This window comes from Methylobacterium sp. PvR107, assembly GCF_017833295.1.
Classification (GTDB): Bacteria; Pseudomonadota; Alphaproteobacteria; order Rhizobiales; family Beijerinckiaceae; genus Methylobacterium.
The window spans coordinates 3,037,313-3,093,196 of sequence record NZ_JAFIBW010000001.1 but is presented as its reverse complement, the minus strand read 5'-3'; the positions used below and the strand labels follow the sequence as shown (position 1 = coordinate 3,093,196).

Genomic DNA, 55,884 nt, shown 5'->3' with positions numbered 1-55,884 from the left:
CCAGTCGCGCCACGCGTAGTTGAGCACGTCCGGCTGCGGGCCGCCCGGCGCCAGTTCGGCGCCCAGACCCTCGCCGAACGCGAAGGTCTCGAGGTTCAGCCCGATATAGACGGCGAGGCGCTTGCCCTCCGGCCAATCGTAGACCGGCCGGTCGGGGAGGGCGCTGTAGCCATAGCGGCCGTGTCCGGCATTCGTATCCATCAGGGCCCCCCGTTACGCCGCACCGAGATAGGCCGCTTCCAGCCCCTTGTCCGCCGACAGTTCCGCGGCGGTTCCGCGCGCGACGACCCGGCCCTGCTCCAGCACGTAGCCGCGGTCGGCGACCGTGAGGGCCAGCGCCGCCATCTGGTCGACGATCAGGATGGTGACGCCCTCGTCGCGCAGTTCCGCCACAGTGGCGTAGAGGGCGTTGATCATCGCCGGGGCGAGGCCCAGCGACGGCTCGTCGAGGAGCAGGATGCGCGGATGCGCCATCAACCCGCGGGCGATGGCCAGCATCTGCTGCTCGCCGCCGGAGAGCAGGCCCGCCCGGCTCCCGGCCCGGTCGCGGAGCCGCGGGAACCGGTCGAGCAGGCGCTCGATCTCGGCCGGGTCGATCGGCGTCCCGCGCCCGAAGGCGCCGAGGCGGATATTCTCGACGACGCTCAGCTCCGGGAAGACCTGCCGGCCCTCCGGCACCAGGACGAGGCCGCCGCGGGCGATCCGGTGCGCGGGCAGCGCGTCGATGCGCCGGTCGTCGAACACGACCGATCCCGCGACCGGGCGCAGAAGCCCCGCCAACGCCCGCATCGTCGTGGACTTGCCGGCGCCGTTCGCGCCCAGCAGGGCGACGGTCTCGCCCGGCCGCACGTCGAGATGGACGCCGTCGAGGACGGGCGCGGCGCCGTAGCCGGCGGTCAGGTCGAGTACCGAGAGGACCGCATCCGCCGGCCCCTGCCACGGCGCGCTCCGCGGCCGGGCCGGGGTGTCGGCGCCGCCGAGATAGGCGCGCAGGACCGCGGGATCGCGCCGGATCTCGGCGGGCGTGCCCCGCGCGATCGGGCGCCCGGCATCCATGACGAGGATGTGGTCGGAGATGCCCATCACCAGCGGCATGTCGTGCTCGACCAGCACCACCGCGACGCCGCTGTCGGCGATCCGGCGGATCAGCCGGGCCAGCCGGTCGGTGTCGGCCCGCGACAGGCCGGCTGCGGGCTCGTCGAGGAGCAGCACCGTGGGGCTGCCGGCGAGCGCCCGGGCGATCTCCACGAGCCGCCGGTCGACATGGGCCAGCTCGGCGGCCGGGCGGTCGAGGGCGCCCCGGTAGCCGACGAAGGCGAGGAGTGCGGCAGCCGTCGCGCGGTCCCGCGCCCGCGCGCGGCGCCAGAGTTGGCCCGGTGCGAGCCCGAGGGCGACGTTGTCGGCCACCGGCAGCGAGCCGAACAGGCGCGTGGTCTGGTAGGTGCGCGCGATGCCGGCCCGGGCGACGACGTGCGCGGGCCGGCCGGCGAGGTCGCGTCCGCCCAGGCGGATCGTCCCGGCGCTCGGGCGGTAGAAGCCCGAGACCATGTTGAGAACGGTCGTCTTGCCGGCGCCGTTCGGGCCGATCACGCTGGTGACCGCGCCGGGCCGGGCGGTGAGATCGACGCCGTCCGCCGCCGTGATGCCGCCGAAACGGATGCCGATGCCGGCGAGGACGAGGGCCTCGCGCGCCGCCGTGCCGGGCAGCGGCGCGTCCCCGCCCTCCGCGGCCGCCGGCGCGCCGCGGCCGCGGGGCAGCAGGCGGGCGAGGCTGCCGACCAGCCCCGAGGGCACCAGCCAGAGCACCGCCAGGGTCGCGATCCCGAAGAACAGCAGGCGGTACTCGGCGAGGCCGGACAGCGCCTCCGGCAGCAGCACGGTGACGAGCGCCCCGAGGAGCGGGCCGAGCACCGTGCCGGCGCCGCCGACGATCACCGACAGGACGAACAGGATCGACTGCGAGAACGGGAACGAACTCGGCGCGATGAACAGCATCAGCGGCGGCAGGACAGCGCCCGCGAGGCCGGTCAGGGCGGCGGAGATCGCGAAGGCCAGGGTCTTCACCCGGACCGGATCGAAGCCCAAAGCCGCCGCGGCGACGTCGGCGTCGCGCACGGCGCGCATCGCCCGGCCGAGGCGGCTGCGGGCGAGGAGGTCGAACCCGGCGAGGCTCGCGCCGGCTGCGAGCACCGCCAGCACGGCGAGGCCGGCCGGCGAGAGCGGCTCGCCGAGGAGGCTCGGCGCGTCGGTGACGACGAGGCCGTTCTGGCCGCCGGTCAGCGCGCCGCCCTCGATCAGGCCGTGCTCGACGATGAAGCCGAAGGCGATCGTCAGCATGGCGAGGTAGGGGCCCTTCACGCGCATCGCCGGCACCGCCACGAGACCGCCGACGAGCGCCGCGATCACGGCCGCCGCCGGGAGCGCCAGCCAGAAGCTGACGCCGTGGAGGGTCAGGATCGCGCTCGCGTAGGCGCCGATCGCGTAGAAGCCGGCCTGGCCGAAGGAGATCAGACCGGTCAGGCCGAGGAGCACGTTGAGGCCGACGCCGGCCACCGTGGTCAGCGCCACCAGGGCGATCACGAAATGGCTGTAGCCGCCGGTCAGCGCGACGAGGCCGAGCGCGGCGGCGGTGAGGCCGGCGATGCATAGCCGCATCGCCGGGGCCGAGCGCAGGTACGGCATCGCGTCAGACCTTGTTGACGGCGGCGCGGCCGAGCAGGCCGTCGGGGCGCAGGGTGAGGGCCAGGACGATCACCGAGAACACCACGAGCTGCGTGTAGGTCGAGCCGAGGGTCGCGGTGACGCCGGCCTCGACGAGGCCGTAGAGCAGCCCCGCCAGGATCACCCCGGTGGCGGAGCCGATGCCGCCGAGGATCGCCACCGCGAAGGCCTTGATGCCGAACAGCGTGCCGAGCTCGGCCGAGACCGAGAAGAGCGGCGCGATCAGCAGGCCGGCGATGCCGGCCAGCACCGCCGAGAGCGCGAAGGCGCAGGCCACGGTGCGGCGCACGTCGATCCCCATCAGCCGGGCGGCGTCGGCGTTCTGCGCCACGGCGAGGAGGACGCGGCCGAGATCGGTCCGGCGGAACACCGTGCGGATCGCGAAGGCCAGGGCGATCCCGACCACCGGGATCACGAGCTGCAGCGGGTAGATGCCGGTCCCGAGGATCTCCACCGGCTTCGTCGCCAGCGGCGAGGGCAGGCTGCGCGGCTCCTTGCCGAAGGTGAACAGCACGGTGTTGTCGAGGACGATGCCGCCCGCCACCGTCGCCAGGAGCCACGCGTCCGAGCCGCGCGCCACGAACGGGCGGACCAGCGCCCGCTCGACCACGAGGCCGAACAGGGCGCAGCCGGCGAGCGCCAGGACGATCGCGGCCGGCATCGGCCAGCCGAGGGTGACGCCCAGCGCATAGGCCAGGACCGCGCCCAGGGTGACGACGCTGCCCTGCGCGAAGTTCACGGTCCCCGACACCGCGTAGGTCACGTGGAAGCCCAGGGCCACGAGCCCGTACATGCTGCCGAGGCCGAGGCCGCTGACGAGGATGGAGGTCAGCATCGCCGGGCTCAGTTGGTCACCGCGACGATCTCACCGTCCTTGAAGCGGGTGAACACGTAGTCGTTCGGGCCGAGCGCGTCGTGCTGGCCGGGGGCGAAGGGCGTGTCGTAGGTTTTGATCAGGCCCGGATAGGTGCCGATCTTGTAGAAGCCGTCGCGGACCTTCGGGCCCTCGGTCGAGCCGGCGGCCTGGATGGCCAGCGCCAGCAGGTGCGTGGCGTCGTAGGCGTTGGCGATGCCGACGGCGGGGGTGACGTCGGCCATCGACTTGATCGCCGGGTATTTGGCCTTGAGCGCGTCGAGCACCGCGCTCGCCTTCGGCGAGGTGTTGCCCGCGAAGGTGAAGGTCTGGATGAAGTGGACCTTGCCGGCGCTCGGGCCGGCGAGCTCGTCGAAGCGGCCGCCCGCCGGGCCCCAATGCGAGACGACCGGCACCGACCAGCCCATCCGGTCGAGGGACTTCACCACCTGGGCCGAGGGTCCGACATTGCCGACGAGGAACAGCGTGTCGGCTCCGGCCTCCTTCAGCCGGGACAGCTGGGGCACCATGTCGACGTCGTTGGCCTCGTATTTCTCGATGCCCGCCGCCGGGAGGTTGGCCGCCTGCAGGGCGTCCTTGAGGCCCTTCTGGTTCGACTCGCCCCAGGCGTTGTTGACGAGGATCATCCCGGGCTTCTTCGCCCCGTAGGTCTTCACCGCGTAGGCGACCAGCGCCTCGTCGACGAGGGCGTCGACCGCGGAGACCCGGAAGGCGTAATTGTCGGCGGCGCCGTTGCGGGTGATGCCGGTGCCGGCCGCCCAGGGGCCGATGAACGGCACCTTCATCTGGTTGGCGATGGGCACGATCGCCATCGAGACCGGCGTGTCGAGGCCGCCGACCACCGCGACGACGCCGACCCGCTGGATCAGCTCGCGGGTCGCCAGCACCCCCTTGGACGGGTTGGCCTCGTCGTCCCGGGCCACGAGCTCGAGGGGCCGTCCGAGCACCCCGCCCTTGGCGTTGATCTCGTCGATGGCGAGGCCGATCCCGCGGGAGATCGCCTCGCCGGACTTGGCGGACTGGCCGCTCAGAGCGGTCACGAGGCCGATCTTGACGGTGTCGGCCGCCTGCGCGGCCGAGACGGTCAGGCCGAGCAGGGCGCTCGTCGTCACCGCGAAGCGGCGCAGGGTCGGGGGCAGGAAGGAGGCCATGGTGTGTCTCCGAGGGCGGGGCGCAGCCTGCCGTGCGCAACCTCCATGCCACCGGGAATGGGCCGATTCGGCAGCTGCACGGACCGGCGACTGTATCCCCGGAGGCATTCTGTGCTCAATCCAGCGTCAAAGTGCATACACTTACTGCATGCAACGTCGCGGCTTTTGAGGCACCTTGGGCGGACAGGAGGCCTGCCATGACCGACGTGACCCACGATGCGGCGACCGCGCGCGATGCCGCCAACGTCACCGCCTATCTCGAGGCCTCGATGGTCCCGGATCCCGAGACGGCCGCGCGCTACATGGCGCCGGGCACGCGGATCGTGTTCACCGGCGCCCGGGTGTTCAACCATCCGTCCGAGGTCACGGCCTTCAACGCCGGCCGCTACGCCTGGGTGAAGAAGCGGATGGAGCGGCTGGACGTGGTGCCGGGCGACGGCGTCACCACGGTCTACAGCCTCGGCACCCTGTACGGCGCGTGGCCGGACGGCACGCCCTTCGAGGGCAACCGCTACGTCGACCGCTTCACCGTGCGCGACGGGGTGATCGTCGGCATGGAGGTGTGGAACGACAGCGCCGAGCGGCTCCTGACCAAGCACGGCCTCACGGCCTGACGCGGCGGGCTCAGGCCCCACCGCCCGCGACGTAGGGCGCCAGCAGGCGTGCGAGATCGCGCTCGCGCGGGGCCGGGGGCACGATGCGCGCCCGCTCGGCGACCGCGTCGAGGTGGTGGTCCATGAGCGCGGCGGCGCGTTCGGCATCGCCCGCGACCAGGGCGGCGACGATGTCGCGGTGCTCGCTCACGGCGCAGTCCGAGGAATGCGGCCGGCTGTAGAGGGACAGGATCAGGGCGCAGCGATAGCCGAGTTCGGCGACGTAGCGGACCAGCACGGCGCTGCCGGTCATCTCGGCGAGCATCAGGTGGAATTCGGTGGCGAGCCGGATCGACAGCGCCTCGGGCCCGCCCCGGGCGGCCTCCTCGCGGGCGATCTGATCCAGCAGGCCCTGGCGCTGCTCCGGGCTGAGCTGCCCGGCGAGGCGGCGGACCACCAGCCGCTCCAGGCCGAGGCGCACGTCGAAGGTGTCGCGTGCCTCCTCCCAGCTCGGCGTCGCCACGACGGCGATGCGGTTGCGGCGCAGGTCGACCAGGCCTTCCCCGGCCAGCCGCAGCAGCGCCTGTCGGGCGATGGTGCGGCTGACCCCGAAGCGCTCGCCGAGGGCGTCCTCCGGCAGGCGGTCGCCGGGGGAGAGCGCCCGTTCCACGATGGCCCGTCGCAGGGCCTGGCAGATCGCGCCCACGCGATCCCCGTCATCGCGAGCCTTCATCGACGTCCCGGACTTGGCGCCACCGCCCCTGCGGATTGGTCGGTCATGATCCTCTCGGGGTCGCGATCCGCTCCGGCGGCCCGGACGGATGTCCCATGCGCTGTCTGCCGAAGCGGACCTCCGGGTGCAACGGTCACGCCAGCCGTTTCGAACAGGCTCGGAGCCCGTCCGCCTTTCGGGCTGACCCAATCGGAGCGGACGGGCGGCCTGCCGCCGACGGCGCCTGTTCAGGGCCGGTCAGATGGCGAACCCGGGTCTCCGGAATGCCCGCCTGCGCCGGATGTTGCGGAGATCCGGAAAGCGCCCTATCGGCGGCGATGATGCCCCGTCGACCCGTGCGCACCGTCAGGTCCGATAGCCTCTTCGGCGAGGTCAGCGCGCGGCTCCCGCTGTTCGAGGCTCTGCCTCCCGACACGCTCCAGCATCTCGTGACGGCGGGTTTCGGCCGCGGTTTCCTGACGGCCTCCCTGCGGGCCCGTCTGCGCAAGGCCGGGTACCGGGATCTCGGTCACCTGGCCCAGTCGTCGCCGGAGGCGATCAGCGGGATCCGGAAGTTCGGTCCGGTCCGCGTCGCGGCCGTTCGGACGTTCATCCTCAACGAGATCGCCCGGTGGCTGCCGGGCGCACGCGATATGCACACGGCCGGGGCCACTGGAGCGCGGAGGCTCGGACGGCTGCGGGATATGCCGGTCGAACGTCTGCCCCTGGGCGCCGACGCCATCGCCGCGCTCGGCTGGGCAGGCGGGACCTGCGCGGATGTCGCCGACCGCTCACGCCGCGACCTCCTGGGCACAGGCGCCATGCTGTCCGACGATGTGGATCGCCTCGTCACGACGCTCGCCCGCTTCCTGGCCGTGGCCAGCGCGCCAGCGCCGCGCGCCGCGGACGCGGCGATGGGCGCGCCCGCGACGGAAGCGGAGGTCGTCGCGGCGCGCCGTGCCGCTCTGCTGGCGAAGCAGGATCGCGAGTGGGAGGAGGCAGCCCCGGTCGGAGAGCGGCGTCAGGGTGGCACGTCCCGCACGGCCTGAAAGCGCACCCGCGCCATCCCCGCAGGACCGGAGCGACGCCCGCCGAGGCGGGCTGCCCCAGAGCATGATACGGTGCGGCCGGGGAGGATGAGCGATGCGATGGCGGTACGCCGCGCCCGCTGCTGCACTGGTCGTCATCATCGCCGCTGCAGCCGGCGCGATCCTCGTGCATGTCCTGCTCGGGATGTTCGAGCTCAAGCTCGCCATCGCCGAGACGAGCACCGAGGATCGTCAAGCCGCCACCGCGCTGATCGGATTGTTCTCCGCCGAGCATCCACGCGTGCGGATCAGGACCGTCCTGGCGCCGGATCGGCTGGGCACCGCGGCGGCCCTGGACAGGGGCGAGGTCCAGCTGGCCCTCGTGCGCGCCGACGCCGCTCCGCAGGACGGCCAGACGCTCGTCATCACCCGTCGCGACGCTGCGGTGTTCATCGCCCCCGGTGGCGGCCACGTCGACAGCATCCCCAAGCTGCGTGGAGAAACAGTGGCGCTCCTCGACGGGCGTAAGCTCGACCCGCACCTGCTCGACCTCATCCTGACGCATTACGGCGTCCCGCCCGAGAGCGTGCGCCGCGCGGTGCTGCGCGAGGACCAGCTGACCGACGCGGCACGGCATCACCGCATCGGCGCGGTGTTCGTCGTGGCGCCCGTCGCCGGCAAGGTGTGGCTGCCGCTCTACACGGCCCTGCGCAAGGGCTCCGGGGTGCCGCGGACCTTCGAGGTCGACGAGGCGGCCGCGATCGCCCGTGAGCACCCGATCCTGAGCACGATCGACCTGCCCAAAGGCGCGTTCGTGGGCTCGATCCCGGCGCCCAGTGACGACATCACGACCCTGTCGGTCAGTCACCGGCTCGTCGCGCGCAGCCGAATGCCGGATTGGCTCGCCGGCGAGATCACGCGGGAGGTCCTGACCGGCAAGCCGAAGCTCGTCGCCATGGACGATGACCTCAGCGGGATCGAGGCGCCGGACACGGACGACAAGGTCCAGGCGCTGCCGATTCATCCGGGCGCGGCCGCCTATCTGTCGGGCAACCTGCCGAGCTTGTCCGACCAGGCCCAGAGCCTGGCCTATTGGCTCGGACTGGTGCTGAGCGCGATCGCCTCGTTGAGCGCGACGGGCCTGGCGTTGCATCACCGCTATCGCCCCCGGCGGCCGCCGACGCGGGTCATGCGCCTCTTGGAGATCTGGTTGGCCGTGCGCACGGCGGACTCGGCGGAGCTGCCCGGTCTGGAAGCGGAGACGGACACGATCGTGGAGGCCGTCGTCCGGGAGGAGGCGCACGGGCGCACGGAGAGCCTCGAGATGCGCCTCGTCGCGCTCCTCGCCACCCATGTGCACGCGGCGCTGCGCCGTCGTGCCGGGCGTCCCGTGCCGGGCGGCCCTCATCCCGTCCCGTGATGGAGGCCGCCGCTGCGGAAGGCGTCGCCCCGGACGCGCCCAGTCATGCACCACCCGCGCCGCGAGGGTCGGCTCGACGACGCGGGGTCCGGGCCAGTCTCGCCGGCCGGTCGTGGCGGCCCATCCCGCGCAGCCGCGCCCCACCCACCCGGGCGACACCCGGTTCCGGCGTTCTCAGCCCCGGCCGGCCCGAAGCCTTCTCAGCGGACCACGCCCCAGCGCCGAACCGTCACCCGCGAGGAGGGAATTTCCACCTCCGTTGATTCCAGCGCGACGGCAACCGGCAGCGGCCGACCGTGCGCCTGATGCCCCGGCCGGCACCTCGCGCTCCCGGGAAGGAACGCGGCTTGAGAGCCTGTCCGATAAGGGTCTGAGGCGGGGTTAAGGGGCCGGGATGGCGATGATTCCAGGCGGGTGCTGAAGCCTGACCTGGACCTGCCATGTGGACACCGACCACCCGGCGGCAGCATAGCCGCACGGGCCGTCGCTATGAAACTGACCTGACCGATGCCGAGTGGGCGGCGATCAAGCCGCTGATGCCGAGGCCCGAGCCGCGCGGGCGGCCTCCGGTCTGGACGACGCGAGAGATCTTAAAGGCAATTCGCGTATCATAATTCTACGGGTGCACGCGCTTTGCCACCCGACAGCCCCACTCCGGACGGCGCCCGCCAGCGGCGTGCCGGGCTCCGAGCGGCGCAGGCACGGCCGCGGATGCCGGGCGGGCGCCTTCACACACCCTGGCTCTGGCCGAAAGCCTTGAGCGAGACGCCCGCGACCTCCCGCAACGCGTCACGGTCGGCCCCGGAGGAGGCCAGGACACCCATGCCCGACGCGACCGTCGACAGGAAGCGCGCCAGCGCCGCCGGGTCGGCATCCTCCGCGAGATCGCCCGCCTGCTTCGCCTGAACGAACCGCTCGCGGAGCTCCGTCTCCGTCTGGGCGCGCCGTGACGCGAGCTCGAAGGGGATGTTCTCCGAGCCGGCCCCGCAGGCGAGCCCGCCCTGGACCAAGAGGCAACCGGGCGGGTTGGCGGGATCGGTATGGCTTTCCGCGATGCTGCTCAGGAAGCGCTCGGCCACGTTCCGGGCGGTGGCGCCGGCAAGCACGTAGCTCATATGGGCGGAACGCCGCTGCGCATAGCGGTCGAGGGCGGCCTTGAGCAGGCCTTCCTTGCTGCCGAAAGCCGCGTAGAGGCTCGGCGGCTTGATGCCCATCGCCTTCGTCAGCATGGCGAGGCTCGCGCCGTCATACCCGTGGCGCCAGAACACCTCCATCGCGTCGTCGAGGGCCTTGTCCGTGTCGAACGACCGGGGCCGACCCATCACCATTGTCCGCGAACTCCAACTTTTGTATCGAGTGGTAGATAAGTCACTTGACGCCCCGCGTCCATGCCGACATGTGTAGCGCCCTGTACAGATGTCGGGGGCAGCCTTGGAATCGCAGCGCCATTCTCCGTCGGACCGGATCCGCCTCAGCCGCCTCCTCGCCGGCGGCCTCGCCCTCGCGGCGGCGGCAGGGGCGTCCTACCACCTGACCCCGCTGGCGTTGATTGCCGGAACGCCGGCCGTCGCCGGCACACCGCCGGCCGAGGAGGCCATGCCGGCCTCGGTCGCGACAATCGAACCGCGGGAGGCGATCCTCTGGGACGAGTTCTCGGGGCGTCTCGAGGCGGTCGACCGCGTCGACGTGCGCGCCCGCGTCGGCGGTGCAGTCCAGGCCACGCATTTCGCCGAAGGCGAGCTGGTGAAGGCTGGCGACCTGCTGGTGACCATCGATCCGGCACCGTACGCGGCGGAGGTCCAGCGCCTGGAAGCCCAGGTGGCGGGTGCCGAGGCGCGGGTCGCGATGACGTCGAGCGACCTCGAGCGCGGACAGAAGCTGTCGGACCAGCACATCGTCACGGCGCGCGACCTCGACGTCCGGGCCAACGCCTTCAAGGAGGCGAGAGCCGGCCTGGACGCCGCGAAGGCCGCGCTGGAGGCGGCGCGTCTGAACCTCGGCTACACCCAGATTCGCGCAGCCGTGAGCGGCCGCGTCGGACGGCGTGAGATCACGCCCGGCAACCTCGTGGCGACGGGGGCGGGCGCCGCCGTGCTCACCACGCTGGTCTCGGTCGATCCCGTCTATGCCAGCTTCGACGCGGACGAGGGGGTCGTCCTGAAGGCGCTCGGCTCGATCGCCGAGGCGGCGGGCGGACGCGGCAGGCTCGACCGCATCCCCGTGGAGATGGCGACCGCCGACGGCACGCAGGCCAAGGGGCATCTGCAGTTCATCGACAACAAGGTCGATGCCCGCAGCGGCACGATCCGCGTGCGTGCGACCTTCGCCAACGGCGACGGCCGCCTGATCCCCGGCCAGTTCGCGCGCATGCGGCTCGGTCAGGCCGCCCCCGCACGGCTTCTGCTCGTCGACGAGCGGGCCGTCGGCACCGATCAGGACAAGAAATTCGTGCTCGTGGTGGGGGCGGACAACCGGGCCGCGTTCCGGGTCGTCACCCTCGGCAGAGCCGTCGAGGGCCTGCGCGTCGTGACCTCCGGCCTGGCGGGCGGCGAGCGCATCGTGGTCAACGGGCTGCAGCGCATCCGGCCCGGCACCCTCGTGCGGCCCGAGCCTGTGGCGATGGGCGGCCGGCCGCAGGACACCGCCTCCGGCACGCGCCAGCTCGCCCAGCGCTGACGGGCCGCAACGGCCCGACCTCGGCTCCTCACCTGACGCGATGATCCGGCGGCCCGCGCGGCCGCCCGGTCCCGCTCTGGCCTCTCGCCCCCGGAGGGCGGCATGAACCTCTCCAAGTTCTTCATCGACCGCCCGATCTTCGCGGGCGTGCTCTCGATGCTCATCTTCATCGGCGGCCTTCTCTCGCTCTTCGCGATGCCGATCTCCGAGTACCCGGACGTGGTGCCGCCCTCCGTGGTGGTCCGCGCGACCTTCCCGGGCGCCAACCCCAAGGTGATCGTCGAGACCGTTGCGACGCCCATCGAGGAGCAGATCAACGGCGTCGAGGGCATGCTCTACATGTCGAGCCAGGCCACGACGGACGGCATCATGACGCTGACCGTCACCTTCCGGCTGGGCACCGACCCCGACAAGGCGCAGCAGCTCGTCCAGAACCGCGTCTCGCAGGCCGAGCCGCGGCTGCCGGCGGTGGTGCGCCAGCTCGGCATCGTCACCGTGAAGAGCTCTCCCGACCTGACCATGGTCGTGCATCTCGTATCGCCGAACGGCCGCTACGACATGACCTACCTGCGCAACTACGCGGTGCTGAACATCAAGGACCGCCTGGCCCGCCTCGACGGCGTCGGTCAGGTGCAGCTCTTCGGCTCCGGCGACTACGCGATGCGGATCTGGCTCGACCCGCAGAAGGTCGCCGAGCACGGCCTGTCCGCCGGCGACGTCGTGCGCGAGATCCAGGCTCAGAACGTCGAGGCCGCGGCCGGCGTCATCGGCGCGTCGCCGGCCGTCCCGGGGCTCGACCTGCAGCTCTCGCTCAACGCCGAGGGCCGCCTGAGCAGCGAGGAGCAGTTCGGCGACATCGTGGTCAAGACCGGCACCGACGGCGCGATCACCCGGCTGCGCGACGTCGCGCGGATCGAGCTCGGCGCCTCCGACTACGCCCTGCGCTCGCTCCTCGACAACAAGTCGGCGGTCGCGATCCCGATCTCCCAGTCGCCCGGCTCGAACGCGATCCAGATCTCCGACGAAGTCCGCCGCACCATGGCGGAGATCAAGCAGAGCATGCCGGAGGGGGTCGATTACCAGATCGTCTACGATCCGACGCAGTTCGTGCGCGCCTCCATCGAGGCGGTGATCCACACGCTGCTGGAGGCCATCGCCCTCGTCGTGCTGGTGGTGATCCTGTTCCTGCAGACGTGGCGGGCCTCGATCATCCCGCTGCTCGCCGTGCCGGTCTCCATCGTCGGGACCTTCGCGGTGATGCATGTCTTCGGCTTCTCGATCAACGCGCTGAGCCTGTTCGGCCTGGTGCTCGCCATCGGCATCGTGGTCGACGACGCGATCGTGGTCGTCGAGAATGTCGAGCGGAACATCGAGAGCGGGTTGTCCCCGCGGGAGGCCAGCTACCAGGCCATGCGCGAGGTCTCGGGCCCGATCATCGCCATCGCGCTGGTGCTTGTCGCCGTCTTCGTCCCCCTGGCCTTCATCAGCGGCCTGACGGGCCAGTTCTACAAGCAATTCGCCCTGACCATCGCGATCTCGACGGTGATCTCGGCGGTCAATTCCCTGACGCTCTCGCCGGCCCTCTCCGCCCTTCTGCTGAAGGCTCATCACGCCCCGAAGGATCGCCTGACCCGGATCCTCGATCGGCTCCTCGGCTGGTTCTTCCGCCGGTTCAACCGGGCCTTCGGGCAGGCCGCGCACGGCTACGGACGCGGCGTCGGCTTCGCCGTGTCGCGCAAGGCGACGATGATGGTCGTCTACCTCCTGCTTGTCGGCCTGACCGCGCTTCTGTTCCGCCAGATCCCGGGCGGTTTCGTGCCGGGGCAGGACAAGCAGTATCTCGTCGGCTTCGCGCAGCTGCCCGACGGCGCCACCCTCGACCGGACGGAGGAGGTGATCCGCCGCATGAGCGAGATCGCGCTCAAGGAGCCCGGCGTCGAGAGCGCGGTCGCCTTCCCGGGCCTCTCGATCAACGGCTTCACCAACAGCTCCAACTCCGGAATCGTGTTCTCGACCCTGAAGCCGTTCGACGCGCGCAAGGATCCGTCGCTGAACGGGGCGGCCATCGCACAGTCGCTGAACAGGAAATACGCGGCGATTCCCGAAGCCTTCATCGCGATGTTCCCGCCGCCGCCCGTCAACGGCCTCGGGACCATTGGCGGCTTCAAGCTGCAGATCGAGGATCGGGCCGGCCTCGGCTACGAGGCGCTGAACGACGCCACCAAGGCGTTCATGGCCAAGGCCGCCCAGGCGCCGGAACTCGTCGGCCTGTTCTCCAGCTTCCAGATGAACGTGCCGCAGCTCTTCGCCGACGTCGACCGGACGAAGGCCCGCCAGCTCGGCATCCCGGTGACCGACATCTTCGACACGCTGCAGATCTATCTCGGCTCCCTCTACGTGAACGACTTCAACAAATTCGGCCGTACCTACTCGGTGCGCGTCCAGGCCGACGCGCCGTTCCGGGCGCGCTCGGACGATGTCGGCTCGCTGAAGGTCCGGACCGGTTCCGGCGAGATGGTGCCGCTCTCGGCCCTGCTGCACGTCCGTCAGACCGCAGGCCCCGAGCGAGCCATGCGCTACAACGGCTTCCTGTCGGCCGACATCAACGCGGGCGCGGCTCCCGGCTACTCGTCAGGGCAGGCCCAGGCGGCGGCGACGCGGATCGCGGCCGAGACGCTGCCGCGGGGCTTCGCCTTCGAGTGGACGGACCTGACCTACCAGGAGTTCATCGCGGGCAATTCCGGGATCTGGGTGTTCCCGCTGGCCCTGCTCCTGGTCTTCCTCGTGCTGGCCGCGCAGTACGAGAGCCTCACCCTTCCGCTGGCGATCCTGCTGATCGTGCCGATGGGCCTGCTTGCCGCCATGTTCGGCGTGTGGCTGTCGGCGGGCGACAACAACGTGTTCACGCAGATCGGTCTGATCGTGCTGGTCGGCCTCTCGGCCAAGAACGCCATCCTGATCGTGGAATTCGCGCGGGAGCTGGAATTTGCCGGCCGCACGCCCCTCCAGGCGGCCGTCGAGGCGAGCCGTCTGCGGCTGCGTCCGATCCTGATGACGTCCATGGCCTTCATCATGGGCGTGCTGCCGCTGGTGACCGCGACCGGGGCCGGATCGGAGATGCGGCGCGCCATGGGCGTCGCCGTGTTCTCGGGCATGATCGGCGTGACCGCGTTCGGCTTGTTCCTGACCCCGGTCTTCTACGTCCTGCTGCGTCGTCTGAGCGGCAACAGGCCGCTCAAGCAGCACGGCAACGAGATTGCGGCGCTCTCGCACAGCGGCATCGCGGAGCCGGTGTAGCCTCGGACAGGAGGACGGCGCGACGCTATCCGCGCCCGTGCCGACCCGCGCGGCCTCGTCCGACGTGCCAAGGAGAGGCGCGTCATGCGCAGCCGCCTGCGGGGATCGCGGCAGATCCGCGGCTGACGGCGGCGCGCCGGCTTAAGACCGCTTTGGGACGCGGAGAACCGGCAGCGCGTCGTCGCTCAGCCCGTAGGTGGCGGACGGAAAATATTTTCCTCTCCGGTTCTGCCGCCCGCGTGAATTTAAGTTCGACATTGCTATTAAAATATGATTTTGTCTTCTATTGATTGTCATCAATACTTGAGTAACATTGCGTGGCGGGACGGTAACTTCCGCTCGCCCTTCATCAGGAGGGTTCCGGTGCCGAACCACGACCTCCCGTTCGAGACCCGACACGCCTGCACGTCATGCCGGCTGGCGTGATGCCGGCTGACGTGGCGATGCGACCGGCCGAGTCGCGGCGGTGCCGGGTCGACAGGTTGGCCTGACGGCCCATGAGCGGCCCCGCGCCGTTCACCGGGCGCGGTACGGGGCGTGTCGCAAACATCGCCTCGGCTCACCGAGAGCGCAGGATCGTTCAAGAGATTTCCCGGCTCGACGGTCAGATCGAGGCTCGCAGCCATCTAGGAGCGAAACACGATGAAAATAACCCCCGTCACCGTCCTGATCTGCGCGCTGCTGACAGGTCCGGCGTTTGCGCAGGGCAACTCGCCGTACAACCGCTCCGGCTCGCAAGCGGGAGGTCCCCTCGGTGGACAGGAGCGCGGGCTGGGCGCGCCGGGCGGCACGCCTTCGGTCGATCCCGCCCGGCCGCCGCAAGCTGCGGCGCGGCCGAAGGGCCGAGCGAAGGTGCGCAAGCATGTTCGACGCCGGCACGGCGTGTAGCAACCGTCTGCGCGCTGCTGGCACGGCCGCAAATCGATGAGCGGTCTCGGCCGGCACCTGAGAACGGAGCTTCGTCGCCAGGCGCAGCGATATGGATCGGTCCTTCCGGGCCTCGACCTTCCCTGCCGGAACCGCGACGGCCCTCGTCCCGCGCTGACGGCGTCCGCGGATCATGCGGGCGTCGTCATCATGTTCGGACGCTGCGGAAGCCGGGCGCGGCGACAGAGGCCGCGCCGCTCTGTCCGGCACGAAGCCGCGCGGATGGTCCTGTCCCGCCCGCCCACGATCCGGCCGGTCTTCGAGACCTTTAGAGGGCCGGCCTGTCGCGCCCTGCACATCGATCCGCGTCGCAATCACGCCGCGTGTCTTGGAACAAGGCACTGCCCGCCGCGCACATCGGCCTATGATCTTTCTCGTTGCCGTTCGAAAAACGAAAATAAAACGCATTGACCGCGGCCAGAACCGGCTCATAATTTGCGCCTCGAATTCACGACAGGGTCCGCAGGATCATTCGACGTGCCCAAACACCTGTGCATCGACCCGCTTGATTCTTATGCAGAGCGCGAAGTCTTGGTTGCTTTCGAGGCGGCGGGTTCATCATTTCATCGGACGGCGGCGATCGATCGCGACGGCCAAGACATCTTGTCCGAACTGACAGAGGCTCAACGCAAGGACATCCAAGACGCGCTGATCGAGGCCTGCGGCTTCGGCGTGAGCACGACCCACCCCGCATCGCGCGGGCGCATAGAGCGGGAAGCGGTTTTTCACTGATGTTCGGCAATTATGAGTACAGGCGGGCCCTGAGCAGCGACGATCACCAGATAGATTTCCGGCGCAGTCGGATGCATCTCTACCTGAATATCGTACTGTTCATATTCGTTTTCTCAGGTCTGATCATTCACCAGTTGCTGGGTCGGTGAGTTTCGGCGATGGATCCGAGGGCTCGACACCTGAGCACGTGCGTTGCGCGGAGCGTCGTGCCGAGCCGACATCGGCAGCCGTGACGGAATCGCACCGGCTGGAACGGGCGCAAGACGGGTTCGAGCCGGGGCCGCGACCCGCTATCGGCGGCGCGATCGCGCGGAGCGCCAGGAATCCTTAACCCTGCCGCCGTAGCCCCGGAGCTTCGGAACGAGCGCGGGTGCGATGCCGAGACTGGGCTACATGATCGTCGACGGACTGGCCTTCGTGCTGGTCGCTGTGGGCCTGAGCGCCGTAGTCGTGGGCTACGAGCGCAATCTGCCGGATCCGACCGCCCAGGTCGTCCAGAGCGCTGCGCTCGCACCAGACTGGATGGATCCCGAGACCACCGGAGCGATCACGCCCAAGGCCAAGGTATCGGCGGCCGAGACGACGCGCACGGATGCCGGTTCGGAGCGCGAGGCGACGCGCCAAGCCCCGGACTCGGAGAGCAGGGTTTGGGTCGACCCGCCGCGTCGCTGGCGGGCCGATAAGCGCGGGTAAGTCCGCCACGAGGCGCGGGCGTCAGGTCGCCGGATCAGGCTGAGCCCGCGCCGAGCCTTCATGCCGCGCCCCGGTGCCAAACCGGGGCGTCGCCTCCCATCTCTGCTCCAGGGGCGGCAGAGGCGATCGGGAGAGCACGATGAGACTGCATGCAACACGCGCTGCGCTCGCGGCCGTGATGGTCCTCGGCGCGTCGGGCGCCGTGCTGGCACGCGGCAGCGGCGGAGGAGACAGCGGAAGCGGGTTGAATCCCTATTCCGAACTCAGCGGCAATGGCCGCACGGGCGGTGTGAACAGCGGCAACTATGCGCCGCCCGAATACAACACCTACCTGCGGGCCTACGGGCCGTACGGCCCTCAGGGCCGTCCTGTGAGAGAGCGCTATCGTCCAGCGCCGCGGCCCTATTACGGCTATCCCTACTGAAGGACGACACCGGGGCTGGCGCTTCCAGGCGGCGCCAGCCTGTCCTGCCCGGCAGATCACAGGGCGTTTCCAGGCCGGGCTTTCTCGACCCTGCCGGTCTCGCTTGCGCGGATCAGTCATGCGCCGGACGCTCTGGTATACCAGAGATGTCTTCCGTATGGTCGCGCTTCCTCCCAAGAACGCCTTCAGCCCGCCCGGCCCGCCGGTGCGGGCTTTTTCGTGCCGCGATCAGGTGGTCTTCGGCTCAGTGCAGCCGCAACTCCTGCAGCGCCTTGCGGACGACGCGCTCAGCGCAGGGCTTGCTGATGAAGTGGGCGGAGTCCGGCAATGTCGCGGCCTCCAGCGGGTCGCACCCCGAGCAGACGATGATCCGGGTTTCGGGCCAGCGCGCTCGAACGGTGTGCGCCAGATCACAGCCGTCCATCACGCCAGGCATGTTGATGTCGGTATAGAGCAGCGTGGCACCGCCACAGGCTTCCAGGTGCTGCAGGGCGCCGTAGGCATGCTCGGCTTCCAGCACCTCGAAGCCGAGCGCCGACAGCATGTCGGCTGCGGCCAGTCGGACGAAGATTTCATCATCGGCGACAACGGCGAGGGGCGGGATCCTGACATGGATCGGAAATGCGCCCCTTCGCCGCGTGTTTCAGCGTGGCCGGAGAAATTTTTGCCGCGTCGGACGTCGGAAGCCGCGGCATCGGACGGCTGGGCACCCCTGCACCGTCACGTTGGCGACGGTCCGGCTCACCGCCCGCCTTGGCCGGCCGGCCAGGCAGGATTGCGAAGCGGAGGCATGTCCCACCGCCGGCCGACCGTCGCGTCCCGGCCCGCGCAGATCGGATACGGGTCCCCGCCGCGCTGAAGCGCTCCGTGGCGCGGGCGGCGGCGATCGCGGTGTGGACGCCGATCCGTGCCGCGACGGACTCGGCGGAGCGCCACGGGTTCTGCGCGGCGGTTCCGGAGGGGGGATCCCGGCGCGCGGCAGGGTGTGGGTCAATGGGGTTTGGCTTGACCCGCCGACGACCAGCCGTGCGCCTGGACCGCCTTGATGAGCTTGCCCTGCATGTCGGGCGCTACCGCCTGCATCCACTGCTGCATGCCGGCAAGCTGGATCTGGGCAAGCTGCGGCTGGGCCGCCGCGAGGCGCTTGCCGGCCGGCGTAGCGTAGAACGTGGCGATGGCCTGCAGGTCGTCCTTGCCGAGCACCGTGGCGAAGCCGCGGGCCTGGATGTCGAGCAATTCGTCGTAATGCGCCGACAGGGTCGGCATCACGACCTCCTGCACCAGCACCTGGGCCTTCTCGGGCTCCTTGATACCGATCTGCTGCATCATGCCGACCATGGGCGCGGCCATCGAGCTGAGCGTCGCAGCGCGGTCGCCCTGCATCTGGGCGACCGTCTCTCGGGCGACCTTCAGCAAGGCCGGATCCGGCGCCGCGGCGGGCGCGGGCTTCGGCGCAGGCTGCGCGATCGCGGCGCAGGGCAGCGCAGCGCCGAGACACAGGCCGACAAGACCGGGTAAAAAGCGCATGATCCCTCCCGTCCAAAGCCCGGCGCCATCCGGCGCTTCGAGGCCGAATAGGACTGCTATCACAGCTTTGAATGGAATCGATGACAGCTCAGGATTGAGCCACGCCGTTCGACGAGAGGATCGAAGCGGTGGTAGAAAGGGGATGACCGCGCGGGACGCGGGCCTTGCTGTCATCCTATCGGCGTCCGGTGAGGGCGGTCGGGTGAGCGCGCGAAGGCAGCCTCGCTGACCGGTCCGGGCGGACCGGGTGTCCGGCCGCTGCGGCGAACGCGGGGCCGTTGGCGAGACCGGCGGGAGATCGTTATGCGAACCCAGGCGATACAGATCGCAAAGGCGTCCGTTCCTGCCCGGAGCGGGCCGCGATCCGCGCGTCCGGCCCTCGCTGTGATGACCGCCTGCGCCGTCTTGGTCGGCTGCGCCGCGGCATTGCGGAGCCCGTCCGCAACCGTCGATCCGGACCTCGTCCGGGTGATCCGCTTCATGGCGCTGATCAAGGGCGGTTTCGCGCTCGCGGCCTTCGCCGCCTGCTTCTGGCGCTTGGCGCGGCCTGCAGCCCTGTGGCGAATGCCGGTCTACGTCGCCGGACCGCCTTTCATGGCGGCCGGCGCCATCGGCTTGTGGTCGCTGCACGATCTCGGGCTGGCGGCCCTGGGCCTCCATCTCGGCCTGTTCGCGGTGCTCGCGGCGGCCCTCACCGATCCGGCCTTTCTGCCCGACCCGTCGCGCCGCCGCTCGTCCGGCCCAGCGCTGTGATCAACGCGGTTGAACCCGCTGCTCGGCGCGCGTAGACGCGCCGGCTCGGATCGTGGAAGCAGGAGCCCGGATGGGTGAAGATGTGGCCTCACTCCTCCTCGTCCTCGCCACAGAGAATACCGAGCTGCGTCAGCAGCTCGCGGCCGCCCAGGACATGCTGATGGAGACGGCGATCGACGCCGGGCACCTGCATGCGCGCCTCGAGGCCGTGCAGGCCGAATGCAAGGCGTGGCGGGCGGAAGCGGAACGCCACGCAGCCAGTCACGCGGGCGCCCCGAGAGAGCGCCACGCCGGCCGATACCGGCCGTGACATCGTCAGGGAGCGCGGGCGGGATCCGCCGAGCGTCGCCGGTAGCGCCCCTCCGCAGAGACGCCGAGACGTCTCCCCGTCCGGGAGAAGGTCAGCCGAGCGCCCAGAGCAACGGCAGCGCGCTGGCCAGGAACACGATTGAGGAGACGAGCACGGCAACCTCTTCGCGGTGCCGGCGGACGAAAGCGTGATGGAGAGCGAGCATGGCCATCGGATCGCGGATGATCTGATCAGCCTCGCGCCCAAACCTTGATCATTCAGGGGCAGGTACCGTCATCCACAGGCGGTAGCCGGGCCCTGTCGCAGCGCTGCCACAACGCCGCTCCGCACGGGCCCGCGAGGCCCTCCGGCGTTCAGCCGCCACGCCCGGCCCCGCGCATCGGCGACCCCGGGAACGTGCTCAGCGGGACCTATCGCGCGGCCGGCATCTTCCGGCCGGTCCGCGGACGGCGGTCGCGCCCGGTCGGCGTCGGTCCGCGGGCTGCCCCTTCGGGCGATGCGGCGCTCCGCGCGGCGGCCGCCTCTTGGCTGCCGGCCTCCGGGCGGGCGACACCCTGTGCCCGCGCCTGCGCCACCAGCCACTCGCCGAGTTCGAGGGCCGCTTCCGGCGCGAGGTCGACGGCCACGCCTGCGCCATGGGTTCGCGACCGCAGGCCGATGCCGGCGGATGTCGAGACGGCGCGCACGGTGCTCCCGACGCGACCGGTGATCTCCAGAATGCTGTCAGCCATTACGGAAGGCTAGCGAGGCCGTTCCAGCCTGTCCATTCCCGCCCGTCGACGCGCGTTCCCCGCCCGCGGTGGGCGACCCCGCCCGACGGGGAGGCGCGGTCAAGCGCGACCGCGTCGGGGGGCGCATGCTCCGCGCCCATAGCTGCGGCGAAGCCTTCGCCCGAACTTCCCGGTAAGGCGGTCGGCCCGCACCCGCCGCTCCCTCCGACGGTGACCGGTCCGTCGCGTCAGGATGCCGAGACACCGATCATGAACAAGCTCATCGCCTTCACGTTGGCCGCGACCGTGTGTGCGGGGCCCGCCTTCGCGCAGGCCGATCGGCCGGGCCAGGAGTGCGGCCAGGATCCCGAGACGACGGGTTCGCTGACCGTCGACCCGCGCAGCCTGCTTCTGCCGGGCGAGCGGCCGGACAGGGTCAAGGTCACCCCTCCCGAGGATAGCTGGCAGGAGGAGGCGCGGGAGGAGGCCGAGCGGCACAGACGCGATCTTCTGGCCTGCGGGGTGGACTGAGCTCCGGCGGCGGGCGCACCGGGTGCGGCGGCTCAACCGCTGGTCCGAACGAGGCGCCGCCGTCCCGAGGCCGGACTGGTTCGCCGGTCGCCTCCCGAGGCAACACCCGCGTGCCCGGCGATAGGCTCGGCTCCACCACGGAACCATCCTGGAGAGGATCCGACCGACGGCGCAGATGCGGAACTGTATCGCTTCAGATGATGCGCCGGGTCTGCAGTCGATCGCGGACGTGCCTCAGTCGGTCGCGTACCGTGCTCAGATGCGGCGCGGCGGTGCCGTTTCCTGACCTTCCGATCCGCGCGCCAGTGCGCAAGTGATCGGTAAGCACGGTGACGAATTCTCGGCCCGTTCGGGGAACCTGGGTCCGGATGCTGATCGGGCCCGGGGCACAAATTTAACGCTGGCGCCCGTTTCTGATCCCGAGGGGATGTGGGCATGCCAGCTGTCGGAAGGTTCAGGGTCTGCGAGCCGGGCCAGACCCCGCTCGGGGAGGTCCTGGCCGAGGTGAGGCTTCTGCCGTCGGTGCTCGCCACGATGCTGCGCAGCCTGATCGAGGCGTGGCCGCAGCAGATCTACACGCAGCCGCTGGTGACCACCCGCTTCCTCGGGCGGCGGACCACCTACGTGTGCAGCCCCGGCCAGATCCGCAGCCTGATGGTCGATCAGGCCGACGCCCTGGAGCGCGAGCCGTTCATGCTGCGCGCCCTCGCGCCGGCGCTCGGGGCCGGCGTCCTCACCGCGGACGGTCCACACTGGCGGGGGCAGCGCAGGACCGCGGTCCCGATGTTCCGACCGGATCGCGTGCACAGCTTCGTGCCGGCCATGGCCCGGGCGGCCGGGGCGACCCGGACGCGCTGGCATACCGAGATTCCCCCCGATGGGACCCGGGACATCCTGCGCGAGATGATGCGCACCACCTTCGACGTGATCGTCGCCACGATGGTGTCGGGCGACGATCGGCTGGAGGTTGAGCCGTTCGGCCGCGCGATGGACGCGTATCTCGGCCAGACCAGCTGGAAGATCGCCCTTGAGATGCTGCATGCACCGGCCTGGACCCCGCATCCTGGCGCGCGGGCAGGGGCAGCGGCGGCCCGCTACCTGCGCGCCGAGGTCGGCCGGACGATCGCGCGCCGCCGCGCCCGGGCCGAGCCCGGGGCCGACCTTCTCGGCCTCCTGCTGGAGGCACGGGATCCGGAGACCGGCCAACCCCTCACCGACGCGAGCCTCATCGACAACCTCCTGACCTTCGTCGCCGCCGGCCACGAGACCACGGCCCTGGCGCTGGCCTGGACGTTCCGGGTCCTGGCCGAGCACCCGGAGGTCGAGCGGCGCGTCCTTGCCGAGATGGCGGCCCGTGACGCGGACCTGGCCGCCGATCCCGGAGCCGCGGACCGGCTCCCCTACACCCGCCAGGTCCTCCTCGAGGTGATGCGCCTGTATCCGCCGGCCCCGCTGATCGTGCGGCGGGCGAAGGCTCCCGTCCGGCTCGGAGACACGACGGTGCCGGCCGGGCAGTCGATCCACGTCCCCGTCTACGCCCTGCACCGGCACGCGCTGCTCTGGGACAGGCCGGCGCTGTTCGATCCGGACCGCTTCGCGCCCGACCGGGCCGCGGCGCGCGACCGCTACGCCTACCTGCCGTTCGGGGCCGGCCCGCGGGTGTGCATCGGCATGAGCCTCGCCCTGACGGAATGCCTCGTCATCCTGGCGACGCTGCTCCCCGCCTTCCGCTTCGTGCCCGAGGCGGCCGAGATGCCGCGGGCCCAGTTCCGCGTAACGCTGAGGCCCGAGGGCGGCCTGCGGATGAGGGTCGTGCCGCGCCATGTCCATTGAACGCGCGCCCGGGCCAAAGCGGTCGGCCGAAACCTCACAGGCGGCCGGACCGGCCGCGCCGGGCAATGCGGCCGGATCCCTGATCGACCGCGTCCGCCGCCTCGACGCCGTCGCGGCCCTGCCGAGACGCTACCGGCTGCAGGTCCGCGCCGGCCTCCTCGAGGAGACGCTGAAGCTCGCCACCTACTCGGCCGTCACGCACCTGATCATCGCGGCCGCCGTCGCCTACTTCTTCTGGACCTCGGCGCCGCAGGCCTACCTCCTCGGCCTGCTCGCCTGGGTTGCCGTGGTGATCGTCGCGGCGACCTATCTGACGTGGCGCTACCTGCGCACCTACGCCAGCGCCGTCTCGCCGGCCGGGGTCCGTTGGGGCTGCCGGATCTCCGGCGGGCTGGCCCTCGCCCTGGGCCTGGCCTGGGCGACCATGCCGGTGGTGCTGTTCGCTCCGGCCGACGGCGACCAGCGGCTGATCATCGTCGCCACCGTGGCGGGCCTGATCTCGGACGCCTACGTGGTCGGCCCGCTCCTGTCGGTCTCGTACCTGTTCGCGATCCCGGTCATCCTCGGCAGCTTCGTCGGGCTGGCGCGGTGCGGGGAGCCGGTCGCGCTCAGCATCGGCTTCCTGCTCGTCGTCTACGCGATCTTCGTGGTGGTGAGCGTGAGCCGCATGAGCCGCCTGTCGCGCCAGCGCATCCTCGACCGGGTGCGGGTCGAGGAGCAGAGCGAGACGATCGGCCTGCTGCTCAACGAGTTCGAGGCGGGCGCGAGCGACTGGCTCTGGGAGACGGACGCGACCGGGCATTTCCAGCACGTCTCCACCCGGATGGCGGAGGTGCTCGGCTGCCCGGTCGCTTTGCTTCAGCACGGCGCGTTCGAGGCCCTGCTCTCCGGCAGAGGCGAGGCGCCCCCCGAGGCCGACCACAGCGCCGAACTCCGCGATCACCTCCGGCAGGGCCGTGCCTTCCACGAGCACCTCATCGCCTTCCGCACGCCGGCCGGCCAGCGCTGGCTCCAGTTGAGCGGCAAGCCGTTCCTCGATCAGCGCGGGAGCTTCGCGGGCTTCCGGGGCGTCGGCTCGGACGTCACGCAGAGCCGGGAGGCGGAGGCGCATATCGCCTATCTGGCGACCCGGGACGCGCTGACCGGCCTGTCCAACCGGGTCGTGTTCCACGAGGTCGCCTCCGAGGCCTGCGCGGCGGCCGTCTCGAAGGCGCAGGGCGCGCCGGTCAGCCTGCTCTACCTCGACCTCGACGGCTTCAAGACCGTCAACGACAGCGCGGGCCACACCACGGGCGACGCCCTGCTGTGCCAGGTCGGTGAGCGCCTGCGCGTCCTGCTCCCGGCCGACGCCCAGGCGTTCCGTCTCGGCGGCGACGAGTTCGCGATCCTGCACCGCGGCCGGGACCCCGCGGCCGCGGAGGCCCTGGCCGAGGCCGCCATCCGCGCCCTGTGCGCGCCCTACTCGATCGACGGCGTCCGGGCCGAGATCGGAGTCAGCATCGGGATCGCGAGCGCGCCCGGGGATGCCGCCGACCCCGCGGACCTGCTCCGGAAGGCCGACCTCGCACTCTACAGCGCCAAGGACGCCGGCAAGGGCCGCTGGAAGCGCTTCGACCGGAACCTGGAGCGCCGCGTCCAGCGCTGGCGCGAGCTCGACGAGGCGATGCGGGCGGGTCTCGAGAACGGCGAGATGGAACTGCACTACCAGCCGCTGGTGAGCCTGCAGGACGGGCAGGTGGTCGGGTGCGAAGCGCTGCTGCGCTGGACGCGCCCCGGCCACGGCGCCGTCTCGCCCGCCGAGATGATCCCGATTGCCGAGAGCACGGGCTTCGTCATCACGATCGGGCGCTGGGCGCTGCGGCTGGCCTGCGCCGAGGCGCTGACCTGGCCGGCGCAGATGTGCGTGGCCGTCAACATCTCGTCGATCCATTTCCGGCTGCCCGACTTCTTCGCCGACGTCGAGGCCGTGCTGACCGAGACCGGCCTCGCACCGGAGCGCCTTGAGATCGAGATCACGGAATCGATCTTCCTCGCCAACACGCCGCACGTCCTCGACAACCTCCGCGCGCTGCGGGCACTCGGCGTGCGGATCGCCCTCGACGATTTCGGGACGGGCTACTCGTCGCTGAGCTACCTGACGCAGTTTCCGGTCGACAAGATCAAGATCGACCGGGCCTTCGTCCGCGACCTGAGCAGCCGTCCTGAATGCCTGACGGTGATCGAGGCGATCATGGTCATCGCCCGCGACCTGCACATCGACGTCACGGTGGAGGGCGTCGAGACGGAGCAGCAGGCGGCGCTTCTCCGGTCGCGGCGCTGCAACTCCGCGCAGGGCTTCCTGTACAGCCCGGCCCGTCCGCCCGGCGAGGTGCCGGGCCTGGTGGAGCGCATTCCCCGGGTGGCCCTGCAGGCGGAGCAGGCCGTGCGCGCGGTGGCCTAAGACGCGGCCGGCCCTGTTCCACGGGGCCGCAAACCCCTGTAGCGGGGTGCGGCCACGCGAACCCCAGGAACCGAGCGCCGCATGCCCAAGGTCGTCATCAGCGAGTTCATGGACGAGGCGGCGATCGCCGCGGATCTCGCGGGCTTCGACACCCTGTACGATCCCGGTCTCGTCGACCGGCCCGACGCCCTCGCGGCGATGCTGGGCGACGCCGACGCGCTGATCGTGCGCAACCGGACGCCGGTGCGCGGCCCGCTCCTCGCCGCCGCGGCGCGTCTCCGGGTGGTCGGAAGGCTCGGGGTCGGTCTCGACAACATCGACGTCGCGGCCTGCGCGGCGCGGGGCATCGCGGTCTGTCCGGCGACGGGCGCCAATGACGGGGCGGTCGCCGAATACGTGGTCGCCACCGCGATGCTGCTCCTGCGCGGAGCCTACGGGGCGAGCGCGGCGGTCGCGGCGGGTGCGTGGCCGCGCAATGCCCTGATGGGGCGCGAGATCGCCGGCAAGCGCCTCGGGCTCGTGGGCTTCGGATCGATCGCCCGGGAGACCGCCCGCCGCGCCGCCGCCCTCGGCATGAAGATCGCGGCCCATGACCCGTTCGTCGCGGACGCGGATCCGGCCTGGACGCCCGCCTACGGTCCCGTGCAGCGGCGGGACCTCGCCACCCTGATCGCGGAGAGCGACGTGCTCTCCCTGCACGTCCCGCTCACCGCGGAAACCCGCGGCCTGATCGACTCGGCCGCCCTCGCGCGGATGCCCGCGGGCGCCGTGCTGATCAACGCGGCGCGCGGCGGCGTCGTCGACGAGGCCGCGGTGGCGGCGGCCCTGCGGTCGGGACATCTCGGCGGCGCGGCCCTCGACGTGTTCGACCGCGAGCCCCTCGACGCCGCGGCCGGCGCCCCGTTCGCGGGCGTGCCGAACCTGATCCTCACGCCCCACATCGCCGGGGTGACGCAGGAATCGAACGTCCGGGTCTCGGCCGTGATCGCCGCGGCGGTGCGCCGGCATCTCACGCAGGGCTGAACGCGCGGGATCTGCGCCTTTGGCCCGCCGCGGGCTATCCAACGCAGCCCACACCGCGGGACCGAGGATTTCGGGGCGGGCCGGCAGGGAGCAGCCGATGACCGATCCGGCACGACGGGCCTTCCTGCGGAGCGCCGCGCTCGGCGCCCTGGCGGCGGGGAGCGGCCTGCGGCCCGCCTGGGCCGGCGAGGATGCGCATCGGCCCTTCGGCAACGCCGAGCGCCCGCTCGTCGCCTATCCGGGCAAGCGGCCGCTGCTGCAGATGACCGCCCGCCCGCCCCAGCTTGAGATGCCGTTCGCGGTCTTCGACGAGGGTGCGATCACGCCCAACGACGCCTTCTTCGTCCGCTACCACCGCGCCGACATCCCCCTGGAGATCGATCCCGAGGCGTTCCGGCGAACGTGGGCGGCCATGTGGAACGACCCGTCGCGCTGCCGCTGGCGGAGCTGAAGGCGCTGCCGGTCCGGACCGAGATCGTCGCGGTCAACCGGTGCTCGGGCAATTCCCGCGGCTTCTTCGAGCCACGCATGGCCGGCGGCCAGCTCGCCAACGGCGCCAAGGGCTGCGCCCGGTGGACCGGCGTGCCGCGCAAGAGCGTGCTCGACAGGGCCGGCGTGAAGGCCGGCGCCCTGCAGGTCGCCTTCGACGGTCTCGACGGGCCGGTCCTGCCCGAAACGCCGGACTTCGCCACGGCGCTCAACCTCGACCAGGCCGGCGATGATCAGGTGCTGCTCGCCTGAGGCATGAACGGGGAGGACCTCCCCTGGCCCAACGGCTACCCGCTCCGCCTGATGGTGCCGGGCTATTACGGGACCTGCTGGGTCCAGCACCTCGACACGGTCACGGTGCTGGACAAGCCCTTCGAGGGCTTCTTCATCAAGACCGCCCACCGCATCCCCGACAATGCCTGCGCCGGCACGGAGCCCGGTCTCGAGAACACCCGGGTGCAGGCGGCATGACGGCGAACCGGAGGACAGACGAGCTGCGTGCGCTTACGCTCGGCGCGATGATCGGGGCCTGACCGCCGGCGCGGCCTGGGCCGCACCGCGGAGCGACGCCGTTCCTGACCCGACCGCGCATTTGCGGCCGCCGCAGGAGAGCGGCCTCCGCGCGGGCTACGAGGCCGCGCAGGCCAATTGCCAGGCCTGCCACTCGGTGGATTACATCGCCACGCAGCCGCCCGGCCGCGGCAAAGCGTTCTGGGATGCGGAGGTGGCCAAGATGATCAAGGCCTATCACGCCCCGAGCAAGCAGGCCGATGCCGGCGCGATCGCGGCCGGCTTGGCTGGGACGTCCTGAGAGGCCGAACCGAGGCGTCGGCCGGATACCGCAGCGCGCCGCGTCAGCGCAGCGCGAGCATCTGCACCGCGTGGGCCGCGACGGACTGCACGGCCGGAAGATTGTAGGCGTAGACGCGACCGGCGAGGATCGCCAGCGCCAGCGTCCAGAACACCGCACCGCCGACGCGCCGCGCCGTACGATCGCCAGCCGTGGTGGACGGGCAGACGCGCGCGACGCCGTCGGCGACGGGCTCGCCGAACGGATCGAAGGCCGGCGATTGGATTTCAGAGACGCTGCGCATGATCCCGAATGTCGCGCTCGGCACCCCTCTCCGCAATGGACGCGTCTTTCGTATTTCGCTGCGCGCGGAGATGCTTGTTCTCCGTTCGGTCTCAGCGACAGGCAGGTTCTTCTCAGAGCGCCCGTTCGACCGCCGGGAACGCGATACCGTCTTCCCGGCCGGGGCCGGATCCGGCCGGTCCGGGGCCGGCGGGCGTGTGATAGGCCATGCGCTCGCGGCGCCCCCGCAGGGGCTCGCGGCTGACCTCGCGCCACGCCTCCACCGGCGCCCCGGCGCCCCGGCGGCACGCCGCGCGGCCTCCGAAACCAGGATCGTGGCGAAGCCGACCGTCATCCACGCCACGGTGCGCGAGCGCAGGGATCGCTGCATTCGCGCCCCCACGCGTGCCCGGACGGAGGCGGCGTCCGCCGCGGCCTCGCTCCGGTCCGATGCGGGCACAGTGTCGGGCACCGGCGCTGGGACGGACCTGTCAGGCCCCGCCCGCGCCGTGCAGCCGGACGGGCCGCCCGGTCCGCGCCCCGTCCTCGGCCGCCCGCGCCCGGCAATCCGCGATGGTCGCCCGGGCCGTGTCGATCGCGACGGACGCCGCCGACATGGTCCGGGTGTCCGGCTCCCGCTCGCGGGCGTAGCGCACCACGTCCATGGCCAGCGCGTCGACCTCGGTGTTGAGCGCCTCGATCGCCGCCGGGTCGCGCAGCGCCCGGGCCTGCCCGGCGATCTCCAGCAGCCGGTCCATGATCTCGTCGATCCGCTCGCGGCGCAGGCTGGCGAGGCGCTGCCGGATCCAGGCCAGCACCGAGACGAGGCCGCCCGCCAGCGCGCCGAGGAGGTAGAGCGTGTCGCCGTAGCGCTCGATGAAGCCGTGCTGGTCGCGCTCGTAATAGTCGATCGCCCCCGGATGGATCGGGATGCGGGCGCTGGTGGCCGCCACGGTCGTGTCGTAGGCCGGGGCCTGGACGTACTCGGCGGCGTCCGTCGCCCGCGCGGCGGCGCTGCGCTTCTCGAAGAGCTGCTGGGTCACGTCGGCCGCCACGACGCGGCTCAGGGAAGCCCGGGCCATCAGCCGGTACGAGGCGCCCACCGTCTTCACGTCGTCGGCCGGCAGCTTCGGGCGGCCGCCGAACAGGCCGCCCGGGACGGTGACCGCCTGGAGCCGGGGGAAGCGCTCGATCACCGCCCCGTCATCCTCCACGGCGACGAACGCGACCTTGCCGCCGCGGGCGACGCCCTGCACGGCCGAGACCAGGGCGAGCGCCTTCGGCGCCGAGGGCGCGATGATGCTGACGAAGGCGTCGATCCGCCTCTCGCGGAAGGCGCCGGCCACCGCCTCCTGGTCGACCGGGACCAGCAGGACCGTCGAGTCCCGGACCGGGCCGGCGGCCTCCTCCAGAGCGAGGCCGTAATAGCCGAGGAGATTCCGGAGCAGCCAGAGATCGGCGTCCCGGTGCGCCGCGATGCCGAGCCGCTTGCCGGCGAGCTTCGGGAAGCTGGTGATCCCGGCCTGCTCGGGCGAGGCGATGACCATCGCCTGGTCGCGCAAAATCGCCAGGGTCAGGCCGTTCGTCGGCAGCAGCACGTCGGGCCGGACCACCGCGAGGTCGGCGCGCCCGTCCTGCAGGGCGGCGGCGCTCTCGCGCACGTCGTCGAAGGACAGGATCCTCAGCCGGACATTCTCGTGGGCGGCCTCGAGCGCGTCCGCGTAGGCCTTGATCAGGCCGGGCTCGGTCCCGTCGCGGGGGGCGACCGCGATGGTCAGGACCGTCGCCTGGAGCAGGATCCAGGCCGCGACTCCGCCCGCGCCCAGGAGGGCCGCGCCCGCCAGGAGCAGGATTTCCCGGCGCAGCAGCCAGGCGGGCAGGGTCGCCATCCCCCCGGGTCCTCAGAACAGCGAGATCAGCACGATGCCGCCGACCATCAGGGCGGCGCCGATCAGGCGCGGCGGGCCGGCCTTGACCTGCCTCATGCCGAACCAGCCGAAATGATCGAGCGCCACCGAGGTCAGGAGGTTCGCGGTGATCAGCAGGCCGTTGAACGCCCCGGCCCCGACCTTGTCGACGAAGAGCAGCCCGGCGAAGACCGCCACCGCCCCGGTGATCCCGGCGAGCGGCATCCACCAGCGGACGCCGGCGAGATCCTCCCGGCTCGGCAGCGGCGTCGGCCGCAGCAGGAACACGAGCGCGAACACGAACACGACCGGCACGAACGACACCGTGGCGGCGAGCCAGGGATTCTCAAGGGCCCCGCGGAGCTGCGCGTTCCAGACCACGCCGATCGCCATCAGGGCGCCGGCCACGAGGATGAACGGGTAGAGCAGCTTGCCGGACATCCCGTGCCCCTCGCCGTGCCCCTCGCCGCCCTCGCTCTTGCCCCCCGAGCGCGCGATGAAGATCACGCCCACTGCCATCAGCAGGCCGCCGAGCCACGGCATCGGCTTGAAGCCCGCGGCCTGCAGGCCGAACAGGCCGAGCGCGTCCATCGCCAGCGAGGTGAGGATGTTGGCGGTGAGCGTCAGACCGTTGAACGGCCCGGCGCCGACCTTGTCGATGAAGGCGAGGCCGCCGAACACCGCCACCGCGCCGGCGAGGCCCCCGAGGGGCGCGTACCAGGGCATCTTGCCCAAGGAGTCGAGGCTCGGCAGCGGCGTCGGCATCGTGAAGAACAGCGTTGTAAACACGAAGACGATCGGCAGGAACGACACCGTCGCGGCGAGCCACGGATTGACCATGCGGCCGCGCAGCTGCGCGTTCATGGCGTTGCCGATCGCCTGCAGCGCGCCCGCCATCAGGATGAAGGGATAGAGGAGGGCAGCCGTCACGCGCGCGGACCTTGGGTTCTCGGGAAGGGGTTCAGACGAGGAGCAGGCCGGCGAGCGCCAGCGCGAGGGCCGGCGGCATCACCAGCAGGCCGAGCTTGAGGAAGGTCCAGGCGCCGACATCCTGGCCCTCGCGGCGGATGGCGGTGAGCCAGAGGATCGTGGCGAGCGAGCCCGTCACCGAGAGGTTCGGGCCGAGATCGACACCGATCAGGATCGCGCCCGCGACCTTCTCGGGCACGGCAGCGGCATGGACGGCGGCGCCCGCGATCAGGCCGGCCGGCAGGTTGTTGACGAGGTTGCACAGCACCGCGATCAGGGCGCCCGCGCCCCAGGCCGTCTCCGTCGGGGCGGCGTGGGCGTAGCCCTTGAGGAGGTCCGCCAGCATGGCGAGCACGCCGGTCTTCTCCAAGGCCTCCACCAGGACGAACAGGCCGGCCACCAGCGGCAGCACGCTCCACGACACGTCCTTGGCGACCGCGACGAGGCCGCCGCGCTTGAGCAGCAGCACGACGATCGTGGTGGCGAGCCCGGCCACGAAGGTCGGCAGGCCGAGGTCGAGGCCGAGCGCGGACGCCCCGATCAGCACGCCGCCGGTCGCCACGATGCCCAAGCCCGCCACGAGGCCGGTGCGGGAGAGCGGCTGCGCCTCGACGTCGGTGGCCACGCTCTGGCCGCGCAGGGACTTGGCCTGGGTCAGGCGCAGCACCGCGTAGGTCGTCACGATGGCGAGCAGTGAGGGCAGGGCGAACAGGCCGAGCCAGCGCACCAGCGGCGGCATGTGGTCGGCGAAGACCACGAGGTTGGCCGGGTTCGAGATCGGCAGGACGAAGCTCGCCGCGTTGGCGATGAAGGCGCAGATGAACAGGTAGGGGAGGGGGTTCTCGACCTTGGCGGCCTTGGTGGCCGCGTAGACGGCGGGCGTCAGCACCACCGCGCAGGCGTCGTTCGACAGGAACACCGTGACGACGGTGCCGACCAGGTACACGAGGGTGAACAGCCGGGTGGCCGAGCCCTTGGCGGCGCGCACCGCGATTCCAGCGAGCCAGTCGAACAGGCCCTCCTTCCGGGCGACTTCCGACATCAGCATCATGCCGACGAGGAACAGGTAGACGTCGGTCCCCTTCAGCACGCCGTCCCAGGCGGTGGCGGGGGCGAGCAGCCCGAGGGCGACGAGCGCCCCGGCGCCGAGCACGGCCCAGATCGCCTCCGGCCAGGAGAACGGCCGCATGATGACGCCGAGCGTCGCGAGCGCGGCGATGGCCCAGGTGGCGATGTTGGGGGTCAGCGTCAGCGCGCCCATCGTGTCCGGTCGTCCTCTGTCGGGTTGGTTGGTGCGGGAGAGTGTAGAGCGTCTACCAGTCCCGGCCGTTGCGGTTCGGCCCCAGCTGGTCGCCGCGCAGCCCCTTCTCGGGCCATGCGGACAGGCGGAGCGCATCGCTGCCGGGGCGCTCATGCGGGGGCGGCGGCACGAAGCTCCGGCTCACGGGCTCGATCACCTCGGTATCGGAAGGGCCGGCGCCGTCCGTTACCGTGACGGCGAGGCGGTGCGCGCCCTCCCGCCAGGGGATGCGGGCGTGGACCGTGCGCGGCCCGTCCGGCACCATCGGGTGGGCCGGGCCGCCATCGACGCGCAGATGGCAGCGCCACGCGTCCTGCGGCCGCTCCGACAGCACGAGGGCGCGCACGGTGATCGTGCCGTCGGGGTCGTCGAGGGGGGCGGTGGCGAGGCGCCGGTCGGCCGGGCTCGTGATCATCACGAAGGGCAGCGCCCGGTCGAGGGGCTTGAAGCGCCAGCTCGTGACCGGCCCGTCGATCGCCGCGACCGCGTAGCCCACCGAGCCGTCCTCGTTCTGGCCGACCGAGCGGGCCGCCGCGTAGAGGGTGCGGCCATCCGGGGCGAGCTCGTTGTAGTGGGTGTGGCCCATCTCCACGAGGCGCACGCCGTGGTGGCGGATCAAGCCGCAGAGGGTCTCCCGCTCGTCGGGCACGCAGAGGTCGTCCGGATAGGTGTGGGTGAAGACCGCGCCGGGCAGGCCCTGCCGGTCGGCCTGCGCGAGCTCGTCTGCGAGCCATGCGAGCTGGCGGGGGCCGAGCCGGAAATCGAGGCCGAACCCCTTCTCGCCATAGCCGGCGCTGATCATGTCGAGGAACAGGCAGCGCACGCCCGCGATGGTCTCGGCGTAGTAGGATTGGGTGACGGGTGCCGGATCGCGCGGGCGCGGCAGGTCGTGGCGGCGCGCCGCGTGGCCGCCGCCGCGGCGGCTCCCGGCGATCGCCGCGAACAGGGCGTCGAAATCCGTCATCGTGCCGTGCTGGCGGTCGTGGTCGCCGGCGATCAGGCGCACCGGCAGGTCCGGGTGCGCATCGAGGGCCGTGCGCAGGAGCGCGTACTGCTCCGACCGGCCATCCTCGGCGAGGTCGCCGGGGAGATAGGCGAAGTCGAGCAGGCCCCGGCCGTGCAGGCCCGCCACCTCCGCGAGGATCGCCCGCAGGTCGGCGACGTGGCGGTCATCGGCACCCGCCAGGTGGAGGTCGCCGACATGCGCGAAGGCGAAGACGCCGTGACGGGCCGTCATGGCGCGCCCGCACGTGCACGCCGCCCGCCCGCTCTGCGGTTCCCCTCAGCCATCGCGCCCCCTGGGACAGACGCGTCCGCCCCGGCCGGGGATCGGCCGCGGTCGTCGCGACGGGCCCGACGTTTCGGAGAGGGCCGAGTTCCGGCCTGCGGGGGAGGCCGGCGGGCCGACGGGCCTAACTTTTCGTGATCGGCACCGCGTCGGAGCGTCAGCGGTGGGAAGTGTCGGGAAAGCAGACACTCTCTGTCGTCTCGCGCGACAGATCGCGGGATCTTGGGCTGCGCTTGGACGGATCTTGCCGCGGGCGGCCGGAGACTTCCGGCGGCGCTTCAGTGCACGCGGCGGAACAGGTCCGGAAGGTAGCGCTCCAGGGTCTCGTGGCCCTCGAACTTCACATCCACGGTGGCGGCGTCGCCGCCCTGGCGATGGATGCCCACGACCCGGCCGCGGGCGTGGCGCCAGATCCCCAGGATCTCGGCGAGGTCGAGCCGCTCGAACATGACCTCGTCGCCCTGCACCACGCCCAGGGCAGGTCGCTCCCAAGCGTCGCGGGTCGGCCGCGCGGGCGCCCTGTCGTCTCGGGGAAGCTCTTCCCCGATCTCCAGGGACGAGGAGAAGGTTTCGTTCGCGGAGTGCTCGCGGAAGAGCATGATCTTCACTAAGCCATTGCGATAGCTGAATAATTGCAGGTCCAAAACAATCGGGCAAGGCTTGTTCCGGCGTTTCTGGAGCGCTACCACGTCGCATCCGGCCGCCGCCGCGGCCGCGTCAGTCGCTATCCCGCGTGTCGCGATCCGAGGACGTTCGATGGGCACCTATTTCCCCGCCTTGGCGGGCGGCCTGCTGATCGGCCTGTCGGCCGCGCTGCTGCTCCTGCTGAACGGCCGGATCGCGGGGATCAGCGGGCTCGTGGCCGGCCTTGGCCGCCCGGGCCGGCGCCGCTGGACCGACGCTGCGTTCCTGCTCGGCCTCGTCCTCGGGCCGCCGCTCTTCGCTCTGCTCGCCGGCCACTGGCCGCAGATGCGCATCGCGGCCGGTCTGCCGGTCCTGGCGCTGGCCGGCCTGCTGGTCGGCTTCGGCACGCGGCTGGGGTCCGGCTGCACCTCCGGCCACGGCGTGTGCGGCCTCGCGCGCCTGTCTCCGCGCTCGATCGTGGTGGTGCTGGTGTTCCTCGCCACGGGCATGCTGACGGTCGCGGCCGTCCGGGGGCTGGCGTGAGCGCGGCCCTGCGCATCCTGACGGCCCTGGCGTCCGGGCTGATCTTCGGCCTCGGCCTCGCGCTCTCGGGGATGCTCGACCCGGCGCGCGTGCGCGGTTTCCTCGACGTGGCGGGTGCCTGGGACCCGAGCCTCGTCTTCGTCCTCGGCGGTGCCGTCACGGTCTCGGGGCTCGGCTACCTTTTGAGCCGGCGGCGCGCCCGGCCGGTGCTCGCGTCCCAATTCGACTGGCCGTCCAAGCGCCGGATCGACGCGCCGCTCGTCGCCGGCGCGGCCCTGTTCGGGATCGGCTGGGGACTCTCGGGCTTCTGCCCCGGTCCGGCCGTTGCGGCGCTCTCCACGGGCGCGCGCCCGGTCCTCGTCTTCGTCGCCGCCATGCTCGCCGGGATGGCACTCCACGATCTCGGACGCCGGGTCGTAGCGCGCAGGAATGCGCCGCACGGACGCGCCCCGGCCTGAGCCGGACGCCGGAAGCATTCCGATTTCCGATACAGGCCGACCAGAGATTAAACATTCCGTTCGATCGCTATCTTTGGAATGTCGGCCCCGACGCTCGTGATCTAAACCTCGGCTCTGAAGATCAGCCGGGCGCACCGGCCCCCATAGACTTGAGGAACGATCCCCGCACGCGCCCGCCTGCGGGATCGACGCCGTCCGGTCGAAGCGGGACCCGCGCCCCGTCACGAGCCCAGAGTCACGCCCGATGAAGTTCCTGCCTGTCCTCGCCGCCCTGGGGCTCGCCCTCGGCGCAGCCTCCGCCCGGGCCGAGACCCTGAAGATCGGCACCGTCCCCGGTGCCTACAGCGACGCTGCCAACGTGGCGGCCCGGGAGGCCAAGGCCGAGGGTCTCGACGTTCAGGTCATCGAGTTCAGCGACTGGACGACGCCGAACGTCGCGCTGGACGCCGGCGATGTCGACGTGAACTTCTTCCAGCACCGGCCCTTCATGGAGAACGCCGCGAAGCAGAAGGGCTACCAGTTCGCGATCGTCGGCCTCGGGATCCTGCAGAACATCGGCCTGTACTCCCTGAAGCATAAGAGCTTCGACGCGATTCCGGTGGGCGGGTCGGTGGCGATCGCCAACGATCCGGTGAACCAGGGCCGCGCCCTGCTGCTCCTCCAGAAGGCCGGGCTGATCAAGCTGAAGGACGGGGTCGGCTTCCTCGGCACCCTCGACGACATCACCGAGAACCCGAAGAAGCTCAAATTCACCGAGGTCGAGGGGCCGCAACTCGTGCGGATCACCCGCGACGTCGACCTCGCGCAGGGCTACCCGCATTTCATCGTGGCGTCCGGCAGCTTCGACCCGACCAGCGGCCTGATCTATTCCGGCATCGAGGACAAGCTCTTCGCCGTCAGCTTCGTCACCAAGGCGTCCCGCAAGGACGACCCGGCCGTCGCCAAGTTCGTCAAGCTGTTCCAGAGCTCGGAGGCCGTGAAGCAGCAGATCCGGAAGTCCTTCGCCAACAGCGACAAGCTCTACCTGCTGGCGTGGCAGAACTGATGGCCGGCCTTGTCTTCGACAGCCTGCGCGGCCCGGCCGGCCGGGTCGCGCTCGGGCCGCGGAACCCGAGCGCCGCCCTAGCTCCCGCAAGCGTGACGCCGCCGCCTGGCCGGGCCGCCGGCACGGTGCGGTTCGCGGCGGTCTCCAAGACCTATCCGTCCGCCGCCGGCCCGGTCCGGGCCCTCGACGGCGTCGACCTCGACATCCCCGCCGGGGCGATCTTCGGCATCATCGGCCGCTCGGGGGCGGGCAAGTCGAGCCTCCTGCGCACCGTCAACCGGCTGGAGGCCCCGAGTTCCGGCCGGGTGCTGGTCGACGGCGCGCCGATCGACGCCCTCGATACGGACGGGCTCGTGGCCCTGCGCCGCCGCATCGGCATGATCTTCCAGCACTTCAACCTGCTGGCGGCCAAGACGGTCCGACAGAACGTGGCGCTGCCGCTGAACGTGGCAGGCATCCCCAAGGTCGAGATCGGCCGCCGGGTCGCGGAGGCGCTGCGCCTCGTCGGGCTGGAAGACAAGGCCGACACCCACCCGTCGCGGCTCTCCGGCGGCCAGAAGCAGCGGGTCGGCATCGCCCGGGCGCTGGTAAGCAACCCCGAGATCCTGCTCTGCGACGAGGCGACCTCCGCCCTGGATCCGGAGACGACGCTGGCGATCCTGGACCTGCTGCGCGACATCAACCGGCGGCTGGGGATCACCATCATCCTGATCACCCACGAGATGAGCGTGATCCGGGAGATCTGCAGCGACGTGGTGGTGCTGGAGGCGGGCCGGGTGGTCGAGACCGGGCCGGTCTGGCGCGTCTTCGGGGCGCCCGCGCACCCCACCACCCGCGCGCTGCTCGAACCCCTGACCCGCGGCCTGCCGGCGGACCTCGCGGCCCGGCTGCAGCCGCACCCGGCACCCGGCGGGGCGGCGATCCTGCAGGTCACCTATTCCGGGCAGGGCGCGCCCGATCTCGCCGCCCTGGCGACCGCCGCAGGGGCGCCGGTGCGGCTCCTCCAGGCCGGCATCGAGCGGATCCAGGGTCATGCGGTCGGCCGGATCCTGGTCGCCGTCGCGAGCGAGGATCCGGGCGTGGAGGGACGGCTGCGGGCGCTGGGCGGGGGCGTCGAGCGGCTCGGCTACCTCACGGCGGGCGCGGAGCTGGGGTGAGCGGCCATCGAACCCCGAAGCCCGCGATGCACCGTCATTCCGGGGCGCCGCAGGCGAGCCCGGACCCGACGGCGCACGACCGAGGCGGGCGATCCGCCGCGCACGCGCCACCCAACCCCCAACCTGGAGCCTCGCCATGACCCCGCAGATGATCGACCGCCTCTGGCAGGCCTTCCTGGACACGCTGTTCATGGTCGGGGTCTCGGCCGGGATCGCGGTGCTGGCCGGCATCCCGCTGGCGCTGTTCCTCGTCACCTCAGGCCCCGAGGGCATCTTCCCGGCGCCGCGGGCCAACCGGGTGGTCGGGACCCTGGTCAACGGCTTCCGGGCGGTGCCGTTCATCGTGCTGCTGGTGGCGCTGATCCCGTTCACCCGGCTGGTGGCCGGCACCACGATCGGCGTCTGGGCGGCGATCGTGCCGCTCTCGGTGAGCGCCACCCCGTTCTTCGCCCGGATCGCCGAGGTCTCGCTGCGCGAGGTGGATGCCGGCCTGATCGAGGCGGCGCAATCCCTCGGCTGCCGGCGCCGGCACATCCTCGCCCACGTGCTCCTGCCCGAGGCACTGCCGGGGATCGTGGGCGGCTTCACCATCACGGTGGTGTCGATGATCGGCGCCTCCGCGATGGCCGGCGCGGTGGGCGCGGGCGGGCTCGGCGACGTCGCCATCCGGTACGGCTACCAGCGCTTCGACACCACCGTGATGAGCGTCGTGATCGCGATCCTGATCGCCCTCGTCTGCCTCGTGCAGCGCGTGGGCGACACCGCGGTGCGGCGCCTCCGCGCCCGCTGACGGACCCGGTTCGAGGCGCTCCGGCCATGATTCTGCATCTGGACGATCCCGCCCCCGAAGCCGCGGTGGACCGGCTTCCGCCGCCGCCTTCGCCCCCGCACCGGATCCGCTCCGACGCCGAGGCGCTCGCGGCCGCCCGCGCGGTGGCCCGGGTCTTCGCCGCGGGAGCCGCCGAGCGCGACCGCGACCGGCGCCTGCCCTGGGCGGAGATCGCGGCCTTCACCGAGAGCGGCCTCGGCGGCATCACGGTGCCGCGGGCCCATGGCGGGGCGGAGGTCTCGTACGCGACGCTCGCCGAGGTGTTCGCGATCCTCGCCGAGGCCGACGGCTCGGCGGCGCAGATCCCCCAGAACCAGTTCGGCGTGCTGGCCCTGGTCGCCTTCGCCGCGAGTCCCGACCAGCAGGCGCGGATCTTTCGCGATGTGCTCGCCGGCCACCGGATCGGCAATGCCGGCCCCGCCCGCAATGGCAAGGCGATCACCCATGTGGAGACGCGCCTGACCGCCGGGCCGGAGGGCCCGCGCCTGACCGGCACGCGCTTCTACTCGACGGGCGCGCTCTTCGCCCACTGGATCCCGACCCGCGCGGTCGATCCCGCCGGCCGGCCCCTCGTGGTCTTCGTCCGCCGGGACGCCCCCGGGGTGCGGGTCGTGGACGATTGGCAGGGCTTCGGCCAGCGCACCACGGCGAGCGGCACGGTGGTGTTCGAGGACACGCCCGTCGAGGCGGATCTCACCCTGGACCTCGCGCCCCTGGCCGACCGGCCGGGCCTGTTCGGTCCGGTCTCGCAGTTGATCCAGGCGGCGATCGATGCCGGCCTCGCCCGGGGCGCCCTCGACGCCGCCCTCGCATTCCTGCGCACGCGGACGCGGCCCTATCCGTTCACCGCCGACACCGTCGCGGAGGATCCCCACATCCTCGGCGAGATCGGGCGGCTCACGGTCGACCTGCACGCCGCCGAGGAGGTTCTGGCCCGGGCCGGCCGGACGCTGGACCGGATCGCCGCCGCGCCCGTCACCGCGCAGGGCTCGGCCGAGGCCTCCGTGGCGGTGGCGCAGGCCAAGATCCTCACCACCGAGGCGGCCCTGGAAGCCTCCGAGCGGCTCCTCGAGCTCGCCGGGGCCTCGGCGACCCGCGAGGCCTACAATCTCGGCCGGTTCTGGCGCGACGCACGGGTCCATACCCTGCACGATCCGGTGCGCTGGAAGTATCACTGGATCGGCGCCTACCACCTCGACGGCCGGCATCCGCCCCGGCACGGAGCGCTCTGATGGCCCATGTGAAAAAGCAGATCCTGTTGAACGCCTTCAACATGACCTGCGTGGGCCACATCAACCACGGGCTCTGGACCCACCCGCGCGACCGCTCGTCGGAGTACAACACGCTGTCCTACTGGACCGCGCAGGCGAAGCTCTTGGAGCGCGGCCTGTTCGACGGCCTGTTCATCGCCGACATCATCGGCGTCTACGACATCTACGGCGGCGGCATCGACGTCACCGCCCGGGAGGCCGTGCAGCTCCCGGTCAACGACCCGACCGTGATGATCTCCGCCATGGCGGCGGTGACCGAGCATCTCGGCTTCGGGGTGACGATCAACGTCCATCAGGAGGCGCCCTACACCTTCGCCCGGCGCCTCTCGACCCTCGACCACCTGACGGGCGGCCGGATCGGCTGGAACATCGTCACCGGCTATCTCGACAGCGCCCATCGCGGCCAGAGCGGCGGCACGTTGCCGGCGCATGATCGGCGCTACGACTATGCCGACGAATATCTGGAGGTGCTCTACAGGCTCTGGGAGGGCAGCTGGGACGACGCGGCCGTGCGCCGCGACCGGACGGCCCGGGTGTTCAGCGATCCCGCCCATATCCGCAAGGTCGCCCACCGGGGCGAGTTCTTCGCGGTCGAGGGCTACCACCTGTCGGAGCCGTCGCCCCAGCGGACACCGGTCCTCTACCAGGCCGGCGCCTCGGGCCGGGGCCGGGCCTTCGCGGGGCGCCACGCCGAATGCGTGTTCATCTCGGCCCGCGACCCGGCCGCCGCCCGCGAATCCGTCCGCGCCATCCGGGCCGAGGCGGTCGCCGCCGGCCGGAATCCCGACGACGTGAAGGTGTTCGTCGGCTTGGCGGTGATCCCCGGACGGACCCGGGCTGAGGCCGAGGCGAAGCGGGCTGAATACCTGTCCTACGCGAGCCCGGAGGCGGGGCTGGCGCATTTCTCCGCCTCCACGGGGATCGACTTCGCCCGCTACGGCCTCGACGAGCCGATCCCCTACGCGCCGGGCAACGCCATCCAGTCGGCCACCGCGGCGACGGCCAAGCGCGGCCTGACCAAGCGCGACCTCCTCGCCGAGCTGCAGCTCGGCAGCCGCTACGCGGTGCTCACCGGTGACGCCGTGACGATCGCCGACGCGCTCCAGGCCTGGAGCGAGGCGGGCGAGGTCGACGGCTTCAACCTCAGCCGGATCGTCGTGCCGGAAAGCTTCTCGGATTTCATCGACATCGTCATCCCGGAGCTGCAGGACCGCGGCCTCTACAAGACCGCCTATGCCGAGGGCTCGCTGCGGGCGAAGCTGTTCGGCGCGGGCGACCGGCTGCCCGCGCGCCACGCCGCGGACGCCTTCCGTCCCGGGACGGTTCAGCGGGACTGCGCCTCGCCGCTCTCGGAGCCGAACCACCGGCCGTAGATCTCGTCGTAGCGGCCATCCTCCCGCAGGGCGAGGAGGGCCCGGTTCACGCGCTTGCGGCGCGGGTCGTTGGCCGCGAACAGGATGCCGTAGGCCTGCCGGTTGAAGGCCGGCCCGATCAGGCGCAGCGGCGCGTGGTCGGCCTGCGTCGCGTAGTAGGCGAGCGCCGGGGCATCGTAGACCACTGCGGCGACGGTGCCGGCCTCCAGCGCCGCGCAGGCCTCCTCCAGGCTCGCGAAAGCCACCGGCGTGGCGAAATGGTCCGCCAGATAGGTGACCGACGTGGTGTGGGCGACGGTGCCCACCCGCTTGCCCGGCAGGTCCTGCGGACCGTTGATGGCGCCGCGCAGGCGCTCCACCGTCGCGGTGCTGGTCAGGCCGGCCGTGAACCACGCCACGAGGGCGATGCAGGCGAACAGCCAGAGGACGGTGATCGCCCGCGCCGCGGGACTGCGGGGCATCTCCTCCGCCTGTGCGCCGAGGCTGCTCAGGGCCCACCACAGCGTGTAGGCGAAGCCGCGCCCGGGCGGCGCCTGCGCCACCATGCCCGCCGGATGGCGCCGCTCCAGCCACCAGACCAGGGCGGCCACCGCGAGGATGAGCGCGCCGATCCCCAGGACGACCTGGAGGAAGGCGCCGTCGCCCAGGAGCGCCCAGAGGGCCCGCACCGTGGCCGATCCCATGGAATCCGGTGCCGCCCGGACGGCGATCCGCAGCCCGGTCTCCAGCATGGTCACCGAGAAGTCGAACCGCTGCTCGCGCTCCGCGGTGATCGAGACGGCCGCGATGGCCGCGTCCGCCCCGCCCGCCGACAGGGCGTCGAACAGCGCGGGCAGGTTGTCGACGCGCCGGTACTCCGTCCGGACCCCCAGATCCTTGGCGATCGCGTTCCAGAGGTCGATGCTGAACCCGCGCAGCCGGCCGCCCTCGTCCATGACCAGCGGCGGGACCGGATGGGTCGCCACCCGCCACGCCTCGGGGCTTTCGGTGCGCAGGGCGAGGGGCGCCTTCTGAGGCGTCTCCCCCCGGGGCTCGGCCCGGCAGGGGCGCGCCTCGAGCGGCATGGCCGCGGCGGTCAGGCACAGGGCCAGCCGCAGGGCCAGCAGGCATGCGGGAATCGACCGGTGAGCGGTCCGCACGTCAGAGGCTCTCGATCCAGGTGCGCAGGACGGCCGCTGACGCCCGGTCCGGCTCTGCGTCCGCGCGGTGCGGGGCGTCGCTCGGGATGAAGCCGAACCGGCGCTTGAACGCGCGGCGGAATGTCCGCTCGTCCGAGAACCCGACGGCGTAGGCGACCCGCGCGATGCGCAGGGGGCGCGGCGCGTCGTCCCGGACGAGCATGCGCATCGCGGCCATCAGGCGGCGGTCGCGGATATAGGCGACGATGCCGTTCGGCGCGAACAGGCGGTACAGCGTCGAGCGCGACAGGCCGAGGCGTCCGGCGATCAGCGCGGGCGTCAGCTTCGGGTTGCCGAGCTCGGCCTCGATGAGGCGGCGGATCCGGATCCGGACGTCCTGATGCGCGGAGGGGCGCCCCTCTTCCTGCCCGCGCAGCCAGGTGGCGCAGAGCTGGGTGATCGCCGCCGCGGCCGACAGGGCCTCGCGCCGGTCTAGCAGGTCGCCGCACGCGACGACGTTGACGACGAAGCTGTGGACCAGCCGCCCGAACGGGTCGCCGTCGTGGTCGAGGGGGCGTCCATGCAGGGCGTCCGGGTGGCAACCCTGCTGCTCCAGGAGGGCGCGCGGGATCACGACGTTGGTGGCATCGACGGCGTCGGCGACGATGCGCACGGGCTGGGCGAGGTCGAAGACGATGCACTGCACCTCGGTGACCGGTCCGGTGCGCTGTTCGGTCTCCACGACACTCCGCCCCCGGCGGTAGAACTGAAGAAGGATGTGGTCGATGCCCTGCTGGTGGATCATCTCCTCCGAGCGGACGAGGGTATGGGCCGGCGCGATCACGTCGCCGACGAGGAGGTCGCCGAGGTTGTAGCTGCGCATCGCGATCGGCGCGGCGAGATCGGTCTCGGGCCGGAAGCTGACCGCGAAGACCGGCGCGAGATGGTCCTGCCAGGCCCGGCCGAGCGCCTCCGGATCCTCGGGCGGCTCGAACCGCAGGCAGGCGACCGCGCCGCCGACGGCTTCGTCGCCGGACGAGGCGGCGTCGGCAGGGCGGCTTGTCGCGTCGGACGGCATACGGTCAGCCTGAATGCGTGTTCTGATCGCGACCGCTGACGAGGCGTGGGAAGCGAGATCGCGCCGCGGCGCGATTCGATCGGTCCGGATGTTAGCCCCGGCCGGCCGGAGGGTCATCCGCTCCCACGGCGCGCGCAGCGGCTGTACACGGTCCTTTGCCGTATCGGTGCGCGATCCGGCGCCGGCGAGTCCGGACGGACAGCCGGCGTGGAGGCTCCTTCCGTCCCGGGGCGGCCTCAGGTGTGTCAGGCGGAGAGCGAGGCCGCGCCGACCGCGTAGCGGCTTGCCGGCCGGTCCAGGCCGAGATGGTCGCGCAGGGTCGCGCCCGCGTAGTCGCGCCGGAACAGGCCGCGGCGCTGGAGGATCGGCACCACCGCGTCCACGAAGGTCTCCAGCCCATCCGGCAGCACGTCCGGCATCAGGTTGAAGCCGTCCGCCGCGCCGGCCCGGAACCAGGCCTCGATGTCGTCGGCGATCGCCTCGGGCGTGCCCGCGACGATGCGGTGGCCGACGCCGCCGCCCAGCGCCCGCAGGAGCTGGCGTACCGTCAGCCCGTCCCGCCGGGCGAGCGCCACGGTGCCCAGGAACATCGTGTGGTTGGCGTCGGGCGGGAGCGGCAGCGGGTCCGGCAGCGGCTTGTCGAGATCGAGCCGCGCCGGATCGATCCGCAGCGTCCCGGCGAGCCGGGCGAGGCTGTACGCCTCCGGCACCAGATCCCAGAGTTCATCCTGCCGGCGGCGCGCCTCGGCCTCCGTGGCGCCGATCACCGTGGCGAGGCCGGGCAGGATGACCAGCGCGTCCGGCCCGCGTCCGTAGCGCGCCGCCCGGGCGCGCAGGTCCCGGGCATAGGCCGCTCCGTCCTCGAGGGTCTGGGCCAGCGAGAACACCGCGTCGGCGGTGGCGGCGGCGAGCTCGCGCCCGTCCTCCGAACCGCCGGCCTGGAAGGTCACCGGGCGCCCCTGCGGGCTGCGCGGCACGGTCAGCGGTCCCTCGACGGCGTAATGTGCGCCGCGGTGGCGGATGGCGTGGACCTTGGTCGTGTCGACGAACCGGCCGCCCGCCTTGTCGCCGAGGAAGGCGTCGTCCTCCCAGCTGTCCCACAGGGCGTGGACCAGTTCGGTGAATTCCCGGGCCCGGGCGTAGCGCGCCCCGTGCTCGGACGCGCCCGCGAAGCCGAAATTGCGGCCCGCGGCGGCGTCCGCGGTGGTCACCACGTTCCAGCCGGCCCGGCCGCGGCTGACCATGTCCAGGCTCGCGAAGCGGCGGGCGAGATTGTACGGCTCGTTGTAGGTCGTCGAGGCGGTGGCGACGAGGCCGACATGGCTGGTCGCCGCCGCGACGCTCGCCAGCACCACCGTGGGTTCGAGGGCGTTGAACGGCCGGCAGTCGATCCGGTCGTTGATCGCCGGCGTGTCGGCCAGGAAGATCGCGTCGAGCTTGCCCCGCTCGGCGATGCGGCCGACGCGTACGAAATGGTCGATGTCGATGAAGGCGTCCGGACGGCTGTCCGGCAGCCGCCACGCGGACGGGTAGACGCCCGAATGCAGCAGGTTGACGTTGAGATGCAGCGTGCGTCCGCTCATCGAACTCTCCGGGTCAGCGGACGCGCGGCAGCACCTGCTCGGCGAAGCGGCGCATCTCCGCCTCGAACGGCTGGAACTGCAGCATGAACAGGTCGATGCCGGCCGCGTGGAACGCCCGGATCCGCTCCGCCACGGTCGCGTAGCTGCCCACCAGCCCGGCCGCGGTGCCGCCATTGGTGCCGACATGCCGGCTGGCGGCCGCGTCGGTCTTGGCGAACATCACGCTGGCCTGGTCGGTGCGGGCGCGGGTATCGGCGCGCAAATCCGCGTCGCGCCGCGCCAGGGCGAGGAGCCGCGCGTGCTCCGCCTCCGCCTCCGCGTCGGTCGCCCGGGCGATCACGAAGGCCGAGAGGCCGTAGCGCATCGGGCCGTTGGAAGCCGGACGGCGGGCGACGTCGGCGATCAGGGCCGCGACGTCCGCCAGCGGCTGGCCGTTGATGAACCAGACATCCGCATGGTCGGCGGCCAGCGCCCGGGCGGGCTCCGACTCGCCGCCGAGATAGATGGTCGGCCGCTTCCGGAAGGTGCCGGCGGGGCGGAGCTGGTAGTCCGCGACCCGGAAATGCGCGCCCGTGAACGTGACGCGCTCGCCGCGCATCAGCTGATCCACGAGGCCGATCCACTCGCGCCCGTAGGCGTAGCGGTCGTCATGGGCGGGGAAGGGCAGGCCGGCCCGCTCGAACTCGGCCTTGTTCCAGGCATTCACGAGGTTCAGCGCGAAGCGGCCGCCGCTGATGTGCTCGATCTGGAGCGCCATCTTGGCGAGCACCACCGGGTGATAGAGCCCCGGCTTGATCGCCGCGATGATCTCGATGCGGCGGGTGAGCGCCGCGAGCGCCGACGCCCCCGTCCAGGCCTCGAGCTGGTCGCGCGTCGGGTCGTAGGGGTTCATCGTATGCTGGGCGACCAGCACGGAATCGAAGCCCAGGGCCTCCGCCTCCAGGACCAGGGCGCGGTTGCGGCCCCAGCTGGCATCGTCCGGCTCGTCGGGATCGTGGTGGGAAGCCCGGGAGCCGTGGACGGCGGCCCAGATGCCGAAGCGGGGCGCGTGTTGCGGTCCGGCCATGGCCTCAGCCCCGCCCCGCCGGCGCCTGCCAGATCGGCACGTCGGTGGCGTCGATCCGGCGCGGGATGAGCTTGGCCTCGTGGAACACGTCGGCGATGGCCTGCTGCTCGCCGAGCTGGGCGCGGTCCACCGGCTCGACCGCGTAGGTGCGGCGGCTGTTGGCGGCGGCCACGACCGGCGGCGGCAGGTCGCCCCAGATCGGGGCCAGCAGCGCCACGGCCTCCTCCGGGTTCGCGCGCATCCAGGCGCCGGCCTCGACCAGCGCCCGGTAGACGACGGCGACGACCTCCGGCTGCGCGGCGACGAAGCTGTCGTTGACGAGGTAGTAGCGGTGGTAGCTCGTCAGGCCGGTGGCGTCGGCCACGACCCGAACCGGGCGCTTGGCCTGCGCGAAGGCCAGGAACGGGTCCCAGATCGACCATGCGTCGAGGCTGCCCTGCTCGAAGGCGGCCGCGCCCTCCGGCGCCTGGAGGTAGGCCGGCTTGATGTCGGAAAAGCTCAGGCCCGCGCGCTTGAGCGCGGCCGCCAGCACGTAGTGGCTGCCCGAGCCCCGGGAGACGCCGACCGTGCGGCCCTTCAGGTCCGCGATCGTGCGGATCGGCGAGTCCGCCGGCACGATGATCGCCTCGGCGGCCGGCGCGCCGCGCTCGCGGGCGTAGAAGGTCAGCGGCGCCTTGGCCGATTGCGTGAAGATCGGCACCGCGTCGGCAACGTCGGCGTGGATGTCGACGGCGCCGGCCGTCATCGGCTCGATCACGCTGGTGAACAGGTGCCAGCTCGGCGTGAAGCCCAGCGGCGCCAGGCGCTCGGCCAGCGTGCCCTTCACCTTCAGCACGGTGAACAGCACCGACGAGCGCTGCATGCTGATCTTCACCTCGCGGAGGCCGGCCAGCACCGCCGGCGCGCCGAGTGCCAGGGTGGCGGCCGCGCCGAGGCCGGCCTGCAGCAGGGACCGGCGGGACGGGGCGATCCGGCTCAACGTGTCGTCGGTCATCACGGTCTCGTGGATCTCGCAGGTGTGCTCGGACGGGATGCCGGAGCTGCCGCGGATGGCACGATCCTGTGAAGATCCGCGTCGCATCCCGTCCCGCTTCTATTGAAGACCGTCACGAACGACCGGATCAATGGACCAATGTTTCGATTTCTATGGCAAGTGTAAAACTACATCCTTCGTAAATGCGTATCGGCAGCAATGTCCTTTTCCGAGTTCGGCCGCGAAAGGCACTCGTCGGATCGATGGGCCGATCGGGATATCGGGTCGCCGCGCGTGTCATCCGCAGCAGGGGACGGTTCGCGGTAAGAAAAGCTTTTTCTTCCAGGGTCGGCTTGCAAATCGAAGATGTTCAGAGGCCGGTCTTGGCGAGGTGATGCTTCCAAAAGCCTGGCCTACTCCCGATTCAGCTTGAGGTCACGGCACAACTCCCCGATTCCAGGGTCAGGCGCCGGGGCGCTGGTCAGGATCGGGAACGGGAAGCCATGTCGCAGACGGAAGCGGGCTGGGGCGCGGGTCCGAGTGCGCGCTACGAGACGCTGGCGGACCGGTTCCGTCCGGTCTTCGCCGAGATCCGCGCCGATGCGGCCGAGCGGGACCGCGCCCGCATCCTGCCCCGTGCCGAGATCGGCTGGCTGCGGGAGGCGACCTTCACCACCCTGCGCCTCGCCCCGGAGCAGGGCGGCCACGGCGCCAGCCTGCCCGAGCTGTTCGCGCTCCTGATCGAGCTGTCCCAGGCCGATTCCAACGTCACCAACGCGCTGCGCGCGCATTTCGGCTTCACGGAGGACGCCTTGTGCGCCGCCTCCGACGCCTGGCGCACCGCCTGGATCGCCCGGATCGGGGCCGGCGCGACGATCGGCAGCGGCGTCTCGGAAACCGGGCCGGCCAAGGTCGGCGCCTTCGACACGGTGGTGCGGCGCCGGGACGGCGGGTTCGTGGTGGACGGCCGGAAGTTCTACACCACCGGCTCGCTGTTCGCGGATTACATCCACCTCTCGGCCGAGGACGAGACGGGCGAAGCCGTGACCGCGGCCGTGCCGGTCCGGGCACCCGGCGTCACAATCGTCGATGACTGGGACGGGTTCGGGCAGGCGCTGACCGCCAGCGGCACCGTGACCTTCGACGGCGTGGCGCTCGATCCGGACCTGATCAAGCCCGATCCGGCCCGCTTCCCCTACGCGATGGCGTTCTTCCAGCTGGTGCATCTCGCGACGCTCGCCGGCATCGGCCGGGCGGCCGCCGAGGACGTGGCGCGGCTCGTGGCCGAGCGCACCCGGATCTACAGCCACGGCAATGCCGGGCGTACCGCGGAGGATCCGCAGATCCAGGCGGTTGTCGGCCGCGTCCGGGCCAATGCCTACGCGGCCGGCGCCGTGGTGCTCAAGAGCGCCGAATCCCTCGAGCGCGCCTACGCGGCGCATCGGGCCGGCGACGGGCCGGCCGCGGAGCGGGCGACGACACTCGCCGATGTCGAGGTCAACCAGGCCGTGAGCGTGGTCACGGACCTCGTGCTGCAGGCGACGACGTCGCTGTTCGACGCGCTGGGCGCCTCGGCCGTGAAGTCGGGGCTCGGCCTCGACCGGTACTGGCGCAATGCCCGCACCATCGCGTCCCACAATCCCCGGATCTACCGCGACCGAATCGTCGGGGCCTTCGCGGTCACGGGCGCGCCGCCGCCGCGGCAGTACCGCGTCGGCACGGCGTGAGGCTCGCCGTCAGCGGAAGCTGTCCCGGGGATCGGACGCGTTCCGGGCCGCGGCCGCGTCATCATCCCTCCGATCCGAGCCGAGGAGCGGCGCGCTGTCATTGAGACACGGGATACGAGCGATCGAGACCGGTGGAGCAGACTTTCGAGGCAGATCACGCGCCCTTGATCGCGCGGTGACAATCTCTGTAAGCACAACCGTCAGGGGTGCGCCCGCATAGAATTGCAAGGGCTCGTTGATGGCGGTGGCAGGCAACACCCGGGTCGGGACGGAGGCGGACGCGAAGGCTTCCCCGCTCGTGGTCATCGTCGAGGATGATGACGGTGTCCGCGAGGGATTGCAGGATCTGCTCCGGTCGGTGGACCTCGACACGATCGCCTTCGGATCGACGCGCGGTCTGCTCGCCGCGACCCTGCCGGATCGTCCCGGCTGCCTGGTCCTGGACGTCCGGCTGCCCGGCTCGAGCGGCCTCGAACTCCAGTCGAAGCTGGTTGCGATGGGCAACCGCATGCCGATCATCTTCATGACCGGCCACGGCGACGTTCCCATGAGCGTCCAGGCCATGAAGGCAGGCGCCCTCGACTTCCTGACGAAGCCGTTCCGCGATCAGGACATGCTGGATGCGATCGCGGTCGCGATCGAACGGGACCGGGCACGGCGCGCCGAGAGCGCCGGTGTGGCCGAGATCGAGGCGCTCGCCGCGAGCCTGACGGCGCGGGAGGCCGAGGTGATGCGGCACGTCGTCGAGGGTCTGTTAAACAAGCAGATCGCATACGCGCTCGGCATCAGCGAGATCACGGTCAAGATCCACCGCGGCAACGTCATGCGGAAGATGGCGGCCGGGTCCGTCGCCGACCTCGTGCGCAAGACCGAGATGTTGAAGACGGGGGCGGGGCACTGTCGGCCCGACCCGGCGACCGGATGCGCGCGATGATCTTCAGTGAAACGCGTGCGCCGGCTGTCCCGACCGAGATGAACGACGGCCGGCCGGATCAAACCAACGTATGATATCAGTCTCCCCGAGATCGGCGCATTGCGTTCAGATCGTCCGCCGGCGAGACGCCTCGAAAGGACCCTGTGTGTCGGCTGGAAAGAAAGCCGTGGCGGTCGTCGACGACGACGAGGCCGTTCTGGATGCGACCTCCAGCTTCCTCGAAGCGCTGGGCTACGACACGCGGGCCTTCAACTCGGGCGAGGCGTTCCTGGCCTCGAGCCTCGCGGGTGATGTGTCCTGCCTGCTGACGGACATCAACATGCCCGGCCTCAACGGCCTGGACCTGCAGGAGCGCGTGCGGCGGGTGCGGCCGGCTCTGCCCATCATCCTGATGACGGCGCTGACGGACGACACCACGCGGCTTCGGGCCTTCGCCGGGGGCGCCCGCGATCTCCTGCGCAAGCCGCTGGCGGCCGACGACCTGATCCGCTGCCTGGAAGACACGATCGGGGCCTGAGACCGGTCGTGTCTCGGGCACGCCGCGGCGGCGCGGTGCAGGCTCATCACCCGGTGGAGCGCGCGCAGCATGGGACGGGACGCATGACGGCGACGGGGGCCGACGATCCGTTGAGCGGGCTCGCGCCCCTGCTGCGCGTGCGGCCGCATCTGGACGACGTCTGCCGCTTCGGCGGGAGCTGGGCCGCCCCGCACGCGCCGGAGCCGACCCGGCAGGCCTATTTCCACATCGTCACGCGCGGCCAGGCCGTTCTGCAACGACCGGAAGGGGAACCGCTCGAGATCGCCGCCGGGGACATCCTGCTCCTGCCCCGCGGCGACGCGCACATCATCCACAGCACGGGGCCGATGCCGCAGGCCAGGCTGCCCATCGCGGTGCGGCACCGGCACGACCTCCGGTTCAAGACCACCGTCGGGGCGGAGCCGGATGTCGAACTGATCTGCGGCCGCCTGCACTTCGAGGCCGCGCCGCAGAACCTGATCGTCACCGCCCTGCCGGACCTCGTCGTCCTGAGCGTCGGCGCGCAGCCGCTGGCGACGCGGTTCGAGCCTCTCCTCGTCGGCATCCGCGAGGAGCTGAGCGACGGGCGCGCCGGAGCCGTCGCGGTCGCCGAGAATCTCGCGAGCGCGCTGTTCATGATGATGCTGCGCGCGCATCTCGAAGCCGCGGCGCCCGCCGAGGGCCTGCTGCGCCTCCTCGGGCAGCCGGTGACTGCCCGGGCGGTGCTCGCGATGGTGCGCGATCCCGTGCGCGACTGGACGCTGGACGACCTCGCCGCTGTCTCCGTCGCCTCGCGGGCGAGCCTCGTGCGCGCCTTCCGGAAAGCCGCCGGGATCGCGCCCCTGGAATTCCTCACCGACCTGCGGCTGGGCCTCGCCCGTCATCGCCTGCGCGCCGGCACCGTCCCGCTCGAGGTCCTGGCGGTGGAGGTCGGCTACCAATCCGCCGCCGCCCTCAGCCGGGCGTTCCTGCGCAAGTACGGGATCCGCCCCGGCCACGCCCGACAGGCCGAGCATTCCGCCGATTCAGGCTGATCCGCGCGGTCATCCGCTTGCGCCGTCCGGTCATCGAGGGCGCGGCCGGCCACGATTACCTTCCTCGTCATCACGAAGGAGGTCGTCATGTCCATGATCGATTGGAATACGTACCGGCAGCAGGTCACGGCGGGCGTCGGACATTTCGGCCAGCTCAGCCCCGACACGGTGCGCGGCTACGGCACCCTCAGCATGGCCGGCCAGAAGACCGGTCAGCTCGACGCCAAGACCCGCGAGCTGATCGCGGTCGCGGTGGCGATCTCCCTGCGCTGCGACGGCTGTATCACGGTCCACACCGACGCCGCCCGCAGGCTCGGCGCCACCGAGGCCGAGCTGGCCGAAGCCCTCGGGGTCGCCACCAGCATCAATGCCGGCGCCGCGGTCGTCTACGCGACGCGCGCCCTCGACGCCTTCGCGGCCTCCGCCGAGGCCTGACCCACCCTCCCATCCGCTCGAGCAAGGGAATCGTGTCATGAACTCGCAGATCCGTCGCGTCCTCGGCCTCGTCTCGGGGCCGGGATCGAACCGCCTCGGCCTTCAGGCCATGCGGGTTGCCATCGCAATCATCTTCCTCTGGATCGGCGCGCTCAAGTTCGTGCCCTACGAGGCCGACAGCATCACGCCGTTCGTCGCCAACAGCCCCGTGATGGCGTTCTTCTACGTCCATCCGGACCAATACGCGCAGCACCTCACCCACGAGGGCGAGCTGAACCTCGCCGCGCGCGCCTGGCAGGCCGCCAACAACACCTACGCGTTCTCCCGCGGCCTGGGCACGGTGGAGCTGCTGATCGGCCTGCTCGTCCTCGTCGGGCTGGTGTCGCGGCGGCTGGGCCTCGCCGGGGCTGTGCTGGCCTTCCTCACGCCGTTCGTGACCCTGTCGTTCCTGGTCACCACGCCGGAGGCCTGGGTGGCGGCCCTGGGTGATGCCGAGCACGGCTTTCCCTACCTGTCGGGGGCAGGCCGCCTCGTCCTGAAGGACGTCACGCTGATGGCCGGCGCGTGGCTGGTCCTCGCCGACAGCGCCCGCGCCGTCCTGGCGCAGGCATCGACCCGAACCGCTCCGGCGCGGCTCGTGCCGCCCACGAAGGCGTAGCGGGCCGGTGGGCGGGGGCCGGATGTCGGCTCCCGCCACCGCGGTCTGGGACGCCTCGGCCGCCATCGGTCCGGGCGATGACCCCTAACCTTCGTATGATTCCGAACCGCTCGCGGCGCCTGTACGCCCGTTCGAACAGGATGTGATCGCGAGGCATCGCGTTCGTGGCGCGCCCGCGCGCGATTCCCCGCGTCGGGACATCGGGATCCGGCACGAGAACGGGTGCCACGTTGTGGAAGAGGTCGAACGATGATCCAGCTCACGATCAACGCGCGCCGATACGCGGTGGAGGCGGAGCCCGACACGCCGCTGCTGTTCGTCCTGCGCGACAGCCTGGGGCTGACCGGCACCAAGTACGGCTGCGGCATCGGCCAGTGCGGCGCCTGCACGGTGCTCCTCGACGGCGCGGCGACCCGCTCCTGCCAGATCCCGCTCGAGAGCGTCGGCACCCAGGCGATCACCACCATCGAGGCGATCGAGCAGGATCCGGTCGGCGCCAAGGTCGTGGCCGCCTGGGTCGGCATCGAGGTGCCGCAATGCGGCTACTGCCAGTCCGGCCAGGTCATGGCCGCCACCAGCCTGCTCAAGCAGACCCCAAAACCCTCCGAGGCCGACATCGCCGGCGCCATGACCAATCTCTGCCGCTGCGGCACCTACAACGCCATCGCCGCCGCCGTGCGGCAGGCCGCCGCCTGAGGAGGGCCCCATGACCGACCTCACGCCCCTCCGCCGCGCCGACCGTCGCCAGCCGGTCCGCAACCTCTCCCGCCGCGGCTTCCTCGGCGCCGCCTCCGGCGCGCTCTTCCTCGGAATCGGCCTGCGGATCGAGCCTGCCGCCGCGCAGACCCGCGCCGAAGGTCCGGCGGCCGTCGCCCCGAAGCCCGGCACCCGGGTCGCCGCCTTCCTGGAGATCCGCCCCGACAGCTCGGTGCGCCTGCTCAGCCCGTTCGTGGAGGGCGGACAGGGCATCAACACCGGGCTCGCCCAGACCATCGGCGAGGAACTCGACCTCGACCCGGCGCGCTTCACGGTCGAATGCGCGCCGCCCGGGCCGGATTACGCCGTCGTCAACGGCCTGCGCATGACCGGCGGCTCGTTCTCGACCCGCTCCAGCTTCGAGGCCATGCGCCGGCTCGGCGCCACCGCCCGCGAGATGCTGCTGCGCGCCGCCGCGGCCAAGCTCGCCGTTCCGCAGGACAGCCTGACGACCGCGGATGGCCGCGTGGTCCACGCCGCCTCCGGCCGCAGCCTCGGCTACGGCGAACTCGCCGCCGCCGCCCTCGCCCTGCAGCCGCGCGACGACGTCAAGCTGAAGGACCCGAAGGCCTTCCGCTGGATCGGCAAGCCGGTTGCGCGCCTCGACATGCGCGACAAGTCTACCGGCCGGGCCGTGTACGGCATCGACATCCGCCTGCCCGGCATGCTGCACGCCTCCGTCCAGCACGCCCCGCATCTCGGCACCGAGCCGGAGGCGATCGCCAACGAGGCGGAGATCCGGGCGATGCCGGGAGTCCAGGCCGTCCAGCGCCTGCCGGGGGCTGTGGCGGTGGTGGCCGACACGTGGTGGCGGGCGCGCAAGGGCGCGGAGGCGCTGCAGGTCACGTGGTCCAAGCCGGCCCCCGACGGCATCGCCACCGTGTCGGCCGGCTTCTCCTCGGCCGCGATGCTGGCCGCCCTGAAGGGGGCGACCGAGCCCGGCATCCCGGCCGAGCAGGCGGGCGACCCGGACGCCGCCTTCAAGGGCGCCGCCAAGGTCGTCGCGGCGGAGTACGACGCGCCCTACCTCGCCCACGCACAGCTGGAGCCGCCCTCGGCGGTGGCGAGCTTCACGCCCGACGGCAGCCTCGACCTGTGGCTGCCCAACCAGATGCCCGAGCTGTTCCAGCAGATCGCCGCCAAGACCGCCGGGCTGCAGCCCGATCAGGTCCGGATCCATTCGCCGATGCTCGGCGGCTTCTTCGGGCGCCACTTCTACTACGGGCCGGCCAACCCGTTCCCGCAGGCGATCCTGCTCGCCAAGGCCCTGGGCAAGCCGGTGCGGGTGCTGTGGTCGCGCGAGGAGGAGTTCGGCATGGACGCGCTGCGGCCCCTGAGCTTCGCGCGCTTCCGCGCCGCGCTCGGGGCCGACGGGATGCCGGTCGCGCTGGAGACGACGGCCGTGGGCGAGGGCCCGATCGGGCGCTGGTTCGGCGCGCTGTTCAAGTCGCCGGTCGATTCCTCGGTGGTGGAGGGTCTCGACCAGAAGCCCTACGCGATCCCGAACCGGAAGCTCAGCTACGTGAAGGTGCCCCACCCGGTGACCATCGCGTTCTGGCGCTCGGTCGGGCACTCGATGAACGACTACTTCTACGAGAGCTTCCTCGACGAGATCGCCCAGGCCGGCGGCCAGGATCCGTTCGCCCTGCGGATGGCGCTGCTGAAGGACAGCCCCCGCCACCGCACGCTGCTGCAGGCGGTGGCGGATCTGGCCGGCGGCTGGAAGCCGGGGCCGTTCCAGGCGGCGGATGGGACGCGCCGGGCGCGGGGCGTGTCGATGGCCTCGCCGTTCGGCTCCGAGACGGCGACGATCGCCGAGGTCTCGCTCAAGGACGGCGAGGCGCGGGTGCACGACCTCTGGATCGCGATCGATCCGGGCAGCGTGGTCAATCCGGCGATCGTGAAGCGTCAGGTGGAGAGCGCGGCGGCTCTGGGCCTGTCGTCCACGCTGCTGGAGCAGGTCGTCTACGAGGGCGGGCAGCGCCAGGCGCGGAACTTCGACGCCTACCCGATCCTCGACCGGGATCGGATGCCGCGGGTGCATGTGGCGATCGTGGAGAGCGGCGCGCCGATGGGCGGCATCGGCGAGCCGGGCCTGCCGGGCGTTCCGCCGGCGGTGGTCAACGCCGTGGCTCTGCTCACCGGCCAGCGCCTGCGCAGCCTGCCCCTGGCCAAGGCGCACCTTTCGGGGGCGTGATGCAACCACTGCGCGGGGCGCGGCGACGGCACTTGGAGGGCACGCGATGACGACGGCAGCCGCGCAGACGCCCCGATGGGCCCTGTTCAGGACCGGTCCGCGCTTCGAGTACCTGCCGGTCGCCCTGTTCGGATCGGTGATGGGGCTGACCGGCCTGAGCGCCGCGTGGCGGCTTGCGGCCCTGCGCTACCCTCTGCCGGGCCTCGTGGCGGACCTGATCGGGTGGCTGGCGCTCGCCGCCTTCCTCGCCCTGTCGGCGGCCTACGGGATGAAGGCGGTCACGGCCTGGCCCACGGTCCGCGCGGAGTTCCGCCACCCGATCGCCGGCAACCTGTTCGGGACCGTGCTGATCAGCCTGCTGCTGCTGCCGCTGGTCCGCGTCAGCCTCCTCCTGGCCCAGGGCGTCTGGATCCTGTCCGCGGCCGGCATGGTGGTGTTCGCGGTGGTGATCGTCAGCCGCTGGATGAGCAGTCGCCAGCAGCTCGCGCACGCGACGCCCGCCTGGATCGTGCCGGTGGTCGGGCTCCTCGACGTGCCGCTCGCCGCGCCGGTCCTCGGCCTGCCCCACACCCAGACGCCGACCCTGCTGGCGCTGAGCGTCGGCCTGTTTTTCGCCGTGCCGCTCTTCACCCTCGTCTTCGCGCGCCTCGTCTTCGAGGAGCCGCTCGCGCCGGCGATGCGGCCGACGCTGATGATCCTGGTCGCGCCCTTCGCGGTGGGCTTCTCGAGCTACGCCGCGACGCTCGGGCGGATCGACGCCTTCGCCGAGGGGCTGTTCCTGATCGGCCTATTCGTCTTCGTGATCCTCGTCGGCCTGCTCCGGGACCTGCCCCGGTGCTGCCCGTTCCGGGTGTCGTGGTGGGCCGTGAGCTTCCCGACGGCCGCGACGGCAGTGGCCGCCCTGCGCTACGCCGAGCACGCGCAGAGCGTTCTCGCCGACGGTCTGGCGCTGCTGCTCCTCGCCTTCGCGACGGGGCTGATCGGGGCGCTCAGTCTGCGGACCCTGACCGGTATCGCGCGCGGCGAGTTGCGCGCCCTCAGCGGCTGAGACGTCGACGCACGGGACCGCGCGCCACCGGCACCGATGGCCGCCAGCGTGCGATAAATC

The 55,884-nt window shown here is 71.6% G+C and carries 51 protein-coding genes and 3 pseudogenes (1 of these 54 running past the window's edge); 34 read left to right on the top strand and 20 right to left on the bottom strand.

Annotated elements, in window-relative coordinates:
* The 4 genes in view from JOE48_RS14635 to JOE48_RS14620 are tightly spaced (at most 12 nt apart) and all read right to left on the bottom strand, a layout consistent with a single transcriptional unit that may run on beyond the window.
* Window positions 1-201 carry the start of a polysaccharide deacetylase family protein gene (locus tag JOE48_RS14635; protein WP_210030849.1) on the bottom strand. 690 nt of this gene lie to the left of the window's left edge, so 201 of the gene's 891 nt are visible here — the first part of the coding sequence; its start codon is at window positions 199-201; its stop codon lies off the left edge, out of view.
* A 12-nt stretch (window positions 202-213) separates the two neighbouring features.
* Window positions 214-2,682, bottom strand: coding sequence for a branched-chain amino acid ABC transporter ATP-binding protein/permease (locus tag JOE48_RS14630; RefSeq protein WP_210030848.1), 2,469 nt, complete (start codon window positions 2,680-2,682; stop codon window positions 214-216).
* A gap of 4 nt (window positions 2,683-2,686) precedes the next feature.
* Complete coding sequence (locus tag JOE48_RS14625) at window positions 2,687-3,556, bottom strand: branched-chain amino acid ABC transporter permease (RefSeq protein WP_043758719.1); 870 nt, start codon at window positions 3,554-3,556, stop codon at window positions 2,687-2,689.
* Between the two features lie 8 nt (window positions 3,557-3,564).
* Window positions 3,565-4,746, bottom strand: coding sequence for an ABC transporter substrate-binding protein (locus JOE48_RS14620; protein WP_210030846.1), 1,182 nt, complete (start codon window positions 4,744-4,746; stop codon window positions 3,565-3,567).
* Between the two features lie 197 nt (window positions 4,747-4,943).
* On the opposite strand from JOE48_RS14620, the gene JOE48_RS14615 reads away from it, so the two are divergent.
* The gene (locus JOE48_RS14615; RefSeq protein ID WP_210030844.1) at window positions 4,944-5,360 is read left to right on the top strand and encodes a nuclear transport factor 2 family protein; all 417 of its coding nucleotides are present in this window, start codon (window positions 4,944-4,946) and stop codon (window positions 5,358-5,360) included.
* 10 nt (window positions 5,361-5,370) lie between these two features.
* Here the strand turns inward: JOE48_RS14615 and JOE48_RS14610 are convergent, their stop codons facing one another.
* On the bottom strand, window positions 5,371-6,072 hold the full coding sequence (locus tag JOE48_RS14610; protein ID WP_210030842.1) for a GntR family transcriptional regulator: 702 nt from the start codon (window positions 6,070-6,072) through the stop codon (window positions 5,371-5,373).
* Between the two features lie 335 nt (window positions 6,073-6,407).
* On the opposite strand from JOE48_RS14610, the gene JOE48_RS14605 reads away from it, so the two are divergent.
* The 3 genes and pseudogenes from JOE48_RS14605 to JOE48_RS14595 form a co-directional block, all read left to right on the top strand.
* Window positions 6,408-7,100, top strand: coding sequence for a hypothetical protein (locus JOE48_RS14605; protein ID WP_312893216.1), 693 nt, complete (start codon window positions 6,408-6,410; stop codon window positions 7,098-7,100).
* Window positions 7,101-7,194: 94 nt separating this feature from the next.
* Window positions 7,195-8,499 (top strand): TAXI family TRAP transporter solute-binding subunit, encoded by a 1,305-nt coding sequence (locus JOE48_RS14600; protein ID WP_210030841.1) that lies wholly within the window; start codon window positions 7,195-7,197, stop codon window positions 8,497-8,499.
* 440 nt (window positions 8,500-8,939) lie between these two features.
* Window positions 8,940-9,101: pseudogene (locus JOE48_RS14595) on the top strand (transposase); the annotation flags it as partial.
* A 126-nt stretch (window positions 9,102-9,227) separates the two neighbouring features.
* Here the strand turns inward: JOE48_RS14595 and JOE48_RS14590 are convergent.
* Window positions 9,228-9,827, bottom strand: a complete 600-nt coding sequence (locus tag JOE48_RS14590; protein WP_210030840.1) for a TetR/AcrR family transcriptional regulator — start codon at window positions 9,825-9,827, stop codon at window positions 9,228-9,230.
* A gap of 103 nt (window positions 9,828-9,930) precedes the next feature.
* Between JOE48_RS14590 and JOE48_RS14585 the strand changes: the two genes are divergently transcribed.
* The 6 genes from JOE48_RS14585 to JOE48_RS14560 all read left to right on the top strand — a co-directional run bounded on the left by JOE48_RS14585 (window position 9,931) and on the right by JOE48_RS14560 (window position 17,248).
* Window positions 9,931-11,175 carry an efflux RND transporter periplasmic adaptor subunit gene (locus JOE48_RS14585; RefSeq protein ID WP_409518584.1) on the top strand — a complete coding sequence of 415 codons (1,245 nt, stop codon included), beginning with the start codon at window positions 9,931-9,933 and terminating at the stop codon, window positions 11,173-11,175.
* A gap of 102 nt (window positions 11,176-11,277) precedes the next feature.
* A complete protein-coding gene (locus JOE48_RS14580) occupies window positions 11,278-14,472 on the top strand; it encodes an efflux RND transporter permease subunit (protein ID WP_210030836.1) in 3,195 nt (1,064 codons plus the stop codon).
* 642 nt (window positions 14,473-15,114) lie between these two features.
* A complete protein-coding gene (locus tag JOE48_RS14575; RefSeq protein WP_210036139.1) occupies window positions 15,115-15,360 on the top strand; it encodes a hypothetical protein in 246 nt (81 codons plus the stop codon).
* Window positions 15,361-15,876: 516 nt separating this feature from the next.
* On the top strand, window positions 15,877-16,131 hold the full coding sequence (locus tag JOE48_RS14570) for a hypothetical protein (protein ID WP_210030834.1): 255 nt from the start codon (window positions 15,877-15,879) through the stop codon (window positions 16,129-16,131).
* Between the two features lie 375 nt (window positions 16,132-16,506).
* Window positions 16,507-16,824, top strand: coding sequence for a hypothetical protein (locus JOE48_RS14565; protein WP_210036138.1), 318 nt, complete (start codon window positions 16,507-16,509; stop codon window positions 16,822-16,824).
* Window positions 16,825-16,963: 139 nt separating this feature from the next.
* Window positions 16,964-17,248: a hypothetical protein gene (locus JOE48_RS14560; protein WP_210030831.1), complete on the top strand. Its 285-nt coding sequence runs from the start codon at window positions 16,964-16,966 to the stop codon at window positions 17,246-17,248.
* A gap of 244 nt (window positions 17,249-17,492) precedes the next feature.
* On the opposite strand, the gene JOE48_RS14555 is transcribed toward JOE48_RS14560, so the two are convergent.
* On the bottom strand, window positions 17,493-17,792 hold the full coding sequence (locus JOE48_RS14555) for a response regulator (protein ID WP_210030829.1): 300 nt from the start codon (window positions 17,790-17,792) through the stop codon (window positions 17,493-17,495).
* A gap of 446 nt (window positions 17,793-18,238) precedes the next feature.
* Entirely contained in the window at window positions 18,239-18,775 is a 537-nt protein-coding gene (locus tag JOE48_RS14550) for a DUF2059 domain-containing protein (RefSeq protein WP_210030828.1), read from the bottom strand.
* A gap of 387 nt (window positions 18,776-19,162) precedes the next feature.
* Here JOE48_RS14550 and JOE48_RS14545 point away from each other — a divergent pair, with 387 nt between their 5' ends.
* Window positions 19,163-19,528 carry a hypothetical protein gene (locus JOE48_RS14545; protein ID WP_245252830.1) on the top strand — a complete coding sequence of 122 codons (366 nt, stop codon included), beginning with the start codon at window positions 19,163-19,165 and terminating at the stop codon, window positions 19,526-19,528.
* A gap of 70 nt (window positions 19,529-19,598) precedes the next feature.
* A complete protein-coding gene (locus tag JOE48_RS14540; protein WP_210030824.1) occupies window positions 19,599-19,838 on the top strand; it encodes a hypothetical protein in 240 nt (79 codons plus the stop codon).
* Between the two features lie 410 nt (window positions 19,839-20,248).
* On the opposite strand, the gene JOE48_RS14535 is transcribed toward JOE48_RS14540, so the two are convergent.
* Window positions 20,249-20,569, bottom strand: a complete 321-nt coding sequence (locus JOE48_RS14535) for a hypothetical protein (protein WP_210030822.1) — start codon at window positions 20,567-20,569, stop codon at window positions 20,249-20,251.
* Between the two features lie 249 nt (window positions 20,570-20,818).
* Between JOE48_RS14535 and JOE48_RS14530 the strand changes: the two genes are divergently transcribed.
* From JOE48_RS14530 to JOE48_RS14505, 6 genes and pseudogenes are all read left to right on the top strand, one after another.
* Entirely contained in the window at window positions 20,819-21,079 is a 261-nt protein-coding gene (locus tag JOE48_RS14530) for a hypothetical protein (protein WP_210030819.1), read from the top strand.
* Between the two features lie 435 nt (window positions 21,080-21,514).
* Window positions 21,515-22,912: a cytochrome P450 gene (locus JOE48_RS14525; protein WP_210030817.1), complete on the top strand. Its 1,398-nt coding sequence runs from the start codon at window positions 21,515-21,517 to the stop codon at window positions 22,910-22,912.
* Complete coding sequence (locus tag JOE48_RS14520; RefSeq protein WP_210030809.1) at window positions 22,902-25,352, top strand: putative bifunctional diguanylate cyclase/phosphodiesterase; 2,451 nt, start codon at window positions 22,902-22,904, stop codon at window positions 25,350-25,352. Before JOE48_RS14525 ends, JOE48_RS14520 begins: the two co-directional genes overlap by 11 nt.
* Window positions 25,353-25,433: 81 nt before the next feature.
* Entirely contained in the window at window positions 25,434-26,375 is a 942-nt protein-coding gene (locus JOE48_RS14515; protein ID WP_210030807.1) for an NAD(P)-dependent oxidoreductase, read from the top strand.
* 97 nt (window positions 26,376-26,472) lie between these two features.
* Window positions 26,473-27,305, top strand: a pseudogene (locus JOE48_RS14510) (molybdopterin-dependent oxidoreductase); the annotation flags it as partial.
* Between the two features lie 77 nt (window positions 27,306-27,382).
* Window positions 27,383-27,675: pseudogene (locus JOE48_RS14505) on the top strand (cytochrome c).
* A gap of 43 nt (window positions 27,676-27,718) precedes the next feature.
* On the opposite strand, the gene JOE48_RS14500 reads toward JOE48_RS14505, so the two are convergent.
* The 6 genes from JOE48_RS14500 to JOE48_RS14475 all read right to left on the bottom strand — a co-directional run bounded on the left by JOE48_RS14500 (window position 27,719) and on the right by JOE48_RS14475 (window position 33,999).
* The gene (locus tag JOE48_RS14500) at window positions 27,719-27,982 is read right to left on the bottom strand and encodes a hypothetical protein (RefSeq protein WP_312893214.1); all 264 of its coding nucleotides are present in this window, start codon (window positions 27,980-27,982) and stop codon (window positions 27,719-27,721) included.
* A 445-nt stretch (window positions 27,983-28,427) separates the two neighbouring features.
* A complete protein-coding gene (locus JOE48_RS14495; protein ID WP_210030806.1) occupies window positions 28,428-29,825 on the bottom strand; it encodes a TAXI family TRAP transporter solute-binding subunit in 1,398 nt (465 codons plus the stop codon).
* Window positions 29,826-29,837: 12 nt separating this feature from the next.
* Window positions 29,838-30,773 (bottom strand): DMT family transporter, encoded by a 936-nt coding sequence (locus tag JOE48_RS14490; protein ID WP_210030804.1) that lies wholly within the window; start codon window positions 30,771-30,773, stop codon window positions 29,838-29,840.
* 31 nt (window positions 30,774-30,804) lie between these two features.
* The gene (locus JOE48_RS14485) at window positions 30,805-32,073 is read right to left on the bottom strand and encodes an arsenic transporter (protein WP_210030802.1); all 1,269 of its coding nucleotides are present in this window, start codon (window positions 32,071-32,073) and stop codon (window positions 30,805-30,807) included.
* A 52-nt stretch (window positions 32,074-32,125) separates the two neighbouring features.
* Window positions 32,126-33,349: a metallophosphoesterase family protein gene (locus JOE48_RS14480; protein WP_210030801.1), complete on the bottom strand. Its 1,224-nt coding sequence runs from the start codon at window positions 33,347-33,349 to the stop codon at window positions 32,126-32,128.
* A gap of 329 nt (window positions 33,350-33,678) precedes the next feature.
* Complete coding sequence (locus JOE48_RS14475) at window positions 33,679-33,999, bottom strand: hypothetical protein (RefSeq protein ID WP_210036137.1); 321 nt, start codon at window positions 33,997-33,999, stop codon at window positions 33,679-33,681.
* A 61-nt stretch (window positions 34,000-34,060) separates the two neighbouring features.
* Here JOE48_RS14475 and JOE48_RS14470 point away from each other — a divergent pair, with 61 nt between their 5' ends.
* The 7 genes from JOE48_RS14470 (at window position 34,061) to JOE48_RS14440 (ending at window position 40,700) form a co-directional block, all read left to right on the top strand.
* On the top strand, window positions 34,061-34,567 hold the full coding sequence (locus tag JOE48_RS14470; RefSeq protein ID WP_210030798.1) for a YeeE/YedE family protein: 507 nt from the start codon (window positions 34,061-34,063) through the stop codon (window positions 34,565-34,567).
* A complete protein-coding gene (locus tag JOE48_RS14465) occupies window positions 34,564-35,025 on the top strand; it encodes a YeeE/YedE family protein (protein WP_210030795.1) in 462 nt (153 codons plus the stop codon). The genes JOE48_RS14470 and JOE48_RS14465 overlap by 4 nt, the downstream gene beginning before the upstream one ends.
* A 244-nt stretch (window positions 35,026-35,269) precedes the next feature.
* On the top strand, window positions 35,270-36,070 hold the full coding sequence (locus tag JOE48_RS14460) for a MetQ/NlpA family ABC transporter substrate-binding protein (protein ID WP_210030792.1): 801 nt from the start codon (window positions 35,270-35,272) through the stop codon (window positions 36,068-36,070).
* Complete coding sequence (locus JOE48_RS14455) at window positions 36,070-37,227, top strand: methionine ABC transporter ATP-binding protein (RefSeq protein WP_210030791.1); 1,158 nt, start codon at window positions 36,070-36,072, stop codon at window positions 37,225-37,227. Before JOE48_RS14460 ends, JOE48_RS14455 begins: the two co-directional genes overlap by 1 nt.
* A 136-nt stretch (window positions 37,228-37,363) precedes the next feature.
* The gene (locus JOE48_RS14450; RefSeq protein ID WP_210030787.1) at window positions 37,364-38,017 is read left to right on the top strand and encodes a methionine ABC transporter permease; all 654 of its coding nucleotides are present in this window, start codon (window positions 37,364-37,366) and stop codon (window positions 38,015-38,017) included.
* A 26-nt stretch (window positions 38,018-38,043) separates the two neighbouring features.
* The gene (locus tag JOE48_RS14445; protein ID WP_210030786.1) at window positions 38,044-39,288 is read left to right on the top strand and encodes an SfnB family sulfur acquisition oxidoreductase; all 1,245 of its coding nucleotides are present in this window, start codon (window positions 38,044-38,046) and stop codon (window positions 39,286-39,288) included.
* Window positions 39,288-40,700, top strand: coding sequence for an LLM class flavin-dependent oxidoreductase (locus JOE48_RS14440; protein ID WP_210030776.1), 1,413 nt, complete (start codon window positions 39,288-39,290; stop codon window positions 40,698-40,700). Before JOE48_RS14445 ends, JOE48_RS14440 begins: the two co-directional genes overlap by 1 nt.
* Here the strand turns inward: JOE48_RS14440 and JOE48_RS14435 are convergent.
* The 5 genes from JOE48_RS14435 to JOE48_RS14415 all read right to left on the bottom strand — a co-directional run bounded on the left by JOE48_RS14435 (window position 40,652) and on the right by JOE48_RS14415 (window position 46,539).
* Complete coding sequence (locus tag JOE48_RS14435; protein ID WP_312893213.1) at window positions 40,652-41,839, bottom strand: transporter substrate-binding domain-containing protein; 1,188 nt, start codon at window positions 41,837-41,839, stop codon at window positions 40,652-40,654. The genes JOE48_RS14440 and JOE48_RS14435 overlap by 49 nt on opposite strands.
* A 1-nt stretch (window position 41,840) precedes the next feature.
* On the bottom strand, window positions 41,841-42,896 hold the full coding sequence (locus JOE48_RS14430) for a helix-turn-helix domain-containing protein (protein ID WP_210030775.1): 1,056 nt from the start codon (window positions 42,894-42,896) through the stop codon (window positions 41,841-41,843).
* A 245-nt stretch (window positions 42,897-43,141) separates the two neighbouring features.
* Window positions 43,142-44,479, bottom strand: coding sequence for an LLM class flavin-dependent oxidoreductase (locus JOE48_RS14425; RefSeq protein ID WP_210030774.1), 1,338 nt, complete (start codon window positions 44,477-44,479; stop codon window positions 43,142-43,144).
* A gap of 13 nt (window positions 44,480-44,492) precedes the next feature.
* Window positions 44,493-45,545, bottom strand: coding sequence for an LLM class flavin-dependent oxidoreductase (locus JOE48_RS14420; protein WP_210030773.1), 1,053 nt, complete (start codon window positions 45,543-45,545; stop codon window positions 44,493-44,495).
* Between the two features lie 4 nt (window positions 45,546-45,549).
* Window positions 45,550-46,539, bottom strand: a complete 990-nt coding sequence (locus JOE48_RS14415) for an aliphatic sulfonate ABC transporter substrate-binding protein (protein ID WP_210035780.1) — start codon at window positions 46,537-46,539, stop codon at window positions 45,550-45,552.
* Window positions 46,540-47,021: 482 nt separating this feature from the next.
* Here JOE48_RS14415 and JOE48_RS14410 point away from each other — a divergent pair, with 482 nt between their 5' ends.
* The 9 genes from JOE48_RS14410 to JOE48_RS14370 all read left to right on the top strand — a co-directional run bounded on the left by JOE48_RS14410 (window position 47,022) and on the right by JOE48_RS14370 (window position 55,824).
* On the top strand, window positions 47,022-48,245 hold the full coding sequence (locus JOE48_RS14410) for an acyl-CoA dehydrogenase family protein (RefSeq protein ID WP_210030771.1): 1,224 nt from the start codon (window positions 47,022-47,024) through the stop codon (window positions 48,243-48,245).
* A 238-nt stretch (window positions 48,246-48,483) separates the two neighbouring features.
* The gene (locus JOE48_RS14405) at window positions 48,484-49,179 is read left to right on the top strand and encodes a response regulator transcription factor (protein ID WP_210030768.1); all 696 of its coding nucleotides are present in this window, start codon (window positions 48,484-48,486) and stop codon (window positions 49,177-49,179) included.
* Window positions 49,180-49,345: 166 nt separating this feature from the next.
* Window positions 49,346-49,696 (top strand): response regulator, encoded by a 351-nt coding sequence (locus tag JOE48_RS14400; RefSeq protein ID WP_312893212.1) that lies wholly within the window; start codon window positions 49,346-49,348, stop codon window positions 49,694-49,696.
* A gap of 8 nt (window positions 49,697-49,704) precedes the next feature.
* A complete protein-coding gene (locus tag JOE48_RS14395; protein WP_312893211.1) occupies window positions 49,705-50,730 on the top strand; it encodes an AraC family transcriptional regulator in 1,026 nt (341 codons plus the stop codon).
* 87 nt (window positions 50,731-50,817) lie between these two features.
* Window positions 50,818-51,165: a carboxymuconolactone decarboxylase family protein gene (locus tag JOE48_RS14390; RefSeq protein ID WP_210030764.1), complete on the top strand. Its 348-nt coding sequence runs from the start codon at window positions 50,818-50,820 to the stop codon at window positions 51,163-51,165.
* A gap of 37 nt (window positions 51,166-51,202) precedes the next feature.
* Window positions 51,203-51,823, top strand: a complete 621-nt coding sequence (gene rclC / locus JOE48_RS14385) for a reactive chlorine resistance membrane protein RclC (protein ID WP_210030762.1) — start codon at window positions 51,203-51,205, stop codon at window positions 51,821-51,823.
* 249 nt (window positions 51,824-52,072) lie between these two features.
* The gene (locus tag JOE48_RS14380; protein WP_210030760.1) at window positions 52,073-52,519 is read left to right on the top strand and encodes a (2Fe-2S)-binding protein; all 447 of its coding nucleotides are present in this window, start codon (window positions 52,073-52,075) and stop codon (window positions 52,517-52,519) included.
* A gap of 10 nt (window positions 52,520-52,529) precedes the next feature.
* Window positions 52,530-54,776 carry a molybdopterin cofactor-binding domain-containing protein gene (locus tag JOE48_RS14375; RefSeq protein WP_210030759.1) on the top strand — a complete coding sequence of 749 codons (2,247 nt, stop codon included), beginning with the start codon at window positions 52,530-52,532 and terminating at the stop codon, window positions 54,774-54,776.
* Between the two features lie 46 nt (window positions 54,777-54,822).
* On the top strand, window positions 54,823-55,824 hold the full coding sequence (locus JOE48_RS14370) for an SLAC1 anion channel family protein (RefSeq protein WP_210030748.1): 1,002 nt from the start codon (window positions 54,823-54,825) through the stop codon (window positions 55,822-55,824).
* Window positions 55,825-55,884 lie beyond the last annotated feature (60 nt).

Bases quoted from the DNA above. Each gene is read 5' to 3' on its own strand.
- JOE48_RS14620 (WP_210030846.1), bottom strand. From the start codon at position 4,746: ATGGCCTCCTTCCTGCCCCCGACCCTGCGCCGCTTCGCGGTGACGACG.
- JOE48_RS14575 (WP_210036139.1), top strand. From the start codon at position 15,115: ATGAAAATAACCCCCGTCACCGTCCTGATCTGCGCGCTGCTGACAGGT.
- JOE48_RS14565 (WP_210036138.1), top strand. From the start codon at position 16,507: ATGCCGAGACTGGGCTACATGATCGTCGACGGACTGGCCTTCGTGCTG.
- rclC (WP_210030762.1), top strand. From the start codon at position 51,203: ATGAACTCGCAGATCCGTCGCGTCCTCGGCCTCGTCTCGGGGCCGGGA.
- JOE48_RS14630 (WP_210030848.1), bottom strand. From the start codon at position 2,682: ATGCCGTACCTGCGCTCGGCCCCGGCGATGCGGCTATGCATCGCCGGC.
- JOE48_RS14625 (WP_043758719.1), bottom strand. From the start codon at position 3,556: ATGCTGACCTCCATCCTCGTCAGCGGCCTCGGCCTCGGCAGCATGTAC.
- JOE48_RS14485 (WP_210030802.1), bottom strand. From the start codon at position 32,073: ATGGGCGCGCTGACGCTGACCCCCAACATCGCCACCTGGGCCATCGCC.
- JOE48_RS14520 (WP_210030809.1), top strand. From the start codon at position 22,902: ATGTCCATTGAACGCGCGCCCGGGCCAAAGCGGTCGGCCGAAACCTCA.
- JOE48_RS14560 (WP_210030831.1), top strand. From the start codon at position 16,964: ATGAGACTGCATGCAACACGCGCTGCGCTCGCGGCCGTGATGGTCCTC.
- JOE48_RS14480 (WP_210030801.1), bottom strand. From the start codon at position 33,349: ATGACGGCCCGTCACGGCGTCTTCGCCTTCGCGCATGTCGGCGACCTC.
- JOE48_RS14615 (WP_210030844.1), top strand. From the start codon at position 4,944: ATGACCGACGTGACCCACGATGCGGCGACCGCGCGCGATGCCGCCAAC.
- JOE48_RS14445 (WP_210030786.1), top strand. From the start codon at position 38,044: ATGATTCTGCATCTGGACGATCCCGCCCCCGAAGCCGCGGTGGACCGG.
- JOE48_RS14610 (WP_210030842.1), bottom strand. From the start codon at position 6,072: ATGAAGGCTCGCGATGACGGGGATCGCGTGGGCGCGATCTGCCAGGCC.
- JOE48_RS14450 (WP_210030787.1), top strand. From the start codon at position 37,364: ATGACCCCGCAGATGATCGACCGCCTCTGGCAGGCCTTCCTGGACACG.
- JOE48_RS14455 (WP_210030791.1), top strand. From the start codon at position 36,070: ATGGCCGGCCTTGTCTTCGACAGCCTGCGCGGCCCGGCCGGCCGGGTC.
- JOE48_RS14580 (WP_210030836.1), top strand. From the start codon at position 11,278: ATGAACCTCTCCAAGTTCTTCATCGACCGCCCGATCTTCGCGGGCGTG.
- JOE48_RS14370 (WP_210030748.1), top strand. From the start codon at position 54,823: ATGACGACGGCAGCCGCGCAGACGCCCCGATGGGCCCTGTTCAGGACC.
- JOE48_RS14460 (WP_210030792.1), top strand. From the start codon at position 35,270: ATGAAGTTCCTGCCTGTCCTCGCCGCCCTGGGGCTCGCCCTCGGCGCA.
- JOE48_RS14540 (WP_210030824.1), top strand. From the start codon at position 19,599: ATGGGTGAAGATGTGGCCTCACTCCTCCTCGTCCTCGCCACAGAGAAT.
- JOE48_RS14405 (WP_210030768.1), top strand. From the start codon at position 48,484: ATGGCGGTGGCAGGCAACACCCGGGTCGGGACGGAGGCGGACGCGAAG.
- JOE48_RS14375 (WP_210030759.1), top strand. From the start codon at position 52,530: ATGACCGACCTCACGCCCCTCCGCCGCGCCGACCGTCGCCAGCCGGTC.
- JOE48_RS14380 (WP_210030760.1), top strand. From the start codon at position 52,073: ATGATCCAGCTCACGATCAACGCGCGCCGATACGCGGTGGAGGCGGAG.
- JOE48_RS14600 (WP_210030841.1), top strand. From the start codon at position 7,195: ATGCGATGGCGGTACGCCGCGCCCGCTGCTGCACTGGTCGTCATCATC.
- JOE48_RS14410 (WP_210030771.1), top strand. From the start codon at position 47,022: ATGTCGCAGACGGAAGCGGGCTGGGGCGCGGGTCCGAGTGCGCGCTAC.
- JOE48_RS14425 (WP_210030774.1), bottom strand. From the start codon at position 44,479: ATGAGCGGACGCACGCTGCATCTCAACGTCAACCTGCTGCATTCGGGC.
- JOE48_RS14440 (WP_210030776.1), top strand. From the start codon at position 39,288: ATGGCCCATGTGAAAAAGCAGATCCTGTTGAACGCCTTCAACATGACC.
- JOE48_RS14535 (WP_210030822.1), bottom strand. From the start codon at position 20,569: ATGGCTGACAGCATTCTGGAGATCACCGGTCGCGTCGGGAGCACCGTG.
- JOE48_RS14420 (WP_210030773.1), bottom strand. From the start codon at position 45,545: ATGGCCGGACCGCAACACGCGCCCCGCTTCGGCATCTGGGCCGCCGTC.
- JOE48_RS14475 (WP_210036137.1), bottom strand. From the start codon at position 33,999: ATGCTCTTCCGCGAGCACTCCGCGAACGAAACCTTCTCCTCGTCCCTG.
- JOE48_RS14390 (WP_210030764.1), top strand. From the start codon at position 50,818: ATGTCCATGATCGATTGGAATACGTACCGGCAGCAGGTCACGGCGGGC.
- JOE48_RS14590 (WP_210030840.1), bottom strand. From the start codon at position 9,827: ATGGTGATGGGTCGGCCCCGGTCGTTCGACACGGACAAGGCCCTCGAC.
- JOE48_RS14525 (WP_210030817.1), top strand. From the start codon at position 21,515: ATGCCAGCTGTCGGAAGGTTCAGGGTCTGCGAGCCGGGCCAGACCCCG.
- JOE48_RS14550 (WP_210030828.1), bottom strand. From the start codon at position 18,775: ATGCGCTTTTTACCCGGTCTTGTCGGCCTGTGTCTCGGCGCTGCGCTG.
- JOE48_RS14515 (WP_210030807.1), top strand. From the start codon at position 25,434: ATGCCCAAGGTCGTCATCAGCGAGTTCATGGACGAGGCGGCGATCGCC.
- JOE48_RS14555 (WP_210030829.1), bottom strand. From the start codon at position 17,792: ATGCTGTCGGCGCTCGGCTTCGAGGTGCTGGAAGCCGAGCATGCCTAC.
- JOE48_RS14495 (WP_210030806.1), bottom strand. From the start codon at position 29,825: ATGGCGACCCTGCCCGCCTGGCTGCTGCGCCGGGAAATCCTGCTCCTG.
- JOE48_RS14545 (WP_245252830.1), top strand. From the start codon at position 19,163: ATGACCGCCTGCGCCGTCTTGGTCGGCTGCGCCGCGGCATTGCGGAGC.
- JOE48_RS14530 (WP_210030819.1), top strand. From the start codon at position 20,819: ATGAACAAGCTCATCGCCTTCACGTTGGCCGCGACCGTGTGTGCGGGG.
- JOE48_RS14430 (WP_210030775.1), bottom strand. From the start codon at position 42,896: ATGCCGTCCGACGCGACAAGCCGCCCTGCCGACGCCGCCTCGTCCGGC.
- JOE48_RS14415 (WP_210035780.1), bottom strand. From the start codon at position 46,539: ATGACCGACGACACGTTGAGCCGGATCGCCCCGTCCCGCCGGTCCCTG.